Raw genomic sequence first — 55,762 nt, 5'->3', positions numbered from 1 at the left:
CGACGGCACATACGGCACATTCGACAGCAGCAAATCGATCTGCCCGCGCAACGACGACGGCAACGCGTCGAACAGGTCTCCCTCAAAGACGGAACCACCAGCCGGTACGACGTTCCGCCGCGCGTTCCGGACCGCCGCGGGTTCCACATCGGCGGCGTACAACGAGACTCCCGGCAGCCCAGCCGCGACCGCGACCCCGAGCGCACCCGTCCCGCAACACAGATCGACGACCACCGCCCCGGGCCGACCGGCAGCGATTGCCTCGGCAACCAGCAGTTCCGTACGCCGCCGCGGCACGAACACCCCGGGATCCACCAGGATCCGCAACCCGCAGAACGAAGCCCAACCGACCACCTGCTCCAACGGCAGACCGTCGACGCGCTGCGCAACCATCCGCGCAAGCGAGGCCTCATCGCGGGCGGTCGCCAGGATGATCTCAGCCTCGTCCTCGGCGAACACACACCCAGCAGCCCGCAACCGCACGACGACCTCGGAGGAAGTTAAAACTGACACGGATTCCTTTCGACAGGAAACCGTAACTCCCCCGCCCGCGATCAAGCGAAGGTATTCATGTGGGGCACCAAGGTCATGCGTCGAGTTGTGGGGTCTGGCGCAACGACTCGGCGAGCCGTTGCAGGGCAGGGTTGGGACTGTCCGGGCTCCAGCACGCGTGCAAGGTCACCGAGTGCGCATCGGCCGCATCCAGCTCCCGATAGCGGACCCCTTGCACGCCCATCGCCACGATCGACCGCGGAATCAGCGCACACCCCAGGCCGGCCCGTACGAGCGCCAACATCGTCGGCACCTGTGAGGCCAGCTGACTCACGGCGTACCGGTTCATCCCGATCATCGCCGCGCAGATGTCATGCAGATACCGCGACCCCTCCGGGCTGTACCCGATGTAGTCGTCGGTCACATCAGCCAACGACACCGGCCCAGCCCCGACCAACCCAGACCCGACCGCCAACGGATGGTCGGCCGGTACGGCGAGCACCAGGTCCTCCGAGTGCACCAGCAAGGACTCGAACCCGTCAGGAATCGGCGGCCGGACCAGCCCGATATCGATCTCCAGATCCGCCAGCGCCTGGAGCTGATCCGGGCTCACCAGTTCGGTCAGCTCCACACTCACCCCCGGCGTCCGCTTGCGAACCATCGCAAGAAAATCAGCCAGTACCGCGTACGCCCCGATCGCCGTGAACGCGATCCGCAACGTCCCGGTCTGGCCGTCAGCCGCGCGCCGGGTCGCGTCGGGCGCGACCTCGAGCAGCGCGAGCACCCGGCGGCAGTGCTCGAGGAAGACCTCACCGGCGGCGGTCAACCGCACTCCCCTGCCGGTCCGGTCGAACAGGCTGACCCCGAGACTCCGCTCCAGCCCCTGGATCTGCCGGGTCAGCGGCGGCTGGGTCAGGTTCAGTCGCGCGGCGGCCCGGCCGAAGTGCAGTTCCTCGGCGACCGCGGAGAATCCGCGCAGTTGCTGCAGCGTCAAATCCATGCGCCCTCGGTATCGGTCGATGCGGAAATGGGTTTGGACGAGCATAACGGAAAACCCCTACCGTCGAGCCAACCCCCGAATCGCACGATGGCCCCGAACCCGGGCCGGACCGTCCCCGACCCGAGGAGTCAGGTTGACCAGACTGGCCGTGGTGATGACGCCGGAGCGCGCCGACGACGTGATCAGCGCCGACACCCGCGAACTGCTCGCACAGAACTTCGACGTCAGCTGGGCCGAGGACGTGAGCCCAGAAACGGTGGCCGCACTCGCCAAGGACAGCGACGTACTCCTCACCAGCTGGGGAACCCCACACCTCGACAAGGCCATCTGGGCGGACGGCAACGGCCCGAAGGCGGTCGCCCACGCGGCTGGCTCGGTCAAGAGGTTGATCGACCCGGCCGTCCTCGACCAGGGTGTAGCCGTCTTCTCCGCCGGCGGACGGATCGCCTGGTCCGTCGGCGAGTACTGCCTGGCGGCGATGCTGACCCTGGCCCGCCGGCTACCGCGATTCGACGCCGCCATCCGAGAGGGCGGATGGAAACAGACCGGTTTTCGCGGCAGTGAGATCGCCGACCAGCAAGTCGGCATCCTCGGTGCCAGCTCGACCGCACGCGCCCTCATCGCCATCCTCAAGCCGTTCGGCTGCGACCTGGTCGTCTACGACCCCTACCTGACCGGCGCCCGCGCCAAAGAGCTCGGCGTCCGCACCGCCTCGCTCGAAGAGACCCTGCAGAGCGGATTCGTCTCCCTGCACGTGCCGGACGTCCCCGAGACCAAGGGCCTGGTCACCCGCAAGCTGATCGAGCAACTCCCCGACAACGCCGTCGTGATCAACTCCTCCCGCGGCCCCGCGATCGACCAGCAGGCCCTCCTCGACCACGTCCTCGACGGCCGGATCTACGCCGCCCTCGACGTCTACGACCCCGAGCCGCCCAAGTTCGACGAGAAGACCCTCGCGGCTCCCAACCTGCTGCTCACCCCGCACGTCGCCGGTGACACGAAGGAAGGCCACCTGGCCCTGGCCGGCTACGTCCTGGCCGATGTCCTCAAGTGGCTCGACGACGGCAGCCGCGGCCCCAGCTTCGTCGACCCGGCCGTCTGGTCGATCGGGGCCTGAGGCCGGGCGAGGAGAGCCCCCCATGTCAAGAATCAGCTCCGTAAGAATCAGCTCCGTCGAGGTCTTCCCGGTCGCGGTGCCCTTCGCGCGCCGGTTCGTCCTCGGCAGCGGGGCGGTCGGCACGCCCGACCAGAAGCCCGACCAGGCCGGTGCGGTCGTGTTCGTGAAGCTGACCACCGAGGACGGGGTGGTCGGCTGGGGCGAGCAGCGCGCGCTGCCGAGCTGGAGCTATGAGACCGCCGAGACGATCGCGGTGGTGATCAAGCGTCACCTCGAGCCGATCCTGCTGGACCTCACCCCGTTCGACATCGAACTGTTCCACAGCCGCGCCGCCAAACGCCTCAGCCCCGCGGTCTCCAACGGCTTCCCGTTCGCCCGCGCCGCCGTCGACCTCGCGATGCATGACGCGGCGGGCAAGCTCGCCGGCGTACCGGTGCACGCGCTGCTCGGTGGCAAGCTGTACGACGAGATCCCGCTCTGCTCCGCGATCGGGGTCGGCCCGGCCGAGACGGTCCGCGAACATGCACAGTTGTCGTCGGACTTTGCGGCGTACAAGGTCAAGATCGGCGGCGATCCGGACCAGGACGCGGCCGCGATCGAGGCGGTCGCGGAGGTCGCCGGCGCCAAGCCGCTGTGGCTCGACGCGAACCAGTCGTACCGATCGAGCGCCCTGCGCCAACTGCTCGACCGCACCAGAGACATCCGCACGATTCATTGCGTCGAGCAACCAGTACCGAGCACCGACACGCTCGGGATGCGCCGGCTCCGCGGCCTGATCGACCTGCCGATCGCGATCGACGAGGGCAGCTTCACCGCGCAGGACCTCGCCCGCACGCTGCAACTCGACGCGGCCGATCTGGTCGTCGTCAAGATCTGCAAGTCCGGCGGTCTGCGGAACGCCCTCAAGACCGCCCAGGTCGCGCTCGCCGGCGGGCTCGAACTGCTCGCCAGTGGTTTGACCGACTGCGGTATCGGGTTCGCCGCGGCACTACATCTGTTCAGTCAGCTCGATCTGGCGTTGCCGGCCGAGCTGAACGGGCCGGAGCTGCTCTCCGACCTCTATGTCGAGGGACTGACCATCACCAAGGCCGTCGCGACGGTCCCCACCGCCCCTGGCCTGGGCGTCGTGGTCGACGAGGAGCGGATCCGCGCCGAGTCGATCGACCTGCAGTTCAGCTGAGGAGTTGCCAATGTCAACCAAGCTGTCCCGCCGCGGCTTGCTCCAGCTCACCGGCCTGGCCGGTCTGGGCGCGGCGGTCGGTACTACGGCCGCGGGGTGCGCCTCGTCGGCACCGGAGGGTGCGGCGACCTGGGCCATGTGGTCCAGCAGCCCCGCCGAACGCAAGGTCTGGGAGGACTTCAGCCAATACGTCGAAAAGCAACTGGGGGTGGAGTCGGTCCCGACCCTCACTCCGTCGAGCGGCTACCCGACCAAACTCGACCTGCAACTGGTCAGTGGGACGGCGAGCCTGGTGACCGCCATCAACGGCCAGCTGCTCCAGACCTACGCGGCCCGCGGCGCCCATCGTCCGCTCGACGACCTGATCGCGGCCGATCCCGACTTCGAACTGGACGACTTCTACCCCGCGATCCGCAAGATCAACTCGTTCAACGGCAAGACCTACGGCATCGGCTTCGACGTCGCGCCGACGGTCCTGTACTACAACAAGACGTTGCTCGCCAAGCAGGGCATCACGCCACCGTCGGCCACCGAACCGATGTCGTGGGCAACGTTCCGGGACCTGACGATCGAGCTGACCCGGCCGGGTGAGCAGTACGGGTTCAGCTGCGCACCCGCGATCGACGACCTGGTCTCGTGGATCTACTGCGCGGGCGGCAACGTGATGAACGACGACATCACCCGGAGCACGTTGGGCGACCCCGAGGCGATGGAGGCGATCCAGTTCGTCGTCGACCTGTTCGTCAAGGACAAGGTCACGCCGCCGATCACCAACCTGGTCACGGAGAGCTCGCTGTCCAACTTCATGGACGGCAACGTCGTCTTCATGCAGAACGGCCCGTGGCAGGTGGTGAACGTCCGGAAGGCCGAGTTCGACTGGGACATCGTGCCGTTCCCCGCCGGCGCCAACGGCAGTACGCCGCGAGTCTCCGGATCCGGGTTCGCCATTCCGGCCGCAGTACGGGGTGACGATCTCGAGCTGGCCTGGCGGTTGCTGAAGACCCTGACCAGCACCGGCGCACTCGACATCTACGCCAAGGCCGGCCGGAACAACCCGGCACGACTGTCGGCCGGTACGGCGTTCAAACCGCCACCGGACAACCTCGGCATCGTCCAGCAGATCCTGGCCGGCAAGCTGGCCGGCGGTCACCCGTTCGACGTGACCAGCAACTGGAATCAGGTCAAGCAGTTGCTCAGCCAGGATCTGCCGCGCACGTTCCTCGGTCAGGTCACGGTCGCCGACGTGATCGGCGGCCTGACCCCACGCCTCGACGTCCTGATGCAACAGCACCAGGACACCGTCCGCCAGGCCACGGCCAGGAAGGGGTGACCACGATGGCCGTCGACACCCTCCCCACCACCTCGATCGCACCGCCTCAGACCAAACCGGTGAAGGCGAAGCGCGAACGCAACCGCGAGACCCTGACCGCGTGGTTGTTCCTGCTGCCCAGCTTCATCGGGTTCGTCATCTTCACGGCCGGGCCGGTGGTTGCCGCGGGCGTCATCTCGCTGCTCGACTGGAACCTGTTCAGCCCGCCGACCTGGGCCGGACTGCGCAACTTCGCCCGGCTCGGTCCCGATCCGACGTTCTGGTCGGCGCTTGGCAACACCGTCTACTTCACCTTCGTCAGCGTGCCACTGACGATCGTGGTCAGCCTCGCCCTCGCCCTGCTGCTCAACCAGGGCGTCCGCCGGATCGCGGTCTTCCGTTCCCTCCTGCTGTTGCCGTACGCAACCATCACGGTCGCGGTGGCGTTCGTCTGGATCTGGCTCTACATCCCGCACGACGGCCTGGTGAATGCCGTCCTCGGGCTGGTCGGCATCAACGGGCCCGACTGGCTGATCTCCGACACCTGGGCGATGCCGGCCCTGATCGCGATGACTGTCTGGAAGAGCTTCGGCTTCGGCATGGTGGTCTTCCTGGCCGGCTTGCAGGCGATCCCGCAGCAGCTCTACGAGGCCGCGAAGGTGGACGGCAGTTCGGCCTGGCAGCGGTTCCGCAACGTCACCGTCCCGATGCTGTCCCCCGCACTGTTCTTCGTCGTGGTGACCTCGATCATCGGCTCCTTCCAGGTCTTCGACCAGGCCTTCGTGATGACCCACGGCGGCCCGGGATCGCGGACCACGACGCTCGTCATGTACATCTACCGAACCGGGTTCGAGAGCTACGACCAGGGCTATGCGGCCGCGCAGTCGCTGGTGCTGTTCGCGTTCATCGTGGTGATCACCGCGGCCCAGTTCCTGATGCAGCGGAGGCTCGTCCACTATGACAACTAACGCCCTCGCACCCCTCTATCGGAACCCGGTCGCCACCCGCAAGCTGGTCGTCTTCGGCTGCTTCCTGGTCTCCGCCATCACCCTGATCCCGGTGGTGATGATGGTGCTGGTCGCGTTCCAGTCCGACGGCGAGTCGATGGCTGCGAAGCCGTCGTTCTGGCCGAGCAGCTGGCACCCGGAGAACCTGCAGCGCGCCTTCGAACTCGTCCCGCTCGGCAAGTACCTGATCAACACGGTGATCTTCGCCGCCGGGACCACGCTGCTCGAGACGATCACGGCGGCGCTCGCGGCGTACGCGTTCGCCCGGCTGAACTTCCCCGGCCGCGGCTGGCTGTTCGGCATCTATCTGGCGACTCTGATGATCCCCTCGCAGGTCACGCTGATCCCGCAGTTCGTGCTGGTCGCGAAGCTGCACGGGATCGACACCTGGCCGGGGATGATCCTGCCGCACGCGTTCACGGCGCTCGGGGTCTTCCTGCTCCGGCAGTTCTTCCTCGGCATCCCCCGCGACTACGAAGAGGCCGCCCGGCTGGACGGCGCGAACCGCTGGCAGGCGTTCCTCCGGGTGATCGTGCCGCTGGCGATCCCGGCGATCGCGACGCTGGCTGTGTTCAAGTTCATCAGCCAGTGGAACAACCTGCTCTGGCCGCTGATCATTTCCAACACCGACGCGACTCGTACCGCGGCCGTCGGGCTGCAAGCCTTCCAGGACACCAACGGCACCCAGTGGAACCTGCTGTTGATGGCGGCAACCATCACCACGGTCCCGTTGATCGTCCTGTTCTTCCTCACCCAACGGTGGTTCATCCGAGGAATCACCATGAGCGGGCTCGGAGGCCGCTGACAGTGCTTGATTCCTTCCCCACCCCACCGCCCCAGTCGGCCTACATCTGGTCCGTTTTCACCAAGCCCTGGGCCGGACTGCCCGGTGACGAGCTCGGCCGGCTCGTCGCCGGGCTCGGCTTCACCGGCGCCGAGATCCCGGTCCGCGACACCGCCTTCGTGACGCCCGCGACCGCGGCCAAGGTGCTGCCCGAGTTCACCGAGCAGCTCCGCGCCGAGGGCGTCGAGCCGATCAGTATCGCGAGTGACCTGGACGAGAGCACCTTCCAGGCCGCCGCCGACGCACGCGTACCGATGATCCGGATCATGGCTGACCTCGGCCCTGACGGATACGTTGCCTCGGTACGCCGTACTCGGGTGCTGCTCGAGGACGCGGCCGGCCATGCGGCGCAGTACGGCGTACAGATCGGTGTGCAGCCGCATCACGGGCGCTTCGTGTCATCGACGCTCGGAGTCATGCAGCTCCTGGACGCTCTCCCGACCGAACACTTCAAGCTCGTTTGGGATGCCGCCCACGACGCCCTCGCCGGGGACGATCCGCGGGTGACCCTTCCGTTGGCAGCCGAGCGTCTGGGCATCGTCAACCTCAAGAACGCCATCTACCTCCAAGCCGACGGCGCCTGGAAGACGCATTTCGTGCAAGGCACCGAAGGCTTGTCCGACTGGACCGTGATCTTCGAGACGCTCCACCAGCTCAACTATCAGGGCCCGATCTGCCTCTCCGGGCAGTACTCCGATCCAAGTGTCCCCGTGGAGGAGCGCCTCCGAGTGGATCTGGCGGCTGCCCGGGGAGTCAGCTTGTTGTGAGGACGATGTTCGGCGACACCTGCCACGACAGCGGCCGGCCCGCGTAGGTGAAGGAAGGCACCAGGAACCGATAGGCGAACCGGCCGCGCTGGGTGGAGGTGAACGTGTACGACCCGGCGCCGTTGCTGGTGTAGACCCACTTCAGGTCGCGCCACGCCGTCCCGTCCCAGCGCTGCAACGTCGTCCGCACAGTCGCCGGCGGCGCGATACTCACCCGCGCCGTCACCCGCTGGCCATACGCAACCGTCGGATCGGCGAAGCTCGCGGCCGCGCGCGGCTTTGCCAACGTCGTCACCGCACCGCTGATGATCCCGATCCCCAGGCCGACCGCGGGCTCGAACACGTCAGGCACGGCCACGCGGTACTGCCGTGTCCCTAGCGTCGTCGGTGCGAGGGTGAACCTACCGTCAGCCGCGCTCTTCGTCGTCCCCACCACGTACCACGGCGACGAGGCGTTCGCCCGCGCGTGCAGCACGACCAGGCGTGGCGTCTCGCCCAACCACTCCGACCAGCACGGTCCCGGATCGCACAGTTGCGACCAGCGCTGGATCTGCCCCTTGATCACCGTCGGCTGTCCGTAGTTGGCCGCCGCCGGGATCGTCAAAGTCCCGAACCGTTCGTAGTCGACGCGCAGGGCGTTGGAGTAGATCGCGCCCCACTCGTTGAAGTTGGCAACGGCCACCTTGAACGCAGGTGCGGACCATTGCTCGAACGTCACCTGGGTCGCGCTCGACAGCGGCGTGACCCAGTCGTAGATGTTGACGATGTTGTAGTTCGCGATCACCCGGTACTGCGGTGCCGCGGGCGGCAGGTCCAGGGGGTCCCCGGGATTGGGATCGGTCTGAGCCGCCGCCGGATGCCACCGGATGGTGAACCTCGTCGGCGGGACGGGGGTGATCTGGTCGATCACAGGTTTGCCGCCGCGAAGGGCGTCGAACGGAACGGAGAATCCCGCACCACTGGTCGGCCCGGTCGTGGTCGTCCCGGCGTACACGGCCATCCGGACGACCGCCCGGGCACCGACATCGGACGAGGTGAAGTCGACCTGGTTCGCCGCGCCGGCTGCGACAGAACTCCACGCGCCCTGCCCGTCCGAGTACTCCGCCCGGACGAGGTTCGGCAGATCGCCGGTCTCGTTCCAGGTCACTCGCACTCGCGTGTGGGCGGCGTCGGCCCACGCCACCGTCACGCCGGTCGGTGCGGGATCGGCCGCATGGGCCGGAATCGTCAACCCGATCGTCGAGACCGCCGCCACGGCCAAGCCTGTCATCAGTCTGCGCATGGCTGTTCCCTCAGTCGATAGAACTCCGTCACTTCTCTCGATGCACGGATCTCGATGGAAGTTGCGTTGTCACATCCTGGTGCGGGGATCCGTCAGGGAGGTGAAGGACAACAAGCAACACTTCGAGATGGAGAAGCTCATGACTGCACGGATGAAGAACCCGGCGATGGTGCTGCCCGACGCGATGACCGGGATCCAGAACCTCTACAAGGCCGTACACAAAGGCGGAGTACCGCAGACGACGCTGGAGCTCGTGCACCTTCGGGCCAGCCAGATCAACGGGTGCGGGCCGTGCGTGTCGAGCGGTACGAAGGCCGCGCAGCGGGCCGGTGAGACGACCGAGCGGCTGTTTCAAGTGGTCGCCTGGCGGGAGTCCGGGCTGTTCACCGATGCCGAGCGGGCCGCGCTCGCGCTGACGGAGGCGGCGACCCGGCTGGCAGACAACCCGGAGACGGTGACGCAGCAGCTCTGGGACGACGCCGCCGACCACTTCGACGAGCAGCAACTGTCCGCGATCATCTTGATGATCAGCCTGACCAACCTGTTCAACCGGATCAACACCACGATCCGTGAACCCGCCGACGCCACCTGGGGCTGAGAGCGGCGGCTGTCGAGATCACGTGGCAGACTCCGACGTCTCAGCTGTCTGATCAGTTGTCTGAGCAGGTTTTCTGGGAGGAGACGCCGGTGAAGTACATGCTTTTGATCTACGGCAACACCGAGACGTGGGACGCGCTGACGGCCGAGGGGATCGAGGCGGTGTATGCGGTGCACCGCGAGATCCTGGCCGAGACCCGGGCACGCAACGAGTTGCTCGCGGCGGACGGGCTGACCACGGACCGGGCGCGCGTCGTGCAGGTGAAAGAGGGGTTGCCGGCCGTCACGGACGGGCCGTTCACCGAGGCCAAGGAAGTGCTGGCCGGCTACTACCTGCTGGAATGCGACCTGGAGCGGGCAACCGAGCTCGCTGCTCGGTTGCCCGAGGCGAAATACTCCCCGGTCGAGGTCCGGGCGTTGACGGAGCCGTTCGAAAGCCTTTAGCGACTTGCCGGGCTCAGCTCGGCGTTTAGCTGAGACCGGCGAGTCACTGCTGCTGCAGCCGGGTGCTTCAGCTGGTTTGGACCAGCGCGAGAGTGACCCCACCTGTGGCGGGTTGATCACCCATCCCGCGGCCACCCCGGACGTACACCGTCGCGCCCGGCTCCGGCACCGGGGTGCCGTCGTCGAGACGCAGCGTGGTGGTCAGGCCGTTGCTCAGCCGGAGCACCGCCACGCGTCGCGACCGTACCGACTGACTCGACGAGGTCACCTCGTGGATGCCGGTACAGACCGCTGGTTGAACCGAGGCCCGGCCGAGTTGTCGCGTACCGTGACTCCTCACATCACGGCACTGCTCGGCGAGCCGCTTCATGGCTGACACAGATCCCCCTCCTCTTCGGGTCCCCCGAGGGACAGTTGATGTTCGCAACTGTCCGTGCAGTACAACGTTTTTCGCAACACCACACGCGAACAACAGTTGCCTCAGCTCTGTACGCCTCACCGCACAGCACTGATCAGGGAAGCCTTGCTGAGAGTGACGGTGTTTTCAAGGGATCGTGACAGGTTTCCCACCCAGCGGAACCGCTCAAGCGCTCGTTACTGCCCACCGAAACCCGTGGTCGCGATGCCCTTGATGATCTGCCGCTGGAAGAACAGGAACACCACGACCAGCGGAAGCGCGGCCAGAATCGCCGAGGCCATGTTCTGTGCATACTGAAGGCCATACGCGCTCTTGACCGTCTGCAGGCCGACCGGCAACGTCATCAGGTCGGCGTCGGTGGTGACGATGAACGGCCAGAGAAAGTTGTTCCACGCACCGATGAAGACGAAGATCGCCACCGCGGCGAGGATCGGCCGCGACAACGGCAGCACGACGGACCAGAACACCCGCAACCGGTTCGCGCCGTCCACCCGGGCGGCGTCCTCCAGTTCGACCGGGATCTGGTCGAAGAAACGTTTGAGGATGAGCACCATCGCCGGGGCGAACGCCTGCGGCAGGATGATCCCCCAGTAGGTGTCGACCAGATCGAAGGCGAGCATCTGCCGGAACAACGGCACGATCAGCAACTGCGGCGGGATGATGATGGCCGCGATGATCGCCGCGTACAGCCAGCGCCGGCCGCGGAAGTCCAACCGGGAGAAGGCGTAGCCGGCCAGCGCCGACGTCGCCACCGTGATGAACGTGATCGCGACCGAGGTGATCAGGCTGTTCCACGCCCAGGCGGGAATGTCGCCGGCCGTCAGCACCTTGCGGTACGCCTCGAAGCTGAACCCGTCCGGCGGGCTCAGGTCGATCGTCGACGCGCCCGCATCGGCCTCGCTCTTCAGCGAGGTGAGCACCGCCCACCCGAACGGCACCAGCCAGGTCGCCGCCAGGAACGCCAGGATCAGCAGCGCCACCATCCGCGACACACTCCATGGGTTCTCCCCTGGCTTATGCGTTTGCTTGATCCCACGGGCCAGCGAATAAGTGCTCATGAGGCGCTCCTGCGGTTGATCAGCTTGTACTGCGCGATCGACACCAGGACGATGATCGCGAAGAACAGGTAGGAGATCGCGGACGAGTAACCGAACCGGTAGCCGGTGAAGCCCGACTCGTAGATGTACTGCACGATCGACCGGGTCGAGCCGGCCGGGCCGCCGTTGGTCAGCATGTAGATCTGGTCGAAGACCTTGAGCGAGGCAAGGATCTGCAGGGTCACGATCAGCGCGGTGGTCGGCGCCAGCTGCGGGATCACGATCGAGAACAGCTGCCGCCACTTCCCCGCACCGTCGATCGCGGCCGCCTCGAACTGCTGCTCCGGAATGTTCTGCAACGCGGCCAGGTAGAGCAGGAAGTTGAACCCGATCGTCCACCACAACGTGGTCAGCACCACCGAGATCATCGCCACGTTCGGATCCTGCAGCCATGCCACCGGCGCGATCCCGAACTCGGCCAGCACGCCGTTGATCAGCCCGAGTTTCGGGTTGTACATCCAGGCCCAGAACAGCACGACGACCGTCGACGCGAGCAGGTACGGCATGAAGAACGAGAGCCGCCACAACCAGCGTCCGGGCAGTCCGAGGTTCACCAGCAGCGCGAAGGCGAGCGACAACAGCACCAACGGGATCGTGCTCAGCAACGTGAACCACAACGTATTGCCGAGCGAACGCCACATGTCCGGGTCCTGCAACGCCTCCGTGTAGTTCGCGAACCCGATCAGCCCGCTGTTCGCGCCGGTCAGCGTCTCGCCGGTGAAGCTCAGGTACAGCCCGTAGATCGCGGGCACCACCAGGAAGAGCACGAAGAGCACCGTGAACGGCGCCGCGAAGGCCCAGCCGGTCAGCGTCTGGTCCCGTTTCGCCCGGGCCGCTCCGCTCCCGTTGCCTTGAGCAACTTCTACGGCGACGTCGGTGGGGGTATCGATGGCGGTCGACATGTTCGAGCTCCTCTCAGACCGGCTGCGGACGGTCGAGCAGCTTGTTCAGCCGCTGTACGAATCCCTCGAACCCGGCCGCCGGATCCCCGCTGCCGAGGTACACGTTCTGCACGTTCTCGGCGAAGTACTTGTGGAAGTCACTGCCCGCGCCGCCGAACCACGCGTCCGGGTCGTAGTTCACGTACGCCGGGATGCCCGCGTAGTTCGACTGCGGTTTGAGCTGCTGGTACTCCGAACCACGGACCACCGGCTGGTACGCCGGGATGTGGCCGGCGCCGGCCCAGACCACCGAGTGCTTGAGGATCTCGGCGACCAGTTGGTACACATGTCGTCGCCGTTCGGGTGAGACCTTCGACTGACGGGGCAGCACGAACGTGTGCGAATCGGCGTACGCCGCGTCCTGGCCGAAGAGGGTCGGGATCGGCCGCGCGTCGAACGGCAGCTTCGCATCCTTCAGCACGGGGAGCTCCCAGACGCCGCCAAAGAACATCCCGCTCTCGCCGTGCAGGAACTCGCTGGTCGCCGTACCGCCGTCGCCGCTGCGGGTCGCGATGGTGTCGTCCAGCAACGAGCGGACGAAGCTCAGTGCCTCGACCGCCGCGGCCTCGTCCACCTGGGCCGGTGACCCGGGGACGAGTTTCATCTCGGCACCGGTCTGGCGGTAGAAGGTGTAGAAGAGCCGCCACATCTGCGAGCCGTCGCCCAGGTACCCGTACGAGAGGCCGTGCTTCCCGGTGACCCGCTGCAGTTTGCGGGCGACCTCGGTGAACGCCTCCGGGCTGTCCATCGTCTGGATCGCGTCGGCGACACCGGCCTTCGCGGCGTGCTCGGTGTTGTAGTAGAGCACGAACGGGTGGGTGTCCAGCGCGATCGAGTACAGCTGCCCGTCGTACAGGCCCTTCTGCCACACCAGCGGCGGGAAGTCGCTCTCCCGTACGCCGAGTTCGGCGAGCAGGTCGAGATCCCACGGCTCCAGCAGTCCGCCGGGTGCGTAGCCGGCGATCCGGGAGGCGTGCATGATCGCGAGATCGGGCGCACGCCCACCGGCCGAGGCCATCGCGAGCTTCGTGTAGTACGGCGGACCCCAGGCGAGCACCGTCTGGGTGGTCCTGAAACCGGCGTTCATGGCGTTGACGGCGTCCACCAGGCCGGCCATCACCGTGCCGTCGCCGCCGGTCATCAGGTGCCAATAGGTCAACTCTTCGGCGGAGTTCCGGGCGCCCGGCGCACAGCCGAGCAGCAGACCACCGCCAGCCAGCGCCGCCGCTCCGGACAGCAACCGGCGCCGGGACAACGGACGATCTCCTGTCCGGGGCGGTGGGGTGGGGAAGGAATTCGGCAGACTCATGCGCGTCTCCTTTGCGGGCGGCACCGATCATTACATCGTTAGAATGGGGTGGCAAGACCAAGATCATGGTTTTTGTTGATTCTTGTTCGGCAGTGCGTCAGCGCTGTGTCACGGTCGCGCGGTGCTGGCGCGGGTGACGATCCGGTGCGGGATGACGATCCGCCGGGGCTCGGTGTCCTTGTTCGCCATCCGCTCGGCGAGCAGATCCAGCGCGCCCGAGACGAAGGCCCGGCGATCGAAGTCGACCGTGGTCAGCGGCGGCAGGGTGAACCGGCTCTCCAGGATGTTGTCGAAGCCGGCCACCGCACACTCGGCCGGTACTGCGATGCCGGCCGTCCAGAGCGCCGACAGGGTCCCGGTCGCGATCGTGTCGGTGAAGCAGAAGAACGCGTCCGGCGTCTCGTTCTCCTCGAGGAACCGGCCGACGACGGTCGCGGCCCCCTCCGGACTCCAGCGGTCCAACGCGATCTCGATCGGCTCTAGGTCGGCGGCCGCCAACGCTTCGCTGTAGCCGATCGCGCGCAGCCGGGAGGCCGCAGTCCCGACTGAATCGGTCTTGCCGCCGACGCGCCCGGTGCCGCTGGCACCACGGGGGACTTCCGGTGTGCCGACCGCGGCGATCCGGCGGAATCCCTGGTCGATCAGGTGCTGGGCCATGTCCCGGGCGGCGCTGATGTTGTCGATGGCGACCTGGCTGACGACGTCCTGGTCGACGTCGCCGATCAGGACGACGGCAGGGAGTGGTCCGGCTGACATCACAGCGCTGTCGTCGAGGTTGACCGGGTTGAGGATCAGGCCGTCGACCAGGTTCGCGCGCGCCTTCGAGAGTAGTTGGAACTCGCGCTCGGGCTCGGCTGCGGTCTGCTCGATCTGGACGCCCCAGCCGCGGTCGTGGGCCAGTTCGACGACCAGGTGGGTGATCTCCGCGGAGTATGGGCGGAGGAGGTCGGGCAGCGCGAGGCCGATCATGCCGGAGCGACCATTGCGCAGGCCGCGGGCACTCAGATTCGGCACGTAGTCGAGTTCGTCGAGCGCCTTCTCGACCCGGGCGCGCGTCTCCGGCCGGACGAAGACGATGCCGTTGATGACGTTCGAAACCGTCTTCGGGGACACCCCGGCCAGCTTGGCGACGTCCTTGACGGTGGCACGCATGACCCCATTCTCACCGACGCACCAACCACCCCGCGGATGCCTACGTTGTCAACGGGTTGGGAGGGCGCCGCCATTGACGTGGAGGAGTTGGGCGGTGATGTGGTGGGCGGCTGGGGAGGCTAGGAAGTGGATGGTGGCGGCGATGTCGGTGACCTGGCCTTCGCGGTGGGTCATCGTTGCTTCTAGCAAGGTTTTGCGGCGGTCGGGGGTCAGGCGGCCGTGGAAGAAGTTGGTTTCGGCGGTGAAGCCGGGGGCGACAACGTTCGAGGTGATTCCGCGTTGGCCCAGGTCCTTGGCGATGTCTGTGTTCCAGAGTGCGAGGGCCGCTTTCGAGGCGCCGTACGAGCCGGGGCCGCGGGATCCGGCGATCGAGCCGAGGTGGATTACCGCTCCCCCGTCGGTGAGCTTCGGCGACAACGCGGTGGTGGTCAGTACTGCGCTGAGCAGGTTCGCCTCCAGGTTGGCGAGCCAGTTCTGGCGGAGTTGGCGGAGGTCGTTGCCTGCGTCCGGCTGGGTGAAGTCGGTGTTGCCGCCCGCGTTGTTGACCAGTACGTCGACGCGGGTCAACGAATCCGCGAGCCGCGCGATCTGGTCGGGATCGGTCGCGTCGCACACCACCGCTCGCGCACCGAGCTCGGCCGCGGCCTTCTCCAGTACGTCGGCTCGGCGGCCGGTGATCACCACGTCGTCGCCGTCGGCGCGGAAGCGTTCCGCCACCGCCCGGCCGATACCAGTCGCTCCCCCGGTCACCACGATCGTTCTGGACACGCCGCTCCTCATCGTTTAGGTCTAAATGTTTAGGCCTAAACGTAGCATGGGACCCGTGCCCGACAAGCCGACCACAACCACCCAGTCCGACGCCTATCCGCTGGATGCGCCCAGCGCCTATCCCGCCGCGGAGATCGCGCGCGCCTGGCAGCGCGAGCGACCCGGGATCCCGACCGAGTCGATCGGGATCGTCACTCCTCTGTGGCGACTGGCGAAGCTGTTCGCGGACGACCGGCGCAAGCTGCTCACCGAACTGGGTGTCGACCCGGCGACCCTCGATCTGCTCAGCGTGCTGCGCCGCAGCGGCCCGCCGTACGAGGTGAACACCCGCGAACTGGCACGCCGCACGTTGGTGACGGCCGGGGCGATCTCGCAACGGGTCGGCCGGGCCGAGGCCGCCGGACTCGTCCTCCGCCGGACCGAACGCGACGGCAGCCGAGCCGTCGTCGTATCGCTGACCAAGGCTGGCCACGACCTGGTCGAGCGGACCGTCGACCAGGTCCTCACCCGCGAGGCCGAACTCGTCTCCTCTCTTAAGCCCGACGACCGTGAACTGCTGGCCGGACGCCTCCAAGTCCTGCTCGACGACGTCCGCCATCGCCTCGAACACTGATCTCAAGGTTTCGTCGGGACTAGAGACTTTTCGACAGCCTGGCCACAGCGGCGGAGCGAGAAACTTTCTAGGATCAGTTCAATGGGACGATTGAAGGCATGCCTGCCGTGAATTCGTTCGCCACTGCCGACCAATCCGCCGCCGACAGCCACGACGTCATTCAGGTGCGCGGCGCCCGCGAGAACAACCTCAGCGGCGTCTCGCTCGACATCCCGAAGCGCCGGCTCACCGTGTTCACCGGGGTCTCCGGGTCCGGTAAGTCGTCGCTCGTCTTCGACACCATCGCCGCGGAGTCGCAGCGGCTGATCAACGAGACCTACACCGCGTTCGTCCAGTACTTCATGCCGAGCCTGTCCCGGCCGGACGTCGACTCGCTGCGCAACCTGAGTGCCGCGATCATCGTCGACCAGGAGCGGATCGGGGCGAACGCCCGGTCCACGGTCGGGACGGCGACCGACGCGCACACAATGTTGCGGATCCTCTTCAGCCGACTCGGTACGCCGTACGTCGGGCCGCCGTCGGCGTTCAGCTTCAACCGGGCCGAGGGGATGTGCCCGGTCTGCGAAGGGCTGGGCCGATCCACCGACATCGACCTCGACGAACTCCTCGATCGGGAGTTGTCCCTCAACCAGGGCGCGATCAAGGCACCCGGGTTCGGCGTCGACACGTGGTACTGGCAACTGTTCGCGAAGTCCGGGATGTTCGACCCGGACCTGCCGTTGAAGGACTACCCGGCGGAGCAGTGGGACCAGTTCCTGCACCAGCCGACCATCAAGGTGAAGGTCGGCAAGAGCAACCTCACCTTCGAGGGGCTCGTGGTCAAGGTCAAACGGCAGTACCTGGGCAAGGACCGGGAGTCGATGCAGAGCCACGCCCGGGCGTTCGCGGATCGGGCGGTGAAGGTGGTCGAGTGCGCGGCCTGTGCCGGATCGCGGCTGAACGAGGCGGCCCGGTCGGCGCGGATCGACGGCACCGGGATCACCGACTGCTCGGCGATGCAGATCAGCGACCTGGCCGAGTTCGTCCGTGGCATCCGGGACCCGGCCGTCGGGCCGCTGCTTGACGGGTTGCTCGAGATGCTGGAGTCGATGGTCGACATCGGGCTCGGGTACCTGAGCCTGGATCGCGAGTCCTCGACATTGTCCGGTGGCGAGGCGCAGCGGGTGAAGCTGGTCCTGCATCTCGGGTCGAGCCTGACCGACGTGACGTACGTCTTCGACGAGCCGACCGTCGGATTGCACCCGCACGACATCCAGCGGATGAACGAGTTGCTGCTGCAACTCCGCGACAAGGGCAACACCGTGCTCGTGGTGGAGCACAAGCCGGAGACGATCCGGATCGCCGATCACGTGGTCGATCTCGGTCCGGGTGCCGGGCTGGCCGGTGGGCGACTCTGCTACGCGGGCGATCTGAAGGGGCTGAAGAAGTCGGGGACGCTGACCGGCCGCTCACTGATCCACGGCTCGCTGGCCGGCCGGGACGGCGTGATCGTGGCCGGCCAGGAACCGATCAGGGGGTCGCGGCGGAGCAACCCCGCGACGTACACGGGTCTGCTGGATCCGATCCGGGCCGAGTTTGCCAAGGCGAACAAGGTGAAGCCGGGGCTGTTCAGCGCGAACTCGGTCGGCGCCTGCAAGACCTGCAAGGGAATCGGGCTGGTCTACACCGATCTCGGCATGATGGCCGAGGTGTCGTCGGCGTGTGAGGAGTGCCACGGGGCCCGGTTCACTTCGGAGGTGCTGGCGTACCAGTTGCGCGGGAAGAACATCAGCGGGGTACTGCGGATGACGGTCGGCGAGGCGCGCGAGTTCTTCCCGACCGGGTCGGCGCGAGTGATCCTGGACCGGCTCGGTGCGGTCGGGCTCGGCTATCTGAGCCTCGGGCAACCATTGACGACGCTCTCGGGTGGTGAACGGCAGCGGTTGAAGCTGGCCATCCACATGACCAGGAACGGGACGATCTACATCCTCGACGAGCCGACCACCGGGCTGCACCTGGCTGATGTCGATCGGCTGCTGAAGCTGCTCGACCGGCTGGTCGACGACGGGAACACCGTCATCGTGATCGAGCACCACCAGGCCGTGATGGCACACGCCGACTGGTTGATCGACCTGGGTCCTGGTGCCGGCCATGACGGCGGTCAGGTCGTCTTCACCGGCATCCCCGCCGATCTGGTCGAGAGCAGCGCCTCCGTCACCGCCGAACACCTGCGGCAGTACGTGTCAGTCGACCAGTTCAGTGGCGAGTGACTCGATCAGGTCGTGCCAGGCCGGGAGGTGGTCGGCGGCTGGACCTGTCTGGGTGAGCACGAGGCGGGCACCACCGTTGCCATCCCGCAGCTTCCAGCTGATCTTGCCGTAGGTCAGTTCGGTCGGCTCATCAGCCGTCTCCACCGGCTCCGGGTCAATGCCCTTGGCAACGAACCCGGCCGGTGGGGCGGCCCCGACCGCAACCTCGGCAGCACCGGCGAGCCGTGCCCAGACTTCCTCCTTAGGCGCGGTCAGCTGCCGCTCGAACCGGACACTGCCGTCGTCGAGCACGTGCCCTTCGTCCAGACGGTAGACCTTGACGAAGTGCTCGTGCAGGACCGGATACCCCTCGCGCTCGACCTCGGCGCCGCCCAACGACTTGTCCAGCGCGTCCAGGCAGAGGATCCAGCCGCTGGTGAAGCTCGCCGAGCCCGCGTGGTCGTCGTACGTCGCGGTCAGCCGGAGCAGGCACCCGTCAGCGGTCGGCGTCAGCTCCCACCGCTGGATCTCCTCCCCCCAGGTGAACTCGAGCAGCCGAGGCGGATCGAACGCCCGGATCACGCCGCCGGTGTTGTCGTAGCTCTCGTTGTACTCGTCCTCTTCGAAGGTGAAGGCGATCCGCCCGTCGAGCCGGAGATCCAGCTCGACCGCGGCCGGGAACCAGTGCGCCAGCTCGGCCGGCTCGGTCAGCGCCCGCCAGACCTTCTCCGGCGGATGCGCCAGCGCCCGCTCCATCCGCAGTACGGTCCGCCCGTCCTCGATCGTCAGCGTCTCGGTCATGATCCATATATACCGCTTGAGGCATATACACGGCAACCGCTGCTGTGACGCCCGACAGCCCTGTCCCGAATCTGAGAGGTTGACCCATCAGGTTCATGGTTGCCCAGTCAGAATCTCGGTGGGCAACCATGAACCTCGGAGGTTAGCCTCCGAGATTTGGAGGGGCGAGGCCTAGCTGAGGTGGGGCTGGACCAGGTTCGCGTAGGCGGTCTGGCCGGTGACGTTCGGGTGGTACGACTCGCTGATCGGGTTGGACAGGCCGTTGATCCACTCCGGGCTACCGCAGACCGCGTGCCCGATGAACGCCGAGGTCGGGTTCACGAACGTGAAGCCGGCCGCACTGGCCGCGGCACTGGTCTTCGAGTTCAGCAGGTCGGCGGTCTGGTTCAGCCGGGTCATCTCGGCCGCGCTGAACCAGGTGCCGGCGTTGCAGTCGGTGCCGTTGAAGAGTCGTGGGTACCCGACCACGATCACCTTCGCGTTGACGGCGCGGCTGTTGATCGTCGCGTAGAGGCTGTTCAGCCGGCCCGGCAGGGTGTTGTTGATGGTCGCCTGCGCGGTGTTGATCGCGCCGTCGCAGTTGCTGAGCCAGGCCGGCTGCGCGCACTCGGTGATGACCGAGGAGAAGCCGGCGTCGTTCCCGCCGACCTGCACGGTGACCAACTCGATCGCGCTGGTCAGCGGGCCGAGCTGGTTCGCGGTGACGTCGGAGACGCGGGCTCCGGAGCAGGCGACGAAGGTGAGGTTCGCGCCGATCCGGGCCGCGTCGACGTACGGGTAGGCCTTCGTCGAGCGCTGGCAGGAGCCACTCTCCGAGGTGTAGCTGCGGGTGCCGACGCCTGAGGCGTAGGAGTCGCCGAGGGCAACATAGTCGGGTGCCGCCGCCTGGGCGGTGGCGGGGATGGTGAGGAGTGCGGTTGCGAGAACCGCGGCACTGACGAGGCCGACGATGGGTTTCATGGGGGCGGACCGCCTTTGCGCTGGAAGGGGTGAGCAAAGACCACTGAAAGTCACCATCGCCGACCAGTCAGTAACAAGCAAGCGTTCAGGTGAGAATTTCACCATCGATCCATCCGGCAAGTAGGTCGTGTTCCGCTTCAGTCCCCCGTACGCCGGTCCGCCTGGCGCAGCACCGCCGTGATCCACCCGAACGCCAGCACCACCGCGATCCAGAAGGCGACCGTGACCCCGGCCCCGGCCGAGCCCGAACCGATCCCGGCGAAAGCGGCCAGGAACACCACCCCGGTGCCGATCGAGTACGCCGACCAGCCGCGCTCACCGCCGGCCGCGAACCGCCGGGCCAGGACGAAGCAGCAGATGATGAACCCGAGGAACCCGACTCCCCCGGCAGCGAAATGCCCGACGCCGTGCCAGCTCATCGTGACGGGCTGGCCGTCGGGAGTGCCGACCGGGAAACCGAGGGCCGGGTCCGGGACGAGGGCGCCGGCGGCGATCATGCTCACGCCGTACAGGCCGAGCAGTCGGGGTGCCCAGCGGCTGCCGAACGCGCCCGTCTGGTGCAGACCGATCGCGCCGAGGATCAGGAGGACGCCGGTGATGACGAAGTTGGCGATCTGGATCCAGCCGTAGTCGCCGAGGGTGAGCAGGCTGGCCGCGTGTTTCGTGGGGTCGAAACCGTCGCGGGCGAACACCTGGGCGACCACGACGGCGACGTAGAACGGACCGGCGGCCATTCCGCAGCTGATCAGTCGGTTGGTGGCCACCGCGGTGGTGGAGTAGGTGGTGGTGGTCATGGTCCTGGTCCCTTCGGGTTGGTGGGTCTTCACCAACGCGTCGGACGGGCCAGGGCGAAATCGACAGGGGTCAGCGTTCGGGGCCGGAGACCGAGAGGGGGTCGAAGCCGTAGGGCAGTTCGAGGCGGTGCGCGGACAGCAGGTCGGGGTCGGCGAGGAGGTCACGGGTCTTGCCGTCGGCGACGATGCGGCCGTCGTCGATCAGGAGACTGCGCTCGCACAGCTGCAGCGCGTACGGCAGGTCGTGGGTGATCATCAGGAGCGTGACGTCGAGGCCGGACAGGATGTCGGCGAGTTCGCGGCGGCTGGCCGGGTCGAGGTTGCTGGACGGCTCGTCGAGCACCAGGACCTCGGGCCGCATCGCGAGCACGGTCGCCACCGCCACCCGCCGGCGCTGGCCGAAGGACAAGTGGTGCGGCGCGATATCGGCGTGATCCTGCATGCCGACCTCGGACAGGGCCTCGAAGACCCGGTCGTCGAGCTCGCTGCCGCGCAGGCCGAGGTTCGCCGGGCCGAAGGCGACGTCGTCGCGCACGGTCGGCATGAACAGCTGGTCGTCGGGATCCTGGAAGACCAGGCCGACCTTGCGGCGGATCTCGGCGAGGTGTTCGCGGTGCAGGTCGGTGCCGCCAATCCGGATCCGGCCGCTGCCCGTGCCGCCTGTGACCGAGCCGAGGATCCCGTTGAGGTGCAGGACGACGGTGGTCTTGCCGGCGCCGTTGGGGCCGAGCAGGGCGACCCGCTCGCCGGGCTCGACGGTGAAGTCGACGCCGAACAGAGCCTGCCGGCCGTCGGGGTAGGCGAAGACCAGGCGCTCGACTTGAATCGAAGGACCGCTCACAAGCCGACCACCCTAGCCGCGACGGCGATGGCGAAGGCCGTGAGGGAGATCGCCAGGCCCTCGAGCCACTGGTTCCGGGTGGCGCCGGAGTGGGTCAGCTGCGGCATCCGCCCGGTGTACCCGCGGGCCTGCATCGCCAGGTGCACCCGTTCACCGCGCTCGAAGCTGCGGACGAACAACGCGCCCACTCCGGCCGCGACCGCCTTCAGGTGACCGGCCCGGCCGCCGGTGTAGCCACGCGACTCGCGGGCGATCCGCATCCGGTGCAGGTCGTCGGAGACCACGCTCAGGTAGCGGACCATGAACGACAGGATCGCGATCAGGGTGGACGGCAGCCGGAGCCGCTCGAGGCCGGCGAGCAATTCGCGCGGTGCCGTGGTCGCCGACAGGACGATCGCCGCGACGACGCCGAGGGTTCCCTTGGCGAGCACATTCCAAGCGCCGAACACACCGGACTCGGAGACTGACAGACCCAGTACTTCGATCTGCGGGCCGGTCGCGACGAACGGGAGCAGCAGCGCGAAGACGATGAACGGCGTCTCGACCGCCATCCGGCGCATAACCGTTGCTGGGGGCAACTTGGCGAGAACCACGCAGCCGACCAGCAGGACGGCGTACAGGGCGAAGGCCCAGACGACCGCGGCCGGGGTGGCGACCACGGCGAGGACGAAGAGGAAGAGGGCGACGATCTTCACCTGCGCGGGCAGCCGGTGGATCCGGCTGTCGACCGCGACGAGCAGACCGTCACCGGCGGAGGCTGTCACGAGCGCTATTCGGTGCGGGCCGCTGAACGGATGGATGCGAGTTTGGCGATCGCCAGGCCGACCGCGATCGTGACCAGCACGCCGATGATGCCGGCCAGCGCGCCGGACACCTGGGTGTTGCCGATCCCGCTCACGCCGTAGTCGGCGAGCGGGCTGCTTGCCACCGCCGAGTCCTTGGCGGCGCTCTCGAACCCGAGCTTGGCGCCGACGAACTCCAGGCCGTCCGGGTGGGCGCTGGCGAACAGGCTGATCACCCCGGCGATCAGGAAGGTGAAGGCGACCCCGACGCCGAGGCTCCGGCCCGCGGGCTTCGGAGCGATCGGCCGGTCCGGCGCGACCGTCGAGGTGTTGCCGTCGGCATCGACCAGGACGAGGTCCTTCTGGAGGTGGCGGGCGGCGTAGACGAGATCCGGGCGGGTTGCGACGACGGCGCTGAGTACGGCGGCGGTGATGACGGCCTCCCCCAGACCGACCAGGATGTGCCAGCCGACCATCGCGGTGGCCAGCTTGCCGATCGGGATCTCGACGGCGCCGCCGACGGCGTACAGGCCGGTGAAGGCAAGTGCGGCAACGGGCACGGAGACCAGTGCACCGATCGTGGTCGCCGGGACCACACTGCCAACCCTCTTCGGCAGCGCCTGGAGCAGGGCCCGGGTCACGAAGTACCCGACGATCACGGTGATCACGCCCATCAGTGTGATGTTCGTGCCGAGCGCGGTCAGGCCGCCGTCGGCGAACAGCAGACCCTGGACGAGCAGCACGGTCGACATCACCAGGACGGCGGTCCAAGGCCCGACCAGAGCGGCCGCGAGCGCGCCACCGAGCAGGTGACCACTCGTCCCGGCGCCGACCGGGAAGTTGACCATCTGCACCGCGAACACGAAGGCCGCGGTGAGACCGGCCAGCGCCGGCCCGGTCTCCCGGAGCTCGCGGTTGGCGCGCTGCAGGCTGACCCCGACGGCGCCGGCCGCGATCAGGCCGGTCGCGATGGACGTCGGTGCGTCGAAGAAGCCGTCAGGAACATGCATGCCGACATTCTTGATCTACTTGCGACCCGATCGCAACAAGGAACTCAGAGTTCGCGCAGCGCATCGCCGATCGCACGGTGGAATGTCGGGTATGCGTAGATCATCTGTTGCAGAGAGTTCACCGGGACCGCCGCATGTACGGCGACGGCGAGCGCGCCGAGCACCTCTCCCCCGGTCGGTCCGGCACTCGTCGCCCCGACCAGCACACCACGCGAGTTGTCCACGACCAGCTTGATGAAACCCTCGTTGCCGGCCTTGTGGATCCAGCCACGGGACGACGACGGGATCTGGCTCATCGCCGTCTTCACGTCCAGCCCTTGTTCGCGCGCATGCTTCTCGGTCAGCCCGACCGCGCCGATCTCCGGATCCGTGAACGTCACCCGTGGCATCGCGTGATAGCTCGCAAGCGGAGCGTCGCCGGATCCGAGGATGTCGAACACCGCCACATTCGCCTGGTACATCGCGGTGTGCGTGAACGCGCCGACCCCGGTGACGTCGCCGATCGCCCACACCTTGCCCGCCGCCCGGACGTGCTCGTCGACCTCGATGTGCCGCTTCGACAGGTCGATCCCGACCGCGTCGAGCCCGAGCCCCTCGCCGTTCACCCGCCGGCCCGTTGCCACCAGCAACTTCTCGGCGGAGACCGAGTCGCCGTCATCCAGGGTCACCGTGAAGCTGCCGCCGGCGTGGTCGACCGCCTTCGCGGAGACGCCGATGCGGAAGGTGATCCCGTCCTTCTCGAGGACCTCCCGGGCCAGGTCACTGGACTCGGGCTCCTCCATCGCGAGCACCCGGTCGGCCGCCTCAACCACGGTCACGGCGACCCCGAACCGGGCGAACACCTGGGCCAATTCCAGCCCGATCGCGCCACCACCGAGGACGATGATCGAGGCCGGCAGCGTGTCCGCCTCGATCGCCTCGTGGTTGGTCCAATACGGCGTACCGGCCAGCCCGTCGATCGGCGGGATCGCCGGAACCGTGCCGGTCGCGACGATGATGCCGCGGGACGCCTCGAACTCTCGGCCGCCGGCGCTGACCTTGCCCGGCCCGGTGATGGTGCCGGCTTCGCGCAGGAAGGTGACGCCCTTGCCGACCAGCCGGTCCACCGCGACCTGGTCGTTCCAGGTGTCGGTCGCCTCCTCGCGGATCCGCTTCGCCACCGGCGCCCAGTCCGGTTCGACTGTCGCCGTACCGGCCATGCCGTCGACCCGGCGGGTCTCGGCGATCAGGTTGCCGGCCCGGATCATCATCTTGCTCGGGATGCAGCCCCAGTACGGGCACTCGCCACCGACCAGCCGGGGGTCGAGGCCGACGACGGACAACCCGGCCTGGGCCAGCCGTCCCGCGGCCTCCTCGCCACCGACACCGAGCCCGATCACGACCACATCCACCTGTTCAGCCATGCGGCCCAATCTCGCAGACTCCCCCACCCTGGCCAAGTCTTCGGTCGGCGCGTCACCGCTCGGTAATCGATGCCCCGGGCGGTCACCCAGAGGTCAGAGTATGTTCACCCTGCTTCCGTACCCTGACCGCCCGTAGTGGAAGTGGGGCTATGAGTTTGGCAGTGGACTTTTCCGGTCTCGGCGACATCAACCTCGAGACCGTGATAGCGGCCGTAGCGCTGATTGGTACGGCGATCGCCTGGCTGGTGGATCGGTACTTCCTGCGCCGCAAACGACTGGTCTACCGGGTGCAGGTGGACGCGCCGATCGGGGTGAACTCCCCGATGGCCCAGGACGACTCCCCGATGGTCGACGTCGAGTTCCGGCACAAGGGATCGGTGATCGAGGAGCCTAGTGTGGTGCTGCTCCGGGTCGACAACGCCGGCGGGATGGACATCGAGCCGCACCACATGCACGACAAGGTGTCGTTCGCGTTCCCGGACCGCAAGATCGTCGGCCTGGAGGTCTCCGAGCCGAAGCCCGAGTCGCTCGGCGAGATGCTGAGGGACCGGCTCGAATCGGAGAACTTCCTCGACACCAGCAAGGTGATCATCCCGCGGATCGCGATCAACCGGGGCGACAGCTTCAAGTTCCTGCTGCTGCTCAGCGGGCCCGGCCGCGGCGTCACGCACTCGGGATACCTGGCGGGCGGAGCGGCCGGTGGCGGGGTCTACCACGAACCACGCCCGCGCGGTCCGGGCCGGCGTACGTTGATGTTCGGGGCGTTGTCGTTGCTGCTTGTCGGGGCCCTGGTCGCGCTGTTCGTGGTCGACGTGCTGCAGCCGCCGGACAACTGCGCCTCGGGCCAGCTGCGGGTGATCGGATCGACCGCGGTGGAGGCGACGGTCAAAGAGGTGCGCAGCGCGTACGCCGCGGAGTGCACCGAGTCCGACATCACCATCGCCGCGAACGGCAGCCGCAACGGCACCAGGACGCTCAACGAGACCGGCAAGAGTGACCCGGCCGCCGCGGAGAAGCTGATCGCGATGTCCGACGGATCAGCCGAAGAGGCCCCCGACCTGCAAGGCAAGGCGATCGCGGTGGTCGTGTTCGCGGTCGTGGTCAACCGGTCCACCGACATCACCGGGCTGACCACGAACCAGTTGCGCGACATCTACGCCGGCCGGTTGACGAACTGGAAACAGCTCGGCGGCCGGGAGCTGCCGATCCGGATGGTGAGCCGGGTCGGGCCGGACTCCGGATCCCGCCGGGTGTTCCGGGAGAAGGTGCTGGCCGGCGACCAGGAGCTCGGGATCTCGTCCGACGACTGCAAGACCAAGGACAACCCGGTCGCCAAGCACCACCGCTGCGAGGTCGGCACCACCGAGGAACTGCTGTCCCGGGTGAACGACATCGAGGGCGCAATCGGGTACGCCGAACTCGGCACCTCGCGCAAGTTCCCGGGACTCACCCCGATCACGATCGACACGGTCGTACCGGATGCGGAGAAGGTGGCCGACCATACGTACCGGTTCTGGGAGGTCGAGCGCGCGTACACGTACAAGGCGCCGAAGCCGGAGTCGTTGCAGGCCGCCTTCCTGGAGTACCTCGGGTCCGCGCAGGCGAAGCCGATCCTGGCTCGCGACGGACTGGTGCCGTGTTCGGATCTGCCCGGCTCGTTCTGCGGTTAGACGTCTAGGGTGCTGCTGACCCGAGGAGGCAGCCGTGTTCGTCATCGCCCACTTGAGCGACCCACATCTCGACGGCACCGAGGAGGCCCGTCAGCGCCTGCGCCGGATCACGTCGTACCTGCGTGAGTTCCAGCGCCCCGTCGACGTCGTACTGGTCACCGGCGATCTCGCGGACCACGGGACGGAGTACGAGGAGGTCGCTGCGGAGCTGGCCGTCTTCGGTGAGGTGCCTGTACTCGTCCTGCCCGGGAACCACGACGTCAGCGAACCGCTGCGGGCCGGCCTGAGTTCGTACGTCGACTCGCCGGGCGACGGGCATCCGGTCCATCAAGTGCGCGACGTCGGCGGGGCCCGCTTCGTCCTGCTCGACACGACCGTCCCCGGCGAGGACCACGGCCTGCTCAGTCCCGAGTCGCTCGACTGGCTGCGCGGCGTCCTCGGCGAACCGGTCGACGGGCCGCTCTTCATCGCCTTCCATCAGCCACCGGTCAGCCTGCACCATCCGGTGATGGACCAATGGCTCCTCCGCGAACCGAACGCCTTCGCCGACGTACTTCGCGACCGTCCCATCACTGCCCTACTGGCCGGCCACTTCCACAACGGCCTGGCCACCACCTTCGCCGGCTTCCCGCTGTTACTTGCCCCCGGCATCCGTTCCACCGTTCCTCTCCCGTTCGAGCCCGCCCCCGCCGCGGGCATCACCGACAAGGCGGCCCCGCCCGGCCTGGCCCTCCACGTGCACGCGGACGGCTCCCCGCTCATCACGAAATTCCTCCACCTGCCATGACCGACTACACCCTCCTCCCCATCGGCCACGTCGAGTCCCCGCTGACCAACCTGGCCGACGCACCCCGTCAAGGCGACGAGGGCGCACCCAACGCCTGGCTCGTCATCTTCCCGGCGTACCGCGAAGCCCTGAAGGACCTGACCGTCGGCGAGGACATCCTCCTGATCACCTGGTTCGACCGCGCCCTCCGCGACGTCCTGGCCGTCCATCCCCGCAGCGACCCCAGCCGTCCCGTCACCGGCGTCTTCAGCACCCGCTCCCCCGATCGCCCCAACCCCCTCGGCCTGCACCGAGTGACCATCCTCGCCATCGACAACCTCCGCCTCCACGTCAACAACCTGGAAGCCCTCGACGGCACCCCACTGATCGACATCAAGCCAGTCCTCGGCGACCTCTCCGAACGCTGAGTATCCTGCCTACCGGTCAGTCCAGGCGGGGTGGTCCCTGGCGACGGCCCGCGGCGCGACGAACCAGCACTGGCCTCGCTCTTTCACGAGCCGTGCTCCGCGAGTAGCGTTGCCGTCGGATTGGGCGTCTCCTCGGCCGGCCGTCAAGGCCGCCGCAGTCGATACTGCACGCCCAGGGGGACGCCCTCCCATCCCAGGGGAGGGGAGTTCAGAATGTCCTCGAAACGTACCACCGTAGTGTTCCTGGCCGCCCTCGCACTGACCTTCATTTCGTTGCCGGTTGCCGCTCAGCAGCCCGACAGCGAACTGGAGATGTACACGCTCGAAGGGTCGGCCGGCATGATCTCGGAGGCCGTGCCCGGGCTTGAGCTTGCGGGGTTGCGCCACACGGCAGCGGGCATCAAGGCCGACGCCGTCCTCACGCGAGGCCAGCGCGCCAAGCTGGACGCCTCTGGCGTGAAGGTCACAGTGAAACGCAACAGCAAGGGCCAGTCGGTCAGTGAGCAGGCCGCTGCCCAGGCGCAAGGCGGGTACAACGTCTACCGGTCCTGGGACGAGCCCGGCGGCATCCGCGATGAGCTGAACGCCATTGCCCAGCGCAATCCGCAGCTGGTCAAGCGCGTGGTTCTCGGTCGCTCCGTGCAGGGTCGCGAGATCATCGGCCTCAAGCTGACGCAGGGCGCGCGCGACGTTCCCGACGGGTCGAGGCCGGCCGTGTTGTACTCGTCGCTGCAGCATGCGCGCGAGTGGATCAGCCTCGAGGTCAACCGGCGCATGCTGCACCACTTCATCGATGCCTGGCGTGCGAACGACAAGGAGATCAGGAGACTCCTGAAGAACACCGAGCTGTGGTTCGTGATCGCCGCCAACCCTGACGGCTACCAGTTCGCGTTCGATCACGAGCGCCTGTGGCGCAAGAACCTGCGCGACAACAACGGCGACGGCCAGATCACGGTCGGCGACGGCGTGGACCCGAACCGGAACTTCAATGAGCACTGGGGGTATGACAACGAGGGGTCGTCGCCTGATCCGGCCGACGAGACCTACCGCGGCCCCAGCCCCGCGTCGGAGCCAGAGACGCGTGCGCTGGCGGGGCTGATCGACCGGGTCCGGCCGCGATTCCAGTCGAACCTGCACTCGTTCGGTGAGTGGCTGTTGTACCCGCAGGGCTGGCAGGTGGGCACGCCCGACGCGGACAACCCGCTGTACGTGGCGCTCGGCGGCACCGACGCCAATCCGGCCATCCGGGGCTTCAACCCCGGGCAGTCGGCCGACACGCTCTACGTCACCAACGGCGAGACGACCGACTACGCCGACACCAACGCCGGCACCATCGCATACACGCCCGAGCTCGGCGAGGGCGTCCCGGGCGCCGGCTTCGTCTTCCCGGATGACGAAGCGTTGATCCAGGCGGAGTTCGAGAAGACGCTGTCGTTCCACCTGGGTCTCGCCCGCTCCGCCGTTGACCCGGACGATCCCGTGTCGCCGGTCGGGATCAACGCCGAACCGTTCTACCTGGACCAGGACGACATCGATCCACAGAACGGCCAGCAGTCGCTGTTCGACTTCCGCTTCGCTGTGTCCTATGGCGATCCGCAGGAGGTGCGGGTGCTGGCAAAGCGCAGCCTGGGCGCCGTGACGCTGAAGTACCGGATCGGGGACGGCCCGGTGCAGTCGGCGCCGACCTCCGAGTGGACCGGAGGCGAGCGGTACGGGCCCGGCAACGCCAAGCACTACCGCGTCATGCGCGGCACCGTGACCGGCACGTCGGCCGGCGACAGCGTGACTGTTTGGTTCGAGGGCGGCGGCGCGACAAGCGGCTCGTTCACCTACAAGGTGGCCTCGGACACCGGCCGGCGGGTGCTGATCGTGGCGGCGGAGGATTACACCGGCGCGTCCCCGGCGAAGCCTGGGGTCACGGCGCCGCAGTACCTCTCGTTCTATGCCGCCGCGCTGGACGTGAACGGCGTCGCGTACGACGTGTACGACGTCGACGCGCGGGGTCGTACGGCGCCGGACAACCTCGGCGTGCTGTCCCACTACGACGCGGTTCTCTGGTACACCGGCGACGACGTCGTGACGCGGGAGCTCGGCTGGGGGCCGGGCAACGCATCCCGGCTCGCGATGCAGGAGCTGCTGGAGGTGCGGGACTTCCTCAACGACGGCGGCCGGGTGCTGTACACCGGTCAGCGGGCTGGCCAGCAGTACACGCAGGCGCTCGGCACGCAGCTGTACGACCCGTTCGAGAATCGGCAGTGCCGTGCCGATCCGACCGTGCTTGCGCGCTGCCTGGCGCTGTCCGGGTCGGGCAACTCACAGGGCGACCCGATCGAGTACTTCTTCGGTGCCGCGATCACGACGCCCGGCGGCGGTCTCGACCCGGCCACCGGGGACCCGTTCCCCATCTCCGGGATCGACGATCCGCTCACAGGCCTGGCTCTCGGGCGCAACGGGGCCGACAGTGCCCAGAACCAAGGGATCGACTCGTCGTTCATCGCGACCGGCGATTTCCTCAGGGTGACCGACCCGGCGCACAGCTTCCCCCACCTGGACAGCCGGCCGGCGGCCCGGTACGAGAGCGGCATCGCCGGTCCGTTCGATCCACACTCCGGGCAGAAGTTCATGTGGTCCGACCGGGCGGACGAAGCGTACAAGCGACTGACACGGACGATCACGGTGCCCGCCGCCGGCGCGACGCTCTCGTTCTGGACCAGCTACAACCTGGAGCTGGACTTCGACTACATGATCGTGGAAGCGCACACGGTCGGCCAGGACAACTGGACCACGCTACCCGATCAGAACGGACACACCTCGTCCGATTTGAGCAACGACCTGGCGTGCACCAACGGGTGGAGCAACCCCAACGACCCGACCAACGTGCTGCACCCGTTCCTGACGCGCTACCAGACCTTCGACCCGGCGACCGGTACGTGCAGCAACACCGGCACGACGGGAACGTGGCACGCCGCCAACGGCAGTTCGTCCGGCTGGCAGCAGTGGCAGATCGACCTCGCTCCCTACGCGGGCCAGCAGGTAGAGATCGCGATCACCGCCCTCAGCGACTGGGGTCTCCAGCAGTTCCCCGGCGTCTTCGTCGACGACATCGAAGTCTCGACCGGTGAAGGAACCACCTCGTTCGAGGACGACGCCGACCCAACCGACGGCTGGACCGTTCCCGGTGCCCCGCAGGACCAGCTGGGCATCGAGGGGCCGAACCGCAACGACTGGGTCCGCCGGGCAGGCCTCGGCATCAGCGAGGGCGCGGCCGTGGCGACCGTCGACACCGTCTACCTGGGCTTCGGGTTCGAAGGCATCACCGGGAGCGCCACAAGGAACCAGGTGATGGATCGCCTGACCGACTACCTCCTGCGCTCAACGACCTGAGTCGGTACGGGGCCGGCTGCGGCCCCGTACCACTGGAGCCTGGAGACGCCTCAGGCGTCGTACCGCCGGCGGCGGCACGACGCCTGAGGCATAACCGGTTCAGAAGTTGATCATGTGACCCTGTCACTCCTGAGATTGGGGCCTCAGACGGCCCTGAGTACACATCGAGTACACAGCCCAATGCGGTATCAACAGCCTTCTTCGTCCGCTTGCTGCTCGACGGCAGCAGGTGCATGTACGTCCGCAGGGTGAAGCCGGGATCCGAGTGTCCGAGGTATTCGGACACGGCGATCCGCTTGTTGACTTCCAGGTCAGTCAGTGGAAGGGGCAGGTGGCCATCGAAGCTAACGAGTACCACTCGAAACCGCTAGGCCCGGCGTTCGTCCGGTATGCCAGGGACATCCGCGCACAATGCTGTGCGATCCGGCTGGTGCTCGCCCGGTACGCCGAGGCGCGGGACGCCGACGCGCCCGAGGCCGCCGTACTTCGGGAGGTTCTTGCCGATCTGGCGACGCGGTTCCGCGCTCATCCCACTCACGGAGACGTGTGGCCTCCGGCCCCGTCGTCGTGACTCGCCGTAGGCGTTGCGTCACGCGGAACGAAGCGGAATGATCGATCTCGCCATTTCTCCACATTTCGAGCAAGGAGGCGCCATGCGCGCTCGTTTCCTCGGCAAGGACCCTGATTCACAGACGAAGAACTCACCGACGCTGTTCGCCACCGACCGCACCGACCGCGTGACCTACATCGCGCAGGGATGGAAGGTCACCGACCCGCAGGTGCTAGCCGACGTGAACGACGTCGCGCCCGTCCCAGACCACGAGACCCTGATCGAGATCCCCGAGGACGTGCTGAAGATGTACGCCCTTCGCTACCTGAACCAGCAGGAGGACAGCTGAGCGCCGAGCCCGGTCCCTCATTGTGGGAACTGCTCAACTCCTTCGAGCACACGGCGTTCCGGCTCGAAGTACGCGATCGGTATGACGAACCCGACGAGCACGAATCGCTGGAAAAATACCTGGCCGGCGAGCCGGACGACCTGTCCTGGATGCAGGAGTGGTTCGACCTCGTCCGCAAGGCAACGACCGATGGGAAGCGCTTCTCCAGGGTCCGGGTAGTGACCGTACCGCTGACCGACTACAGCCGCTTCGGCCTGTGGTGCGCGCAGTTCACCAACAACGCTGGGGAAGACATCCGGTACCTGCCCCGCGATCAGGCCGACGCCTCGGGCCTGCCAAAGCACGACTATTGGTTGTTCGACTCGACAACTCTGGTTCGGATGAACTTCGCCGATAACGATACATTCCTCGTCAGCGAAGTGATCAACGATCCTGCCGAGGTCGCGCAGCACAATTACTGGCGGGATGCCGCCTGGAACCACGCAGTACGACGGGACGACTTTGCCAGCCAACACCTCCGACGCGGTTAGCGTCTACAAGGCGCGTGCCGCCCTTGGCAAGCGACTCCGCGAGCTGCGACAGTCATCCGGCGTGAGTGGCCGGCAGCTCGCCGAGTCGCTGGCCTGGCCGCCGTCGAAGGTGTCGAAGATCGAGAACGGCCGCCAGACACCGACTGACCAGGACCTACGGGCGTGGGCGCGGGCGACTGATCAGGAATCCGAACTCGAGGCTCTTCTCGCCTCTCTGCACACACTCGAATTGCAGTACGCGGAGTGGCGTCACCTCATGCGCGCGGGGCACCGGCCCCAGCAGGAACATCTCCTCGAGTTGGAGCAGAAGACAAGGCTGTTCCGCATCTTCGAAGCCACCGTCGTGCCCGGATTGGCGCAAACCGCGGAGTACGCACGGGCGCGGTTCTACGAGTCGGTCCGACGTCTCAAGATCGCCGACGACGCCGACGAAGCCGTCGCGGCCCGGCTCCGGCGCCAGGAAATCCTCTACCGCCCAGGGAAGCAGTTCCACTTCGTCTTGACCGAGGCCACGCTCCGCTTCCGGCTCTGTTCGACAGAGGTGATGCTCGGTCAGCTGGATCGCCTGGCGGGGCTCTCTCATCTTCCGAACGTGCGGCTCGGCATCATCGCGACGGCGACGGAGTACGCCGTTTCGCCGTGGCACGGATTCTGGATGTACGACGACCAGCGCGTTCTGGTCGAAACCTTCAGCGCCGAGCTCGATCTTCGCCAGCCGCAGGAGATCGAGCTGTACGGCGATGCGTTCGAGCAGCTCGCTGGGGTCGCCGATTACGGACGCGCAGCACGGCAGATCATCGGACGGATCATGGCCGATCTCGCTGCCGATGCATAGGTTTCGAGCCCATGATTTCTCCACGGCCGTCTGACTTTCGGAGCCGTTAGAAATCCGGAGAAATTTTCTCCCGAGTCTCGCTTAGCCCGCCTAGCGTTGTCGCTGCCTAGACGGATCGGAAGGCGGGGATCGATGAACCACACCCAGCAGCGGCAGTGGCCCGCGCTGAGGTCGGCGCAGGACCTGACGTGCTACGGCCGGAACCCGCGCAACGACGACCCCTGCATCCTCGGGCAGCACCAGGGCCCGCACCGCGACGATGCCGGTGCCGAGTGGCTCGATGACGGAGACCTAGCGCGCCCGGACTGGCTCGACGAGCTCCATGACCCACGCAACTGAACCCGGCCCGGCGGCTGGCCGCGAATCCCCTGCCCTTCCGCCGGACCGTTCAAATCGACCGACTCGATGATCGCAGTGGTCGGACCTACGCCGCACGCGGCGACACATGTCCGCCAGTGGATGTGCGACGCGCTAGAGGTCTGCTCTCCAGGTGTCCGAGCAACGCACGGATCTGCTTGTTATGCCGGTGAGAGGGCGATCCAGCACTACGATTCTCCTGCTGTCGGAACTACGGGCCGATAGTGCACGTGGTTGCGTGTCAGGCACTCCGGACCCCACGCAGCGCGACGTGCTCTCGTCCCCATCGTTGTCCCTGCGTGCATCCGCAGATGCCGCGATCAGCGCTCGTTGGGATCACTGCCGTGCAGGCGCAGCAATCCGAGCCCGTCGCGCGGCACGCACAAGTACAGGACGAAGGTACTGTTGCCTCTCCTGGTATCAGCCCAGGCCAGCACCTCGGCGACATCGGCCCCCTCAACCTCGTGCTCGTCGGAGGCGCCTCTGGAGTCATGGAAGAGACCCGGTACTTCGGGTGCTTGATCTCCCAGGTTTCGTCGCGCGGGTCGACGCCTCTTGTGTCCATGCGATGGAGCGTGTCAGACGACGCGCCCAACGTCCTCATCTGCCGCTGTCGGAGCGGAACGCGCGAGCATGCCGCACGGGTCTCGGTGACGTCAGAGGTCGAACTCACTGAGCACTTGGTCAATCTCCGCATCAGTGGCTCGCCACGGACGCCGTGATTCCGCAAGCTTCACAAGTCCCAGCACGGCTACAGGGTCGTCAGCCGCGAAGCGAGACTGACCAGTCTTGGCTACGAACGTCCCGTCGTGCTGCTCGAGCTGGTAGCCGAGTTCTTGAAGCACAAGAATGGCCGGCACCACGGTGTTGCCCGCCTGCACGATGTCGACGGCTTCAGTGCGAATGACGCGACGGGAGCGAGATCCCGGCCGCTGGGCAGCCGCCTGCTAGGCACTCAACATCGGGGTCGCCCTGGTGCTCGAACTCGAAGTGGAAGCAGACGTAGTGCATGCGCTCGAAGACCCCGTAGTCCGCCGCCGACGCGACAACTGGCTTGTGGCACCGCCGACATTCGCGAGGCTCCGTCATGCCGTCACCCTAGCTCCGACGAACTGCGCGAGTAGCCCTCTCATGCCGCGAGTGTGAAGAGCGGTCATGCCGGATTGGGGACGTATCTTCGCCGGCCCGGTGTCGGGCGAAGCGAGTCGCTGTCAGGATGATCCGCGTGACGAAATGGCGGTCGCTTCGAGATGCCTACGGTACGGCTGGGCCCGTCGAAGCGCTCCTTGAGCGTGGCGACACGGAAGATCGCGCCGTCTGGGACGAACTATGGTCGCGGCTTTGTCACCAAGGCACGGTTTACAGCGCCAGCTACTCCGCGCTGCCCCGGCTGGCAGAGTTGGCGGCACGCCAGGATCCGTCTGGCTTCGTCGAGCCCCTATTTCTGGCCGCGTGCATCGTGGCATCAACGGACGGCCCAGAGGAGTCAGTGGCCGTTCGGGCCCGGTATGCCGAGACGATCCGGGCGCTGCATGAAGTGGCTGAGGGACTTGTGCCGTTTGCCGTCGACGACACCGACTTCATATACCGAGCGCAGGCCGTCCTGGCGACCGAGAGCGATTCGATGTGGGCGACGCGTCTGGAAGCCCTCGCGAATCAGGAGCTGGGATTCGCGTGCCCCGGCTGCGACGAACAACTCGTCATGGGCCTCGAAACCTCGCCCGCGCTCGTCAAGCACTTTGACGATGCTTCCGTGGGCGTGACGACGGTTGCGCCGTCTGACCCAGGCCGGCTCACGGGTAGCGAGGCGCGTGCCTACGAACTGACAACCACTCACCGGCGACCGCAGGTTGCTAAACAGCTTCTGGCCCTTTTCGGCATTTTCGAGTGCCCGGCTTGCCACTTCACAGGACGTACGTCGGCGGCGCTCAGCTGACGGCCCCGAGCAGTCCGCCCAATACGCACTGATCTGCCACACCTGGTGCATGATCGCGCCATGTGGGATCGGCACGGCTGGGTCTTCGACCTCGTCAGCGACGACGAGTTGCGTCGCCGAAGAGCGCGCAAACGCGCCCGAGAGCGAGACAACGCACTGCTCGCGGCAAACACGGCGCGCAACGAGGTGTGGTGGCGAGCCGGCCAAACATGGGCGCCAGACGACCCGGCCATGGCTGCGGAGATGGCGCGGGCCGAGGCAGACCATGCCGCTGCGCTCGCGGAGACCTTCCTCGCACCCATCGCGCCCTACCTCAGTCCGGGCTGGTCTCGGCAGGCCGACGAGAAGCCGTCGAGCGAGCAGTTCGCGATCCTTTACCTCGAATGGGAGATGGCCTATCCCGACGAGTGGCATCAAGACGCCGGCACCTACCTGTCGCCTTCTGGCTTGAAAGGATCGATCCTCAGGGCGATGGACTGGCACGGGGTGAGCGAACCGGACCGGGCCGCAGGCGAGAAGTTGCTGCTGGCCGCGGTCAGAGGGCCGTACCGAGCCAAGGACTGGCGATACACGCGCGTGGCCCGCCACCTCGACAGCAGGCCGCTGCGCGAGGCGCTGGGCACGATCGTGGATGGCGGAGACGACGCTGCTGCACTTCGCGCGGCGTTCGTGCTCTCTCGCCTCGACAACCCCGACCTGAGTGCCAACCGCCGCTCCTACGGCAACTGGCTCAAGCACCGTACCCAGACCTGACAGCCACGACCGAGTAGCCGATCACAGGTTAGAGGTCTCCCAGGCAAGGCTGCTCCAGCGTCACAAGCGCCATCTTCACGGACAGGAGTAACACGCGGATCTGCCGCGATCCGCGCGGTCATGCCGAAGAGCACGCATCCAACCGCATGCGCCGGGTTCGGCTCGATCTGTACGACCTTCGGGTACTGCACGGTGCAACGCAGACAGCCGACGCACCGCTCCTCGCGCGGCCGCAGCCCACCGAGCCTGCCGGAGAACACGCCGTAGACGCACGGCCGCGACAGGGCGACGCCGAGGTTGCCCCGATACTCGATGAATCTCCCTCGCCACCATCCCGACCAGGCGCCGCTTCCGGACGCGCACTCGGAACCGTGACGGGAGCGGCACCAGGTCCGGAGCGGGCTGCACCGGGATCCTGGGGCGCTGGTATGCCTTCGCCGCGCACATGGCCTCTACCAGTTCCAGTCTTGCACTGCACCCATCGCTTCTCCGGCTTCCGGGCGCGTCACGATCGGCGTAGCGTCCGAAATGTGTTTCCCGGCAGGAGGGAGATCGCGATGAACATCTTCAGTGTCGAGCTGAAGAACCAGCCCGGCGAGCTCGCTCACTTCGGCGAGGTCCTCGGCCAGCGCGGCGTCAACATGGAGCTGGCCGGGGTGACGACTGGCGAGCACGGAACCATCCTCTTCAACGCCAGCGATGAGGCCGCCGCCCGCACCGCCCTGGAGGGGGCCGGCATCGAATTCACCGAACGTCCGGCCCTTCAGGTCAAGTGCCTCGATCAGGCCGGTGAGGCCGGCAGGATCGGCCGCGCGCTCGCGAACGCGAACGTCAACATCGAGGGCCTGCTGTCCGTCTCGATCTGCCAAGGTGAGGTCGTCTTCGCCGTCACCGTAGACAAGCTCGAGGAGGCCAGGACAGCACTCGGCGAGCAAGTCGTCGGATGAGCCCTGTCCCGAGCGGTCCGATGGTGCGCGGCGCCCTGAGTGCTCCATGCACCATCAGACCCCGTCGCTCGCGACGGATGTGCGCCGTGGCGGGTGAGGTCCTCGTCGGCGGTCCAGCCACCACCTGTCCGGCGGGTTCGAACCGTCGGAAGGAGTCGGCAGGTTTCAGGTGATCGCGGCATACGTTCTGATCCAGACCGAGATCGGCCAGGCGGCCGCGGTGGCTGCCGCGCTGCAGGACGTGCCGGGCGTCTCGGAAGCGGCGATCGTGGCGGGACCGTACGACGTCATCGCGTGCGCACAGGCGCGGAACATTGACGAGTTGGGCAGGCTGGTGGTCTCCCGGGTGCAGGCACTCGGCGGCGTGGAGCGCACGATCACCTGCCCGGTCGTCCACTTGTAGGAGACCGATCAGCACGTGACGTGCAGGATCGCGTTGGTTCCTTGAGGGTTACTCCGCAGCGCGTCGATCGCCTCTGACGTCGGCAGGATCAGCAGCTCGACGTTTCGGTGAACGGCCTCCCGCCTCACGTCGTCCATCACGGGCAGGGCACCATCCACTCCCGTACCCACGACCAGCCGGCGGCACTTCCAGGGAATCTTCTCCTGGACTGACAGCGGCGTGTGGCCGAAGGCGGCCCGGAATCGCTTCGACGGCTTCTTGCTGCGCTCACGAATCGTCCCGCAGTCGACTACCACATCGTGCTGATACGTCACGCCATCGATGCTGATGGAGCCGAAGGTGAATCGTTCGAACCGCATGCCGCTTCTCCTAGACCCACGGTCGCCGCGCGGCTCAGGGCGCTGCGAAGACGTTCTCGACGAACTCGGCGAGGGTGCTCGGGGAGGTTCCGGGCCGGGTCGGCCTCGCTGATCATGCCCACCAGTCAGCGGCGGCGTCGACCCAGAAGAGCGTGGCCTGGGCGAGGTCACCGGCCCGCACCTCTTCGGTGCCCTCGCCTCGACGCTATGCCGCGCGAGCATGCCCGTACAGATCCGTGCGGGTGCCAGAACTGTCGAGGTGATCTTGCGCCAGGCAGCGGCGCCTGCTCGGAGAGGGCGTGCAATACGCTAGCTCGCTCGATCAGCGGGCCGCGATCTTGTCCAAGTAGGGATCCCCTGACCGGACACCGCCGGGCCGTCGGGCCGCTGCCAAAACGCACGGACATGCCGACCTGAGTGCGCTTGCAGCAAGATACTGGCGTCTGGGTGGACCCGGCTCGGCGACAGACTCACATCGGCAGCGCTGCGATGGGTTCAGCCGTCGGCGAACTCTCGCCACAAGGAACCGCCACGGTGGCAAGAATCGTGGGACGGTCCGAGGGGAGTCCTCATGCGAGTCGCGGTACTGGCCGATATTCATGGCAACCTGCCCGCGCTGGAGGCCGTACTGCGCGGCATCGACGCCGCCGGCGTGGACGCCATCGTGCTCAACGGCGACCTCTCCACCGGGCCGATGCCGGCCGAGACCGTGGAGCGGCTGGCCGAGCTGGGTGACAGGGCGATCTGGGTGCGCGGCAACGCCGACCGCGAGCTCGTCGCGGCCTACGACGGCGCGCTCAACCCCGACTTGCCCGAAGCGGGTCGGCTGCCCACCGAACACGGCGCGTCCCGCCTGGCACGACGGCACCGGGACCTGCTCGCCGACCTGCCACTGTCGGTGGCCCTGGACGTGACAGGGCTGGGACAGGTCCGGTTCTGCCACGCCACCACCCGCAGCGACACCGAGATCATGCTCGTGGACTCGCCACTGGAGCGCTACCGTGCCGCCTTCGCCGACACCGCCGAGCCGACCGTTGTGCTCGGCCACACCCACATGCCGTTCGATCGGCTCGCCGACCGCCGCCGGTTCGTCAAACCCGGGCAGCGTCGGGGTGCCGTTCGGCGGCACCGGCGCCTACTGTGCGTTGCTCGGACCGGATGTGGTTCTGCGCGCGGCGGGCGCCACACGCTCCGGGAAGGCAACCGTAACCGAGGCGAAGAAGACCGCCCGGGCCGCGACCGAGGCGGCGAAGGCCTACGCTGAGAAGCTCGGCGACTGACTGATTCCCTGAGGATGTGGTGTCACGCGCGATGCGCTCCTGTCCTCCCGTGTTGACGTTGCCGCGGTTACGCGCAGATCGATGCCGTCAGGTGAGCGGAACCGGGTCAAGTCCAGTCCCGGCTACACATCTGGCTACCGGAAACAAGTAGCCGATCTGCGGACGGCCGGTCCGCCCAGGTGGCCCATCGCGCCGGCGAAGAGGATGCCGACGAAGAGCACGCGAGCGATGAGAGAACGACGACGTTCCGCTTCCCTACTCCCGCTCAGGCCTTCTAACCGTGTCGGCCCTGCATCGGAAGGCGATTGCTGAAGGCTCGAGCCGCCGACCAGAACGGCTCGAGGTCACGCGTTCGTCAGTGATGCCCAGTCTCGACACCGCTCCCTGGCCTCGCACGTGCCCTCCCACGCGTTGTGCTCGGACCCGCGCTGCACCCGTGCGGCCAGCGCGCTCACCGGTGCCGCGAACACTACGAGCAGCATCGAGGCGAAGGGCAGGAACGGTGAAAATGAATCGGGCATTGGCCCTCTCCTTGAGGCGACGTGGGAACCGTCACCGCGGAACACTCCTGGTCGGCGGGTTCCCAACGCGAATTCGGCCAGTTCACCGATGTTGGCATGATCTCGTCAACCGTTACGCGGCGGTAACCCCTAGCCCGGCGGCGGGACGTGCGGTCGACTGGGGTGGTGCAGACGTGACCACCTGCCTGGCGAGCAGCGACCAGGCCACGCCGTGGAGGAGGGACAGCCTGGTCCGCACTGCCGACACCAAGAGGAACAGCCCCACCGACCGGAATCCGCTGTACGTGGTGACCGGTGCAGGCGACCTGGCGGTTGAGAAGCTGCGCGAGATTGAGAAGCTGCGCGAGATTGAGAAGCTGCGCGAGATGCCGGTCAGGCTGGCCGCCGAGCTGAGGTCCGAACCCAAGGCCGTCGCCAAGCGCCTCGGCGCGCTACCTCGCGACGTGAAGGCACTGCCGGAACGGGCTCAGGCCTTCGCCCGCATCAAACTCGGTAAGGCCGGCGACAGCTACGACGAGCTCGCCAGCCGGGGAAAGCCATGCGCTACTCCGTTGAGGAGCCTGCCCGCACGCGGTCGTGCGCCCACGTTCTCACCGCCCCCAGGTCAAGCCCGTACACCGGCCCACCGCTCGCGCCGTACTCCTCGAGACGGGCAACGGCCCGCTCGACGAGCCGGATCGCACCGACGCTATTGCCGCGGGCAGCATGGGTGAGCCCGACGCAGATCTGTGCCAGCCCCTGCCACAGGTCGCTCTCCTCGGGCGGACCGGCCTTCCATCGCGCCTCGAACACCTCATGCGCAGCGAACGGCCGTCCGTCCTTCACGAGTTTCCAGGCGTAGGTCAGGGTCTCCGCTGGCGGCAGCGGCTCCTCGGAGACGGGATCGACGCCGGTGCTGCCATAGGGCAGTGGCCGGCCCAGCGCGTCGCGAGGACGAGCCTGACGTGCGCGTCCTCCAGCGTCACGGTCCCGTTCCCCGTTCACGCCAGCACCCACCGTGAGTCCGTCCTGACCAACCCCGGGGCGCACTCCGCAGTCGACTCAGCCACGGCCATGTGGCCGTCATCCGGCTGGGAGGCGCCATCGCGGGGGTCTAGCTCCTTCGGGCACTCCATGCGTCCCATGCTAAGAGGAAGCCAGCCGAAGATCTGCAGCTGCCGCCGACGCATCGTCGGCGATCGTCGACCTGAGCTTGCTCACGCCCCAAGACGATCAGCCAGGTGGCCATCTCGTCCGGGTACAAGTGTTCGAGGTCGCACAGTTCATGCATAGACCGTCTGAGAGCCTCATGCAGAACGCACTCATTTGCCGCTGTGTGCGCTCATGCCGATGACAATGCGTTGGGTTGGACCTGTCGGCCCTGTCTGCCCGTATCCGCTGCGTCGCACGCGCGTGAGAGCGCCGGTGGAGTTGCTCGACGTGGGACCGCAGCGCCGCGAGGTTGACCCGGTCGACGGTGCCTCTGCCGTTCCGGGTGTGCTGACCGGCTCCCACAGGTGCGCGGAACGGTCAAGCCCCGGACGCGCTCGGGGGCTTCTCCCGTCGGGTCGTCGCGATGAAGTCCCGCAGCAGCTTGGCGAAGCGGTCCGGTTCATCGAGGTGCGGGAAGTGACCGGCTCCGTGGAACAACTCGACGCGACACGCCGGAATCGACTGCTGCGCGCTGATCGCGTGCCACGCCGGGATCATCCGGTCCCGGGAGCCCCAGACGACGAGTGTCGGGATCGGCACGGCGTCGGGCAGGTAGTCGTGGGCGCTGACGCTTTGGCCTCCGGGGTCAATGACGGCGCGGGTCGTGGCCAGGAAGGCGCGCCGGCTCTCGCCGTCCCCGAGCGAGGTGAAGCCCTGCCAGATCGCGGCGATATCCGAGCCGGGCTTCCAGCCCGCCCTGGACATGACCCGCCCGGCGGTCTCGGCGCGCGCCCGTACCCACCCCGAGGCGATGAGGGGCAGGAGCCATTCGGCCCCGGGCAGGGTCGCGGACCGCAGGACCGGGTTGACCTCCCGGCCCAGCCCGCCGCTCGCGACGAGGACCAGGCGCTCGACCCGCTCCGGGAATAGGTAGTAGAACTCCATCGCTATCCCCCCGCCGAGGGAGTGCCCGACGAGGGTGACCCGCTCGATGCCGAGGCGGTCCAGTAGGTCGCGCATTGTCGCCGCGTGGGCGCCGAGCGAGTAGTCGCCCACCGGCTTGGCCGACTCGCCGTGCCCGAAGAGATCCGGCACGATCACCCGGTGGTTGTCATCTATGCGGTCGATGAGGTGGGCCCAGTTGCGGTGCGAGCCAAGAATCCCATGGATGAAGAGCACCACTGGGCCCGTGCCGCTGTCCAGGTACGAGAGCTCATGGCCGTGGAGGGTCACCGTTCGGGGAGTCATGCGCTCCATGACATCTCCTCAGCAGTTGTCGCAGGACCGCTCAACCTCAACGTACCCGAGCGTAAGTTGTGGATTGGCACAACAGTGGGGCACGCCACGCGGTCCGCCGTTGACGCCGGCTTGGTGTGAGAGGTCGAGGGTATGAGGCGCCGTGGCCCACCTGTTTCCATGAATAGACTGCGCTAGGCGGATCAGCTCTTGACAGGTGTGCCGCTCCACGCCGTCGCCAGGGCGCAACGTCCGGTCATGCCGAGATGCGGATGTTGCATGTCGCTACTGCTCCGGCCGCCAGGCGTCACGTGAGTGGTACTGACGCGGCACTTGCCGTACGCCCCGAATCGGAGCAAAGATCTGAACTCGTGGCGGCGCGCGCTGAGATCCGGCAGGTGTCAGCTCAGGAAGCGCCAGCCGTGCGGTGACGACCCAAGGATGGCGGCTGTGAAATGAGCGGCAAGGTAGTCGTGAACAGGTGTATGTCGCTTGACGGCTTCATCGCGGGTCCCGGCCACTCGATGGACTGGGGCGGTGGTCGCGCTCTCGCCGACTTCGTGGCACCGGACGATTTCGCGGAGGTCGCCGCGGCCACCGGCGCCATGCTCGTCGGCCGGCGGACCTGGGAGGTAGGCGACCAGATGGAGGCCGAGGAGCCGGGCAGCACCGACTACCCCTTCTCCGGACCGATGTTCCTCCTCACCCATAGACCGCTGGAGCCGCCGGACCCGGAGGTCACGATCCTCTCCGGCGACATCGGGGAAGCCGTCGCCACCGCACTGGACGCCGCGGGCGGCAAGAACCTCGAAATCCTCGGCGCCGACGTGGCCAGCCAGTGCCTGCAGCGGGGGCTCGTCGACGAGATCCTGGTGTATGTGCTGCCGGTGCTCCTCGGCGACGGCATCCGCTTCTCGTCCCCGGGCCTTGCGAGGACAGACCTGGAACCGCTCAGCAGCACGCGGTCGGGCGACGCGACCATCCTCCGCTTCCGCGTCCGCAAGCAGTCCGACCAGACCGACGGATAGCGCCGGATCACCCGTGCCGGGCTGGCGACAGGGTGTCCGATTGGATGCGTCACTCCTCGACTTTGCGGCCCTCACGCATCTGCCGCTGTCAGGCGCTGCGGCATAGCGTTCCGCTCAAGTAGCCGCGTTCCGCGCGGTCATGGGATGTTCGCGGGTGTGCTGTAGCTTCCTCCGCCTCCTCAACCAACCCCTCCAACCACATCTCAAGGACAGGCAGAGAGCTCGCCAACGACAGCGACCAGCCATCCACTTGGCGCTGACCGAGAAGCCGACTGCGGAGCTGCGCCGCTGCATTGGCCAACGCAGCGGCAACGCGGTTGCGCTGAGGTTGGTCGAGGCTGTCCAGGAACAGACCATGGTTCGCAGCAGCGCCGGCCATCACGTCCTCGTCGGCAGGATCCTCGACTAGCTCGGTGGCGACGTCCACGAGCATCGCGAATGCCCGGTTCGACACCATCCACGGCTCGGCCTGGCCGGGCACGACTACGACAACCCCCATACTGCCTCCGACGACCTCGACGCCAATCACAAACGGTTCTACGTCGCTGAACATCCTGACATGCCGCGATCCGCGCGGTCATGCCGATGTGCGCGCGCCTGGGTTTCGCGGTTTTCTGCGTTTCTGCGGCACCGATTCCCCCGGTGGCCGACTTGCCCCGAGGACAGGGCGTCATCGAGTGCTGGCGTGCCTGGACCTGCGCCAACTGAAGCGGCGCCAGCCGGTCGCTCGTTCCCGCTCGGGTGCCGCCGCGGGTGCGGTCGTCACGCGCTCCTCCGGCGTCACCGCCTGCGCAGCGCGTTCGACCTCCCGGACGCCCACCACGGCGAACCTGCCCAACGCGAACGCGGCCAAGAACACGATCGTGACGCCGAGTCCACCGAAGAAGCCGACGTACTCGAGGAATTGCCGCGTCGTGCCGCCGATCGGCTCACCGACCGTCGGGCTCTCCCAGACCGCCGAGAGCGGAACGCCGAGAACGAACCACGCTCCGCTTAACGCGGCCAACCAGCCCCCGAGCATCGCCGCCGCGCGGTTGGCACTGCCGAGCACCAGCAGCCCGCCGAGCACGACGCCGGCACCCGGCAGGATCTCCAGGAGGAGCCTGCCCGTTGTGTAGTCCCACGTGTTGTCGGGCGTGTAGGCGTAGTCGAAGTACGGACCGACGAACGGAATGAAAGCGCCCCACACGCCGAGCAGTACGAGCAACGTGCCACTGACGGCTCCGCGACTCCGCGGAACCCACATCGTCCCAGTCACGACAATCACCTTCTGAAAGCTCGCGTTGGACGGAGATACTTCGATCGTCCCTCTTTGGTGGCGTGCTCTCAAACGCCAAACCGGCGTTCGCCATGAACCTCAGATAGCCGACATACCCGGCCGACCTCCAGGCCGTGAGTGGCCGTCCGAGCAGCCGGTACGACCCGCGTCGACCAGCCCCTGGCCGGCCGGCGTGCCTAGCGAGATCGGGCAGGCAACAACGACAACCTGCCCGCCGCCGCGCACCAGTCGCCCTGCTTAGGGAGTATCTGGCATGGGAAGCCAGCCACGACGACGAGGTGCTCGGCAGCTAATTGTCGACCGCTGGGGCGAGTCAGCCCAGCGGTCGTGCGAGGGCGTGGCGAGCGACTACCGGGGCGAGGTCATCCGGACATGCCGCGTTGCGCGCCTCACGCATCGAATCGCGGGCGTCCTTCTGCCTCCCACTCGCCTCTGTACTCCTCGAACGAGACGGGCGCGGCGGTTCCGGGGTTGTCGTCGTTTCCGAACTCGAAGCCGCAGTTCCGGCAGACCTCGTAGGACGGCTCACCCAACACGTCCTCGTATCGCGGCGCAAGGGCCACGCCGTTTGGAGGCGGTGTTGTCAGCTCGTCGCTCCGCAAACAGGACACTCGATCACGCATCCCAACCTGCTTCATGCCCGGCGCGAGTGCACGGATCTGCCGGGATCCGCTCTGTCGTGCCATCGCGGCCAGGCGTGACCCGGTGAGGTCGATCGGCGGAGCTGCCGAAGATACCGTGGCCGGGAAGTATCGAGGACGGAGGTTCGGCAGATGTACGCAGTGGTGAGGCTCAACACCTGGGACGACGCCAAGCGGGCTGCGGCGGCCGGTGACGTCGCTGAGTTCGACCGGATCCACTCCGAGCAGCCGGGGTTCCTCGGCAGCCTCGTAGTGGACTTGGGTCGGGGACGCAACGCGATCGTCAACCTATGGGTGTCCGAGGAGCAGGCGACCGCGGCGCTGCCCGTCGTGGGTCCCGCCGTCGGGCGGCTGCTGGAGCCGTTGATGGCGGAGCCGTCGCAGCTAGTTGGCACCGGTGAGGTCATCCAAGGCGCGGAGCTGGTGGACGGCGCGTCCTGAACACCCACCCGGCAATCTGCTTGGGCCGTCCTGTCATGCGGCCGATCGCGCGGTCATGGCTCCCCTCTGTGTCAAGGGAGGTACTCGTTCCCCGCCTTGGTCAGGATGCGCCGGTCCTCGCCGGTGTCAAGCAAAGTGCGCTTGACGTCGGCTGTGGGTCGGCGCTGCTGAGTGGGCGCGGGGTCGAGGGGGTGAAGAACGGGCTGTGTGTGGGCGTATGGTCGTCGGTGGCGGGCCCGGGAAGTGACTTGTCCGAAGAACCGGCGTGGGGATGTGAGCCGGTCACGCTGGAGTCGGTAGACGTTCCCCGGTGTCCTCCCGGGCCCGTCCCCGTCTGGGCCAGCGCGTCGTTGAGCATCTGGTGGTAAACGATGTCGGAGAGTCGTCGCTTCACGCATCGCATCGCCTCCATCGGCGCTTTGCCGTCGGCCTTCTTCCGCTCGTAGTAGTCACGGCCCTGGCTGGGGTTGCGGATCTGGACGCGGGCCATGATGTGCAGCACGCGGTTGATCTGCCGGTTGCCCGCGCGGGAGAGCCGGTGGCGGACCTGGTCGCCGGAGGAGGCGTCGATGGGCGCGGTGCCGTTCCAGGACGCGAAGTGCGCCTTGGTCGGGAACCGGGTGATGTCGCCGACCTCCACGAGTAGCCGGGCCGCGCCCGATGGGCCGATGCCGTTGAGGTCCAGCAGTCCAGTCCCGGTGGCGGCGACGAGCTCGGTGAGCTCCTTGTTGGCGGCCTTCTTCCGCGCGTAGATCCGCTCCAGGTCGCTGATCAGTTCCGCGGCGACCCGTCGTCGGGTCCTCCCTGCAGCGTCACGGGGTCGGACCTTCGCGAGCAGTGCCTTGGCCTGGCGGGCCGACAGGTCCTTCTTCGCCCCACCGGGGATCAGTTCCAACAGCAGCTGGTGCAGCTGCGACACCATCCGGGTGTGGTCCTCACCCAGCGACCGGCGCCGGTCAACCAGGATCCGCAGCACCGCGAGCTGCTCGTCATTGACCACCGGACGCAGCCCCGTCATCCGCGTCCCGACCAGCGCGACCGAGTGCGCGTCGGTGGCATCGGTCTTGCGTCCCTGCCCGGTCGCGAAGACCCGTGCCCGGGCTGACAGCTTCGGCGGCACATCAACGACCTGTTCACCGTCGGCGAGCAGCCGATTCGCGAGGTGCTTACCGATCCCGGCACAGCCCTCGATCGCCCAGACCCGGTCCGGCCACTGCCTGCCATACCGCAGCAAGGCGGCGTAGCCGTCGCGGTCGGTGCCGAACCGGCAACCACCAAGGATGGTCTCGTTCGCGGACATGACCTCGACGGTGGCTGAGCGCTTGTGCGGGTCCATGCCGATGACCACGCGACCTGATGTGGAGCTCATTGGTCCTCCCCATGCTCGGTTCGATGTTGGTTATCGAGCCGGGAGGGCAACGCTGCTTCGAGCCGCGCAAACCCCTCTTGAGCCTCTCCTGGCCCCAGCGACGCCCGGCCCGCGCAGGCCAAATGAGAGCCACACGACCAGCGTGGGCAGCCGAAAAGGGAGCGACGAGCCGAGCGCCTGGACCAAGCCTCGCCAGGATTGGTCCTACGGGCAATTCAACAAGCAGCCGATGACCGAGCGATTGACCTTCATCGCGGTTCTGGGTTCGGAAGACCGGCGGCGGTCCTGTGGACAAGCGGGTCGCGATTTTCACCGGCCCAGCGCACGACCGCATCCGCCGCTGACTCGAACGCCTCAGTCAACGCGGTCGCGGTGCCGACGAGCCGTTCTTCGCTACGTACCACGTGCATGTTGTGGTCGGGATCGCACCAGCACGCAACTTCGATCGTCGCGGACACGGTCAGCCGTGGCCGCTGCTCCCGAACAAGACAAAGCGCGAGCTCCAGCCAGTCGCTGAGGTTGTTGGAGAGCGTCAGCGTCGTCCCAAGAACGACCAACCGGATGCCCTTGTCGACCGGATCCTTTCGCAGGTTCTCCGGCCACCAGTCCCATCGGAAGGTGGCGTCCGGCAATCGCACCGCTTCGACTCCTCTCGCGGCAGCCCGCATCCGTGCGACCTCCCCCGCAAACAAGTCTGGAAACAACGCAGTCAGATCGGCACCCTCGAACGTCTCAAGCCCCACGCGGCGACTCTAACGTCGTCCCGTCCGCTCATGCCGCATTGCGTGCTGGCTGCAGCGGGGTGATGCGTGTAATCCTCGCGTCGTGACGCAGGCCGAGAGGTTTCGAGAGCCGTGGATGGGCCTCAACGACCGCACTGCTAAGGCGCTTGAGACAGAAGCCCTGGCCGAAATCGGTCCTGGGCATGACCTGCACGGCCTCGAGTTGCGCGCGGTGGCCAGGTGCGCTGGTTGCGGTGACGTCGTCTTCGGCCGGTCTGATCACAGCTGGGCGATCGTGCACCTCACATGGAGCGGGTCCCGACCTGAATCGCCGCCTTGGCCGTAGGCGGCCCGACTAGGTAGCTTTCCCGCCATCGAGGCGGCAATGGACCAACACGAGCACTAACGCGGCAGGGCACTCCAGCGAGGCGAAATCGCTCGCTCATGCCGCAGGCCGGGCGCGAACGCGGGGGTCTCGCGGCCGACCACCTCGATCCGCAGACCGCTGCTGGTGAGCGCCGTTCGCTTCCGCCGAGCGGGCCGAGCCGATCGGTGAAGCTGGTCGAGAAAGCCCCCCGGTGTGCCAACTATCCGGGCCGCGGGGGCATCTACTAGTTGTAGATGAGCCGGCGCTGCACGGCGGCATGGTGCCTGCCGGGTGGGTCTGTCGGGCGCGGCTCAGGGTCGCGGGAGGGATGGTGGCCCGCTGGGTTTCCGGCTACCCAGGCACGTCGTCAGTGACGCGAGGGCGTACTGCAGTGCGCCCGGCACGAAGAGGGGAAGACCATGAGACTTGCACGTCTACGCTACGCGGCCGTTGCCGCGCTGGTGATCGCGACCGTGGTGAACGCCGGTGGCTCGGCGTACGCCGCTGCGCCGAGCAACGACACCTACCCGGGGAGGGTGGTCATCGGTGCGCTGCCGTACTCGGCAACCGTCGACACCACCGAGGCGACCACCGACGCCGACGACGCCGAACTGAACGCCAACTGTGGAGCGCCGGCCACCGACGCGAGCGTCTGGTACCAGCTCACCGCCACGACGGACAGCGGTCTGGTCGCCGACATGTCCACGTCGTCGTACCCGGCCGGGGCGATCGTCGCCACCGGCGCTCCGGGTGCCTGGAACGTTGTGGCGTGCGCGCCCGGCGCGGTGGGCTGGAGCGCGATCGCGGGTGAGACCTACACCATCCTGGTCTTCGACGACCAGTCCGACGGCGCGGGCAACGGCGGCACGCTGAATCTCACGATCGACGTCGCGCCACCGCCGCCGTCCATCGACGTGACCGTCGACCCGACCGCCCGGTTCACCCGCACCGGTTCGGCCATCGTGACCGGCACGGTGACGTGTGACAGCACCGCGGTGTTCGCCTTCCTCGACACCCAGCTGTCGCAGACCGTCGGCCGGTTCGTGGTCCGCGGGTTCAGCACGACCGACATCACCTGTGACGGGACGACCCGGCCCTGGAGCGTCGAGATCACCGCGGACAACGGCACGTTCGCCGGTGGCAAGGCAGCGAGCGTGACCTTCGCGGTGGCGTGCGGCACCTTCGAGTGCGGCGTCGACTTCGAGGAGCGCGTCGTCCGGCTGACCGGCCAGAAGGGCTGAGGACGATGCGTCCGAGACGCTCGACCGTGCTGGTCGCGGCGGTGATCGTCGCGACCAGCACCACGGCGGCAGCTTCCGCGGCTGCAAAGCCACCAGATGGGGCGGTCCGCGGCTCGTACATCGTGACCCTCAGGACCGGTGAACCCGGTGCGGTCGCGAACGAGCATGCCCGGCGGTACTCGGCAGTCGTCGAGCACGTCTACCGCTCCGCCCTGCACGGCTACTCCGCGGTGATGTCGGCCGCGGACGCGCGCCGGCTCGCAGCGGACCCGGCCGTGGCGCGGGTGGTGCCCGACGGGGTGGCGCACGCCGCCACCCAGACGGTACCGCCCGGCATCGACCGGATCGACGCCGACGTGAGTTCCACGGCAGCAGGCAACGGCAAGGGTGCGGTCGACGTCGACATCGCCATCATCGACACCGGCATCGACGCGAAACACCCGGATCTCAAAGTGGTGGGCGGTGTCAACTGCGTCCCTGGCAGCACGTCGTACGACGACCTGAACGGGCACGGCACCCATGTGGCCGGGATCGCGGCGGCGAAGGACAACCACGTCGGTGTGGTCGGGGTGGCGCCGGGTGCGCGACTCTGGGCCGTCCGGGTGCTGAACAGCCAGGGCTCGGGCACCTTCTCGTCGATCATCTGCGGGATCGACTGGGTGACCGCGCACGCCGGAACGATCGAGGTGGCCAACATGAGCCTCGGCGGTTCGGCGGCGGAGGGATCATGCGGGGACGGCGGGATGCATGAGGCGATCTGTGCATCCGTCTCGGCCGGGGTGACCTATGCGGTCGCCGCGGGTAACGCAGCGGCGGACGCGGCCTTCTTCGTCCCGGCGTCCTACGACGAGGTCATCACGGTCTCCGCGTTGACCGACTTCGACGGCGTACCGGGCGGCGTGGGTACACCGACCTGCCAGATCGGCACCGACGACGAGTTCGCGTTCTTCTCGAACTTCGGGGCGGACGTCGACCTGGTGGCGCCGGGCGTGTGCGTGCTGTCCACCTGGCGGGGTGGCGGCTACCGCTCGATCTCCGGTACGTCGATGTCGAGCCCGCACGTCGCCGGAGCCGCTGCGCTGTACAGGTCGACACATCCGGCGGCGACGCCGGCCCAGGTGCAGGCAGCCCTGCAGGGTGCAGGGACGTTCGACTGGACCGCGGATCCCGACGGAGTACAGGAACCCCTCGTCATCGTCGGCGGGTTCTGATCAGAATCCCCGGCTCCACAGGTTGACCGCGTAGGCGACCTCGACGCCGGGGTGCGCCGCGAGGACCTGCTCGGCGATCGCCGGCCCGGAACTCGATCCGGACGACCGCCTCCAGGTCCTCGCGGCGCTCAAATCGCCAGCGGAAGTCCAGCGGGGCGTCCGCGACCGGCAGCCGTCGCGCCTACCGTCCCGGACCTCGACGTTGCCGAGGGCAACGGTACAGCGCCGGGACTGACTGAAGGACCCAGACCTCGGCCGCGTCCCCACCGCCGCGACCGACGAACCATGAACCCGGGACCGCAAGCGCTCGACAGCTGCTTCCCGTTCACGGTCGGAAGCACGCACGCTGTCTGGGTCGGTCACCTTCACCACAGTAGCGAGCGCCAGCTGGTCGAGCGGCACCGCCACATGGATGCGCGTGTAGCCCGCGCCTCCCACGGTCGTGCCGATTTGTGAACGGGAGCACGATTCGTGACGGGCGCGCGCTCCTGGCTGTGCGCGCTGAAGCGAGGGTTGCTGCTTGCAGCGGAAGTTGGGTGGGCGCATGGTGTAGACGTGGCCAGGATGAAGTGGGACGAACTCAGTACTCGCAGGCGTCGCCTCATCATCGTGGGCGGTGCTCTTGAGGGTGCACTAAAAATCGCTGCCCTGGTTGACCTTGCGCGTCGACCGGCTGCTGAAGTCAGAGGGTCCAAGTTGCGCTGGGCGGTCGCCATCACGCTGATCAACTCGGTTGGTGCGCTGCCGATTGCGTACTTCACTCACGGCCGACGAAGGCCGTCCACGACGACGTAGCAGCTCACGTGTCGCGATGCGGGCTGTCGCACGATCATGCCGCGATCCGCGTACTCATGCCAACGTCCGGATCTGCCGCTGATCGCTCGGTCTCAGCGCGAGCGGGCATCGGCTGACCAGCCGACATATCCGTCGTGCTTAACCGGACATGGCAGTCGGTCTGACGAGCCCAGGCAGATCGGTCACTGCCACCGAACGACGCTGTAGCTGTCTGCAAGGTGCACCGGGTCTCGGACCACGACGCAGTTGTGCTCGGGAATCAGTAGTGCGCCGCCGAGATCACTGTGATGGTCGTAGGTGCCCTCGACTTCGAGGGCCACCGAGTTCAGTACGGAGATGGCGTGTCGTGACGCGATCACGATCCGGCCGGAGCTGTCCCGTCCTAGAACCTCGATGCTTTGCTCGGGCGCCGCGGCACTCCACACGGGCGTTAGGGTGCCCGCATCGAAGGCGACCACGTGCGTGGGGTCGATGTTCCAGACATTCGGAAAGGGCGTGTCCTGACGCTCACCACACAGCACCACGACCTGATCTCCGGCCAGGATTGGCCCCTTTCCATAAGGCAGCGGGTGCCGTGCGACGCAGCGTTGTGCCCGCACGTCCAGGTCGGTCGCGACCGCGTGGTACGGGGACCAGCAGCGGTGTCGGCCGTCGCCCAAGGCGTATACCAGCTCGGGAGCACCCATCCGGAGCCGCTGGATCACCGTACCGTCGCGCCGCGAGACCAGGAGCATGGACCGGCCGTGATAGGCGGAGATGCCCAGCACGGTCTCGGACAGCGAGACCATGCGCCCCTGGTACTTGCCAATGCCCCGCCGAACGTTGTCACCGGTTCGCGTCAACGACTCGACGTCAATCCGGCACAGGCCGAAGGTCGCCAGCGCCCACGCCTCACTCGCTCCGTTGGTCTCGCCGTCGTCGAAGACGACATCGCGCAGGTCACCGGCCAGACGCATGCCTGCCCGTAGGTCACCGGTGAGAGGCTCGCAGACGTACAGCTTGCCGCCGGGGAGGGTCGACATCACCGTTGTCGAGTTCGGGACACGGACCATGGCCGAGCCATAGCCAGAGCGCGACGAGCGCGGCAGCGCCCGCCGCAAGACATCAAAGTGCACCGCCGCACTCTCGCCGACCCGGTCCTGGACGTCAACAGACGAGACGCCAGGCATGCCTGCCGACTCCACGCTGATCGCGGTGCGCTTAGTCGACCTCGACATATCGGTCGCACCCACATCTGCCGCGCCCGCATCTGCCGCGTTCCGCGCGCTCATGCCGATGTGAGTGAGTAGGGCACAAGGGGCACCATCGGGGAGCGCCGGAGCTGGCACGGGTTGCGTAGGATGAGCTCGTCGTCGGTTCGCTAGGTCGGATGACTGTCCACTGCGACCGAGAGGAGTTCGGCATGGCGTCCATTTCGGAGCGGGAGAGCAGGGAGATCGAGGCGGCAAACGCCTCCGGCACCACTCCGGTCGTCTTCATCCACGGCCTCTGGCTGCTGCCGAGCAGCTGGGCGAACTGGGCGGACATCTTCAAGCGGGCCGGTTACGCGCCGCTGACGCCGGACTGGCCAGACGATCCCGAAACGGTCGAAGAGGCGCGGGCGAACCCGGACGTCCTCGCCAAGAAGACACTGAAGCAGGTTGCCGACCACACGGCCGATGTGATCGGCAAGCTCGAGAAGAAGCCCGCCGTGATGGGCCACTCGACCGGCGGATTGTTCGCCCAGATGCTCGCCGGCCGTGGGCTCTCGGCAGCCACGGTTGCCATCGACCCGGGCGTGTTTCGCGGCGTCCTGCCGCTGCCCCTCTCCACGCTCAGGGCGGCCGGACCTTTCCTGTTGAACCCCCGGTATCGAGGCCGAGCCATCACGCTCACCTCCGACCAGTTCAAATACGGCTGGACGAACGCCCTCGATGAGGACGAGGCGAAGCGCCTTTACGACGCCTACCACGTGGCCGGGTCGGGGATCGCCCTGGCCCAGATGGCGAACGCCAACCTCAACCCCTGGACCGAGTCGACGGTCGACACGAAGAACCCCGATCGGGGCCCGCTACTGATCCTCGACGGGGAGAAGGACCACACGGTTCCCTGGGCGATCGCCAACGCCTCCTACAAGCGGCAAAAGCGCAACCCGAGCGTCACCGAGATCAAGAAGATGCCCAACCGCGGCCATTCGCTGACCATCGACCACGGCTGGCAGGAGGTCGCGCAGACCGCGCTCGACTTCGTCAAGCGGTTCGTCCCGGCCACGCCGAGCTAGCCGGCCTCGATCTGCCGCCGGAATTTCTCGGCCGGCGGGACGTCGAACAACGAACACCACGTGCTCGTCTGCATCGGGTCGTCGACGTCGACGCGCGCGATCGCGAAGTCAACCGTACGTCCGGTCATGCCGCATAGCGCGTGAACGCCACCTGCTCCGCAACCTGCGGCGAGATCAAGTCCTGCCACCTTCTTGGCTCAAGAAATCGTCTCGCGGGTCACTCCAGTTCATGCCACCGCTATTGGGCAACCCGTTGCGACCGGGGCATCACGAGCAGGGCACGGCGCCCGAATGACGCTGAAACGCGCTTGACCACCGCGAGAAACTTGGGGGCATGATGCTGCGCGTCTACCTGGACCAGAACAAGTGGGTCGATCTGGCGCGCGCCGCGGTCGGCCATCCGCTAGGAGAGCCGTTTCAGGACGCATTGGCGATGTGTCGTGCAGCCGTCCAGTCGGGGATCGTGTCGTTCCCATTGGATATGTACCGGTACTGGGAGACCTCGAAGCGAGGCAGCGACCGCTCCCGTAACGAGGTCGTCGACGTCATGCGCGAACTCTCCCGGCAGCACACGATGGCGGTGCCGGTTGCAGTCTTGGACCACGAACTCGACCTCGCGCTCCAGCGCCGCTACGGGCGGCCCGCCCGTCCGCGCGAACAGAAGGTCTTCGGCGTGGGCCTGCGCCACATCGCCGGAGACCGGATGGAATGGCCCGAACTGGATCTCAGCCGTCACCCCCAAGTCGCGGCCGCACTGCCGCCCGGCGTACGAGCACAGCTCGACAACGCCTTCTGCGAGTACCTGGAGGAGTATCTGCTTCGTGCCGGCCCCACGACATACCGTGGGCTCGGCTTCGATCGTGCCGACTCCAACCACGCCGAGCGGTTCGTTGAGTTCGAGAACAAGCTGTCCGCCGCCATCCAGCAACGCGGGCTCACCGGCGACGCGATCGATATCGCTGTCCGCGCGGCCGACTTCGGTGACATCAAGCCTGCCATCATCGCCGCCCTGCAGAACATCGGCATGACTTACGAGCAGTTTGAGGGCAGCCTCACCGCTCGTGGCCTTCTCCAGTTCATGGACGACCTGCCGACCCGGTACGTCACCAACGTGCTCCGCAGCGCCAAGCACCGACAGACGCAGCAGAAGTGGGAACCCAACGACTTCACCGACATCGTCGCCCCGGAAGCTGTCAAGATTTTTGAGGCGGGTTGGTTAGGGATTCATTGAGTCAACCGGTTGCTGTTCCTTCTCGTCGGGGTCGCTGGGTCTGTTGATCCACGCTGCTGTTGGCAGGGCGGGTGGTTCGGGATGCTTGCGTGCGAACCGTTCGGGGTTGCGCGCGTGGGCCGCGGAGAGCACGACGGCGCGTGCAGCGCGTACGGTCTCGGCGCGTCCGTAGTGGACGTCGATCGGGTGGTGCCAGCCGATGCCGGAGTGGTAGTGCTCGGTGTTGTACCAGGTGAAGAAGCGCTGGCAGAAGGTCCGGGCGTCTTCGATCGAGCCGAACGTGTTGGGGAAGTCGGGCCGGTACTTCAGGGTCTTGTTGTGAACATGAACGCGGGAGGTGGAGAAGCGATGGCGCTTCGCTGAACGCGGTGCTGTGCGAGAGATGGAGGTTTGTTGGCCCTCCAGAGCCGCTCTGCGGGGAGAGGCTCTAAACCACCCCGAGCTGCATTGGCTGAAGACCGTTGTGGTGAACGTCGTGGGAAAAGGCGCGGCCCAATACCGGTAACTTAGGGTCTGGTGCGGTACGGTTGGGGTGTGGCGAGGGTTGGTCAGGTCAAGTCCCGATCGGGTGACAGGTTGACGGATC

General features: G+C 67.2%; 60 protein-coding genes (1 of these 60 cut by a window edge). 30 read left to right on the top strand and 30 right to left on the bottom strand.

Annotation, left to right across the window (positions count from 1 at the left end):
- Together EV643_RS39665 and EV643_RS39660 are read right to left on the bottom strand one after the other, a co-directional pair.
- Positions 1 to 513, bottom strand: partial view of a putative protein N(5)-glutamine methyltransferase gene (locus EV643_RS39665; protein ID WP_133805389.1) — the 5' portion only. The gene continues 267 nt to the left of window position 1, outside the view; only the first 513 of its 780 coding nucleotides appear in the window; its start codon is at positions 511 to 513; its stop codon lies beyond the left edge, outside the window.
- A 73-nt stretch (positions 514 to 586) separates the two neighbouring features.
- A complete protein-coding gene (locus EV643_RS39660) occupies positions 587 to 1,492 on the bottom strand; it encodes a LysR family transcriptional regulator (RefSeq protein ID WP_133805388.1) in 906 nt (301 codons plus the stop codon).
- A 133-nt stretch (positions 1,493 to 1,625) separates the two neighbouring features.
- Here EV643_RS39660 and EV643_RS39655 point away from each other — a divergent pair, with 133 nt between their 5' ends.
- Genes EV643_RS39655 through EV643_RS39630 form a run of 6 tightly spaced genes read left to right on the top strand, consistent with a single transcriptional unit; the run spans position 1,626 to position 7,716 of the window.
- Positions 1,626 to 2,609, top strand: coding sequence for a hydroxyacid dehydrogenase (locus EV643_RS39655; protein WP_133805387.1), 984 nt, complete (start codon positions 1,626 to 1,628; stop codon positions 2,607 to 2,609).
- A 22-nt stretch (positions 2,610 to 2,631) separates the two neighbouring features.
- Positions 2,632 to 3,789, top strand: coding sequence for a mandelate racemase/muconate lactonizing enzyme family protein (locus tag EV643_RS39650; RefSeq protein WP_133805386.1), 1,158 nt, complete (start codon positions 2,632 to 2,634; stop codon positions 3,787 to 3,789).
- 10 nt (positions 3,790 to 3,799) lie between these two features.
- On the top strand, positions 3,800 to 5,119 hold the full coding sequence (locus tag EV643_RS39645) for an ABC transporter substrate-binding protein (protein ID WP_133805385.1): 1,320 nt from the start codon (positions 3,800 to 3,802) through the stop codon (positions 5,117 to 5,119).
- Between the two features lie 5 nt (positions 5,120 to 5,124).
- Entirely contained in the window at positions 5,125 to 6,066 is a 942-nt protein-coding gene (locus EV643_RS39640; protein WP_133805384.1) for a carbohydrate ABC transporter permease, read from the top strand.
- Positions 6,056 to 6,910: a carbohydrate ABC transporter permease gene (locus EV643_RS39635; protein WP_133805383.1), complete on the top strand. Its 855-nt coding sequence runs from the start codon at positions 6,056 to 6,058 to the stop codon at positions 6,908 to 6,910. The genes EV643_RS39640 and EV643_RS39635 overlap by 11 nt, the downstream gene beginning before the upstream one ends.
- Positions 6,911 to 6,912: 2 nt before the next feature.
- Positions 6,913 to 7,716, top strand: a complete 804-nt coding sequence (locus EV643_RS39630; RefSeq protein ID WP_133805382.1) for a sugar phosphate isomerase/epimerase family protein — start codon at positions 6,913 to 6,915, stop codon at positions 7,714 to 7,716.
- Here the strand turns inward: EV643_RS39630 and EV643_RS39625 are convergent.
- The gene (locus EV643_RS39625) at positions 7,703 to 8,998 is read right to left on the bottom strand and encodes a hypothetical protein (protein ID WP_133805381.1); all 1,296 of its coding nucleotides are present in this window, start codon (positions 8,996 to 8,998) and stop codon (positions 7,703 to 7,705) included. The two genes, EV643_RS39630 and EV643_RS39625, sit on opposite strands and share 14 nt — an antisense overlap.
- 139 nt (positions 8,999 to 9,137) lie before the next feature.
- Here EV643_RS39625 and EV643_RS39620 point away from each other — a divergent pair, with 139 nt between their 5' ends.
- Together EV643_RS39620 and EV643_RS39615 are read left to right on the top strand one after the other, a co-directional pair.
- Complete coding sequence (locus EV643_RS39620) at positions 9,138 to 9,596, top strand: carboxymuconolactone decarboxylase family protein (protein WP_133805380.1); 459 nt, start codon at positions 9,138 to 9,140, stop codon at positions 9,594 to 9,596.
- A 98-nt stretch (positions 9,597 to 9,694) separates the two neighbouring features.
- Positions 9,695 to 10,039, top strand: coding sequence for a YciI family protein (locus EV643_RS39615; protein ID WP_238166129.1), 345 nt, complete (start codon positions 9,695 to 9,697; stop codon positions 10,037 to 10,039).
- A 67-nt stretch (positions 10,040 to 10,106) separates the two neighbouring features.
- Here EV643_RS39615 and EV643_RS39610 read toward each other — a convergent pair whose 3' ends face one another.
- The 6 genes from EV643_RS39610 to EV643_RS39585 all read right to left on the bottom strand — a co-directional run bounded on the left by EV643_RS39610 (position 10,107) and on the right by EV643_RS39585 (position 15,724).
- Positions 10,107 to 10,418 (bottom strand): hypothetical protein, encoded by a 312-nt coding sequence (locus EV643_RS39610; protein ID WP_133805378.1) that lies wholly within the window; start codon positions 10,416 to 10,418, stop codon positions 10,107 to 10,109.
- A 215-nt stretch (positions 10,419 to 10,633) separates the two neighbouring features.
- Entirely contained in the window at positions 10,634 to 11,515 is an 882-nt protein-coding gene (locus tag EV643_RS39605) for a carbohydrate ABC transporter permease (protein WP_133805377.1), read from the bottom strand.
- Positions 11,512 to 12,456, bottom strand: a complete 945-nt coding sequence (locus EV643_RS39600) for a carbohydrate ABC transporter permease (RefSeq protein WP_133805376.1) — start codon at positions 12,454 to 12,456, stop codon at positions 11,512 to 11,514. Before EV643_RS39600 ends, EV643_RS39605 begins: the two co-directional genes overlap by 4 nt.
- Positions 12,457 to 12,469: 13 nt before the next feature.
- A complete protein-coding gene (locus EV643_RS39595; protein WP_133805375.1) occupies positions 12,470 to 13,804 on the bottom strand; it encodes an extracellular solute-binding protein in 1,335 nt (444 codons plus the stop codon).
- A 108-nt stretch (positions 13,805 to 13,912) separates the two neighbouring features.
- A complete protein-coding gene (locus tag EV643_RS39590; protein ID WP_133805374.1) occupies positions 13,913 to 14,956 on the bottom strand; it encodes a LacI family DNA-binding transcriptional regulator in 1,044 nt (347 codons plus the stop codon).
- Positions 14,957 to 15,004: 48 nt separating this feature from the next.
- Positions 15,005 to 15,724, bottom strand: coding sequence for an SDR family NAD(P)-dependent oxidoreductase (locus tag EV643_RS39585; protein WP_133805373.1), 720 nt, complete (start codon positions 15,722 to 15,724; stop codon positions 15,005 to 15,007).
- A gap of 55 nt (positions 15,725 to 15,779) precedes the next feature.
- Between EV643_RS39585 and EV643_RS39580 the strand changes: the two genes are divergently transcribed.
- Positions 15,780 to 16,337, top strand: a complete 558-nt coding sequence (locus EV643_RS39580) for a MarR family winged helix-turn-helix transcriptional regulator (RefSeq protein ID WP_238166125.1) — start codon at positions 15,780 to 15,782, stop codon at positions 16,335 to 16,337.
- A 98-nt stretch (positions 16,338 to 16,435) separates the two neighbouring features.
- Positions 16,436 to 18,586: an ATP-binding cassette domain-containing protein gene (locus EV643_RS39575; protein ID WP_133805371.1), complete on the top strand. Its 2,151-nt coding sequence runs from the start codon at positions 16,436 to 16,438 to the stop codon at positions 18,584 to 18,586.
- On the opposite strand, the gene EV643_RS39570 is transcribed toward EV643_RS39575, so the two are convergent.
- The 7 genes from EV643_RS39570 to EV643_RS39540 form a co-directional block, all read right to left on the bottom strand.
- Entirely contained in the window at positions 18,560 to 19,366 is an 807-nt protein-coding gene (locus EV643_RS39570) for an SRPBCC family protein (protein ID WP_133805370.1), read from the bottom strand. The genes EV643_RS39575 and EV643_RS39570 overlap by 27 nt on opposite strands.
- A 171-nt stretch (positions 19,367 to 19,537) precedes the next feature.
- A complete protein-coding gene (locus EV643_RS39565) occupies positions 19,538 to 20,326 on the bottom strand; it encodes an SGNH/GDSL hydrolase family protein (RefSeq protein WP_133805369.1) in 789 nt (262 codons plus the stop codon).
- 137 nt (positions 20,327 to 20,463) lie between these two features.
- The gene (locus EV643_RS39560) at positions 20,464 to 21,120 is read right to left on the bottom strand and encodes a DUF998 domain-containing protein (protein WP_133805368.1); all 657 of its coding nucleotides are present in this window, start codon (positions 21,118 to 21,120) and stop codon (positions 20,464 to 20,466) included.
- A gap of 70 nt (positions 21,121 to 21,190) precedes the next feature.
- A complete protein-coding gene (locus tag EV643_RS39555) occupies positions 21,191 to 21,961 on the bottom strand; it encodes an energy-coupling factor ABC transporter ATP-binding protein (RefSeq protein WP_133805367.1) in 771 nt (256 codons plus the stop codon).
- Positions 21,958 to 22,725, bottom strand: coding sequence for a cobalt ECF transporter T component CbiQ (gene cbiQ, locus EV643_RS39550; protein ID WP_133805366.1), 768 nt, complete (start codon positions 22,723 to 22,725; stop codon positions 21,958 to 21,960). Before cbiQ ends, EV643_RS39555 begins: the two co-directional genes overlap by 4 nt.
- Before the next feature lie 5 nt (positions 22,726 to 22,730).
- Entirely contained in the window at positions 22,731 to 23,753 is a 1,023-nt protein-coding gene (locus EV643_RS39545; RefSeq protein ID WP_133805365.1) for an energy-coupling factor ABC transporter permease, read from the bottom strand.
- A 44-nt stretch (positions 23,754 to 23,797) separates the two neighbouring features.
- On the bottom strand, positions 23,798 to 25,156 hold the full coding sequence (locus EV643_RS39540; protein WP_133805364.1) for a dihydrolipoyl dehydrogenase family protein: 1,359 nt from the start codon (positions 25,154 to 25,156) through the stop codon (positions 23,798 to 23,800).
- 149 nt (positions 25,157 to 25,305) lie between these two features.
- On the opposite strand from EV643_RS39540, the gene EV643_RS39535 reads away from it, so the two are divergent.
- From EV643_RS39535 to EV643_RS39495, 9 genes are all read left to right on the top strand, one after another.
- The gene (locus EV643_RS39535; protein WP_133805363.1) at positions 25,306 to 26,826 is read left to right on the top strand and encodes a PstS family phosphate ABC transporter substrate-binding protein; all 1,521 of its coding nucleotides are present in this window, start codon (positions 25,306 to 25,308) and stop codon (positions 26,824 to 26,826) included.
- 34 nt (positions 26,827 to 26,860) lie between these two features.
- On the top strand, positions 26,861 to 27,613 hold the full coding sequence (locus tag EV643_RS39530; RefSeq protein ID WP_133805362.1) for a metallophosphoesterase: 753 nt from the start codon (positions 26,861 to 26,863) through the stop codon (positions 27,611 to 27,613).
- Positions 27,610 to 28,020, top strand: coding sequence for a tRNA (N6-threonylcarbamoyladenosine(37)-N6)-methyltransferase TrmO (gene tsaA / locus EV643_RS39525; RefSeq protein WP_133805361.1), 411 nt, complete (start codon positions 27,610 to 27,612; stop codon positions 28,018 to 28,020). The genes EV643_RS39530 and tsaA overlap by 4 nt, the downstream gene beginning before the upstream one ends.
- Positions 28,021 to 28,233: 213 nt before the next feature.
- Positions 28,234 to 31,404: a M14 family metallopeptidase gene (locus tag EV643_RS39520; RefSeq protein ID WP_133805360.1), complete on the top strand. Its 3,171-nt coding sequence runs from the start codon at positions 28,234 to 28,236 to the stop codon at positions 31,402 to 31,404.
- Between the two features lie 331 nt (positions 31,405 to 31,735).
- The gene (locus tag EV643_RS44485) at positions 31,736 to 31,975 is read left to right on the top strand and encodes a hypothetical protein (RefSeq protein WP_166665747.1); all 240 of its coding nucleotides are present in this window, start codon (positions 31,736 to 31,738) and stop codon (positions 31,973 to 31,975) included.
- 82 nt (positions 31,976 to 32,057) lie between these two features.
- On the top strand, positions 32,058 to 32,303 hold the full coding sequence (locus EV643_RS39510; protein WP_133805358.1) for a hypothetical protein: 246 nt from the start codon (positions 32,058 to 32,060) through the stop codon (positions 32,301 to 32,303).
- Positions 32,304 to 32,323: 20 nt separating this feature from the next.
- Positions 32,324 to 32,833: a DUF6879 family protein gene (locus EV643_RS39505; protein WP_202869971.1), complete on the top strand. Its 510-nt coding sequence runs from the start codon at positions 32,324 to 32,326 to the stop codon at positions 32,831 to 32,833.
- The gene (locus EV643_RS39500; RefSeq protein WP_133805357.1) at positions 32,769 to 33,668 is read left to right on the top strand and encodes a helix-turn-helix domain-containing protein; all 900 of its coding nucleotides are present in this window, start codon (positions 32,769 to 32,771) and stop codon (positions 33,666 to 33,668) included. Before EV643_RS39505 ends, EV643_RS39500 begins: the two co-directional genes overlap by 65 nt.
- Positions 33,669 to 33,800: 132 nt before the next feature.
- On the top strand, positions 33,801 to 34,007 hold the full coding sequence (locus tag EV643_RS39495; RefSeq protein ID WP_133805356.1) for a hypothetical protein: 207 nt from the start codon (positions 33,801 to 33,803) through the stop codon (positions 34,005 to 34,007).
- 912 nt (positions 34,008 to 34,919) lie between these two features.
- On the opposite strand, the gene EV643_RS39490 is transcribed toward EV643_RS39495, so the two are convergent.
- Entirely contained in the window at positions 34,920 to 35,114 is a 195-nt protein-coding gene (locus tag EV643_RS39490; RefSeq protein WP_133805355.1) for a hypothetical protein, read from the bottom strand.
- A 127-nt stretch (positions 35,115 to 35,241) separates the two neighbouring features.
- Here EV643_RS39490 and EV643_RS39485 point away from each other — a divergent pair, with 127 nt between their 5' ends.
- From EV643_RS39485 to EV643_RS39470, 4 genes are all read left to right on the top strand, one after another.
- Entirely contained in the window at positions 35,242 to 35,961 is a 720-nt protein-coding gene (locus tag EV643_RS39485; protein WP_133805354.1) for a hypothetical protein, read from the top strand.
- Between the two features lie 60 nt (positions 35,962 to 36,021).
- A complete protein-coding gene (locus EV643_RS39480; protein ID WP_133805353.1) occupies positions 36,022 to 36,714 on the top strand; it encodes a hypothetical protein in 693 nt (230 codons plus the stop codon).
- 557 nt (positions 36,715 to 37,271) lie between these two features.
- Positions 37,272 to 37,661, top strand: coding sequence for an ACT domain-containing protein (locus tag EV643_RS39475; RefSeq protein WP_133805352.1), 390 nt, complete (start codon positions 37,272 to 37,274; stop codon positions 37,659 to 37,661).
- A gap of 169 nt (positions 37,662 to 37,830) precedes the next feature.
- Positions 37,831 to 38,064 (top strand): Lrp/AsnC ligand binding domain-containing protein, encoded by a 234-nt coding sequence (locus EV643_RS39470; protein ID WP_133805351.1) that lies wholly within the window; start codon positions 37,831 to 37,833, stop codon positions 38,062 to 38,064.
- An 8-nt stretch (positions 38,065 to 38,072) separates the two neighbouring features.
- Here the strand turns inward: EV643_RS39470 and EV643_RS39465 are convergent, their stop codons facing one another.
- The gene (locus EV643_RS39465) at positions 38,073 to 38,423 is read right to left on the bottom strand and encodes a hypothetical protein (RefSeq protein WP_133805350.1); all 351 of its coding nucleotides are present in this window, start codon (positions 38,421 to 38,423) and stop codon (positions 38,073 to 38,075) included.
- 571 nt (positions 38,424 to 38,994) lie between these two features.
- On the opposite strand from EV643_RS39465, the gene EV643_RS39460 reads away from it, so the two are divergent.
- The gene (locus EV643_RS39460; protein ID WP_202869970.1) at positions 38,995 to 39,687 is read left to right on the top strand and encodes a metallophosphoesterase family protein; all 693 of its coding nucleotides are present in this window, start codon (positions 38,995 to 38,997) and stop codon (positions 39,685 to 39,687) included.
- 360 nt (positions 39,688 to 40,047) lie between these two features.
- On the opposite strand, the gene EV643_RS44480 is transcribed toward EV643_RS39460, so the two are convergent.
- From EV643_RS44480 to EV643_RS39450, 3 genes are all read right to left on the bottom strand, one after another.
- Complete coding sequence (locus tag EV643_RS44480) at positions 40,048 to 40,224, bottom strand: hypothetical protein (protein WP_166665746.1); 177 nt, start codon at positions 40,222 to 40,224, stop codon at positions 40,048 to 40,050.
- Positions 40,225 to 40,767: 543 nt separating this feature from the next.
- Positions 40,768 to 41,208, bottom strand: a complete 441-nt coding sequence (locus EV643_RS39455) for a DUF309 domain-containing protein (RefSeq protein ID WP_133805349.1) — start codon at positions 41,206 to 41,208, stop codon at positions 40,768 to 40,770.
- 525 nt (positions 41,209 to 41,733) lie between these two features.
- Positions 41,734 to 42,612, bottom strand: coding sequence for an alpha/beta fold hydrolase (locus EV643_RS39450; protein WP_202869968.1), 879 nt, complete (start codon positions 42,610 to 42,612; stop codon positions 41,734 to 41,736).
- 434 nt (positions 42,613 to 43,046) lie between these two features.
- On the opposite strand from EV643_RS39450, the gene EV643_RS39445 reads away from it, so the two are divergent.
- Positions 43,047 to 43,619 (top strand): dihydrofolate reductase family protein, encoded by a 573-nt coding sequence (locus EV643_RS39445; protein WP_133805348.1) that lies wholly within the window; start codon positions 43,047 to 43,049, stop codon positions 43,617 to 43,619.
- 88 nt (positions 43,620 to 43,707) lie between these two features.
- Here EV643_RS39445 and EV643_RS39440 read toward each other — a convergent pair whose 3' ends face one another.
- From EV643_RS39440 to EV643_RS39430, 3 genes are all read right to left on the bottom strand, one after another.
- On the bottom strand, positions 43,708 to 44,172 hold the full coding sequence (locus EV643_RS39440; RefSeq protein ID WP_133805347.1) for a hypothetical protein: 465 nt from the start codon (positions 44,170 to 44,172) through the stop codon (positions 43,708 to 43,710).
- A 117-nt stretch (positions 44,173 to 44,289) separates the two neighbouring features.
- On the bottom strand, positions 44,290 to 44,877 hold the full coding sequence (locus EV643_RS39435) for a hypothetical protein (protein WP_133805346.1): 588 nt from the start codon (positions 44,875 to 44,877) through the stop codon (positions 44,290 to 44,292).
- Positions 44,878 to 45,287: 410 nt separating this feature from the next.
- Complete coding sequence (locus EV643_RS39430; RefSeq protein ID WP_133805345.1) at positions 45,288 to 45,500, bottom strand: hypothetical protein; 213 nt, start codon at positions 45,498 to 45,500, stop codon at positions 45,288 to 45,290.
- Between the two features lie 171 nt (positions 45,501 to 45,671).
- Between EV643_RS39430 and EV643_RS39425 the strand changes: the two genes are divergently transcribed.
- Entirely contained in the window at positions 45,672 to 45,980 is a 309-nt protein-coding gene (locus EV643_RS39425; protein ID WP_133805344.1) for a hypothetical protein, read from the top strand.
- 100 nt (positions 45,981 to 46,080) lie between these two features.
- Here the strand turns inward: EV643_RS39425 and EV643_RS39420 are convergent, their stop codons facing one another.
- Complete coding sequence (locus EV643_RS39420) at positions 46,081 to 47,349, bottom strand: IS110 family RNA-guided transposase (RefSeq protein ID WP_133805343.1); 1,269 nt, start codon at positions 47,347 to 47,349, stop codon at positions 46,081 to 46,083.
- 248 nt (positions 47,350 to 47,597) lie between these two features.
- Positions 47,598 to 48,017, bottom strand: a complete 420-nt coding sequence (locus EV643_RS39415; RefSeq protein ID WP_133805342.1) for a hypothetical protein — start codon at positions 48,015 to 48,017, stop codon at positions 47,598 to 47,600.
- An 840-nt stretch (positions 48,018 to 48,857) separates the two neighbouring features.
- On the opposite strand from EV643_RS39415, the gene EV643_RS39405 reads away from it, so the two are divergent.
- The gene (locus tag EV643_RS39405; RefSeq protein ID WP_133805340.1) at positions 48,858 to 49,679 is read left to right on the top strand and encodes a DUF6299 family protein; all 822 of its coding nucleotides are present in this window, start codon (positions 48,858 to 48,860) and stop codon (positions 49,677 to 49,679) included.
- A 5-nt stretch (positions 49,680 to 49,684) separates the two neighbouring features.
- Positions 49,685 to 50,890 carry a S8 family serine peptidase gene (locus EV643_RS39400; protein ID WP_133805339.1) on the top strand — a complete coding sequence of 402 codons (1,206 nt, stop codon included), beginning with the start codon at positions 49,685 to 49,687 and terminating at the stop codon, positions 50,888 to 50,890.
- Here EV643_RS39400 and EV643_RS46595 read toward each other — a convergent pair whose 3' ends face one another.
- Entirely contained in the window at positions 50,891 to 51,022 is a 132-nt protein-coding gene (locus EV643_RS46595) for a hypothetical protein (RefSeq protein WP_255513085.1), read from the bottom strand.
- Between the two features lie 845 nt (positions 51,023 to 51,867).
- Entirely contained in the window at positions 51,868 to 52,902 is a 1,035-nt protein-coding gene (locus tag EV643_RS39385) for a hypothetical protein (RefSeq protein WP_133805337.1), read from the bottom strand.
- Between the two features lie 185 nt (positions 52,903 to 53,087).
- Between EV643_RS39385 and EV643_RS39380 the strand changes: the two genes are divergently transcribed.
- Complete coding sequence (locus EV643_RS39380; RefSeq protein ID WP_133805336.1) at positions 53,088 to 53,945, top strand: alpha/beta hydrolase; 858 nt, start codon at positions 53,088 to 53,090, stop codon at positions 53,943 to 53,945.
- Here EV643_RS39380 and EV643_RS46590 read toward each other — a convergent pair.
- Positions 53,942 to 54,073 (bottom strand): hypothetical protein, encoded by a 132-nt coding sequence (locus EV643_RS46590; RefSeq protein ID WP_255513084.1) that lies wholly within the window; start codon positions 54,071 to 54,073, stop codon positions 53,942 to 53,944. The two genes, EV643_RS39380 and EV643_RS46590, sit on opposite strands and share 4 nt — an antisense overlap.
- Positions 54,074 to 54,279: 206 nt before the next feature.
- Between EV643_RS46590 and EV643_RS39375 the strand changes: the two genes are divergently transcribed.
- A complete protein-coding gene (locus EV643_RS39375; RefSeq protein WP_133805335.1) occupies positions 54,280 to 55,176 on the top strand; it encodes a hypothetical protein in 897 nt (298 codons plus the stop codon).
- On the opposite strand, the gene EV643_RS39370 is transcribed toward EV643_RS39375, so the two are convergent.
- Positions 55,162 to 55,762: integrase core domain-containing protein (locus EV643_RS39370; protein WP_166665745.1), on the bottom strand; the 601-nt coding region annotated here is incomplete at its 5' end. The two genes, EV643_RS39375 and EV643_RS39370, sit on opposite strands and share 15 nt — an antisense overlap.

The organism is Kribbella caucasensis (assembly GCF_004361855.1).
Lineage (GTDB): Bacteria > Actinomycetota > Actinomycetes > Propionibacteriales > Kribbellaceae > Kribbella > Kribbella caucasensis.
This window is presented reverse-complemented; position numbering and strand designations above follow the sequence as displayed.

Bases quoted from the DNA above. Each gene is read 5' to 3' on its own strand.
- EV643_RS39640 (WP_133805384.1), top strand. From the start codon at position 5,125: ATGGCCGTCGACACCCTCCCCACCACCTCGATCGCACCGCCTCAGACC.
- EV643_RS39450 (WP_202869968.1), bottom strand. From the start codon at position 42,612: ATGGAGCGCATGACTCCCCGAACGGTGACCCTCCACGGCCATGAGCTC.
- EV643_RS39590 (WP_133805374.1), bottom strand. From the start codon at position 14,956: ATGCGTGCCACCGTCAAGGACGTCGCCAAGCTGGCCGGGGTGTCCCCG.
- EV643_RS39495 (WP_133805356.1), top strand. From the start codon at position 33,801: ATGAACCACACCCAGCAGCGGCAGTGGCCCGCGCTGAGGTCGGCGCAG.
- EV643_RS39570 (WP_133805370.1), bottom strand. From the start codon at position 19,366: ATGACCGAGACGCTGACGATCGAGGACGGGCGGACCGTACTGCGGATG.
- EV643_RS39480 (WP_133805353.1), top strand. From the start codon at position 36,022: ATGTGGGATCGGCACGGCTGGGTCTTCGACCTCGTCAGCGACGACGAG.
- EV643_RS39595 (WP_133805375.1), bottom strand. From the start codon at position 13,804: ATGAGTCTGCCGAATTCCTTCCCCACCCCACCGCCCCGGACAGGAGAT.
- EV643_RS39380 (WP_133805336.1), top strand. From the start codon at position 53,088: ATGGCGTCCATTTCGGAGCGGGAGAGCAGGGAGATCGAGGCGGCAAAC.
- tsaA (WP_133805361.1), top strand. From the start codon at position 27,610: ATGACCGACTACACCCTCCTCCCCATCGGCCACGTCGAGTCCCCGCTG.
- EV643_RS39620 (WP_133805380.1), top strand. From the start codon at position 9,138: ATGACTGCACGGATGAAGAACCCGGCGATGGTGCTGCCCGACGCGATG.
- EV643_RS39425 (WP_133805344.1), top strand. From the start codon at position 45,672: ATGTACGCAGTGGTGAGGCTCAACACCTGGGACGACGCCAAGCGGGCT.
- EV643_RS39485 (WP_133805354.1), top strand. From the start codon at position 35,242: ATGATCCGCGTGACGAAATGGCGGTCGCTTCGAGATGCCTACGGTACG.
- EV643_RS39650 (WP_133805386.1), top strand. From the start codon at position 2,632: ATGTCAAGAATCAGCTCCGTAAGAATCAGCTCCGTCGAGGTCTTCCCG.
- EV643_RS39385 (WP_133805337.1), bottom strand. From the start codon at position 52,902: ATGTCGAGGTCGACTAAGCGCACCGCGATCAGCGTGGAGTCGGCAGGC.
- EV643_RS39635 (WP_133805383.1), top strand. From the start codon at position 6,056: ATGACAACTAACGCCCTCGCACCCCTCTATCGGAACCCGGTCGCCACC.
- EV643_RS39405 (WP_133805340.1), top strand. From the start codon at position 48,858: ATGAGACTTGCACGTCTACGCTACGCGGCCGTTGCCGCGCTGGTGATC.
- EV643_RS39520 (WP_133805360.1), top strand. From the start codon at position 28,234: ATGTCCTCGAAACGTACCACCGTAGTGTTCCTGGCCGCCCTCGCACTG.
- EV643_RS39445 (WP_133805348.1), top strand. From the start codon at position 43,047: ATGAGCGGCAAGGTAGTCGTGAACAGGTGTATGTCGCTTGACGGCTTC.
- EV643_RS39375 (WP_133805335.1), top strand. From the start codon at position 54,280: ATGATGCTGCGCGTCTACCTGGACCAGAACAAGTGGGTCGATCTGGCG.
- EV643_RS39420 (WP_133805343.1), bottom strand. From the start codon at position 47,349: ATGAGCTCCACATCAGGTCGCGTGGTCATCGGCATGGACCCGCACAAG.
- EV643_RS44480 (WP_166665746.1), bottom strand. From the start codon at position 40,224: ATGCCCGATTCATTTTCACCGTTCCTGCCCTTCGCCTCGATGCTGCTC.
- EV643_RS39645 (WP_133805385.1), top strand. From the start codon at position 3,800: ATGTCAACCAAGCTGTCCCGCCGCGGCTTGCTCCAGCTCACCGGCCTG.
- EV643_RS39560 (WP_133805368.1), bottom strand. From the start codon at position 21,120: ATGACCACCACCACCTACTCCACCACCGCGGTGGCCACCAACCGACTG.
- EV643_RS39625 (WP_133805381.1), bottom strand. From the start codon at position 8,998: ATGCGCAGACTGATGACAGGCTTGGCCGTGGCGGCGGTCTCGACGATC.
- EV643_RS39500 (WP_133805357.1), top strand. From the start codon at position 32,769: ATGCCGCCTGGAACCACGCAGTACGACGGGACGACTTTGCCAGCCAAC.
- EV643_RS39490 (WP_133805355.1), bottom strand. From the start codon at position 35,114: ATGACGGAGCCTCGCGAATGTCGGCGGTGCCACAAGCCAGTTGTCGCG.
- EV643_RS39400 (WP_133805339.1), top strand. From the start codon at position 49,685: ATGCGTCCGAGACGCTCGACCGTGCTGGTCGCGGCGGTGATCGTCGCG.
- EV643_RS39600 (WP_133805376.1), bottom strand. From the start codon at position 12,456: ATGTCGACCGCCATCGATACCCCCACCGACGTCGCCGTAGAAGTTGCT.
- EV643_RS39605 (WP_133805377.1), bottom strand. From the start codon at position 11,515: ATGAGCACTTATTCGCTGGCCCGTGGGATCAAGCAAACGCATAAGCCA.
- EV643_RS39615 (WP_238166129.1), top strand. From the start codon at position 9,695: ATGCTTTTGATCTACGGCAACACCGAGACGTGGGACGCGCTGACGGCC.
- EV643_RS39540 (WP_133805364.1), bottom strand. From the start codon at position 25,156: ATGGCTGAACAGGTGGATGTGGTCGTGATCGGGCTCGGTGTCGGTGGC.
- EV643_RS39575 (WP_133805371.1), top strand. From the start codon at position 16,436: ATGCCTGCCGTGAATTCGTTCGCCACTGCCGACCAATCCGCCGCCGAC.
- EV643_RS39460 (WP_202869970.1), top strand. From the start codon at position 38,995: ATGCGAGTCGCGGTACTGGCCGATATTCATGGCAACCTGCCCGCGCTG.
- EV643_RS39510 (WP_133805358.1), top strand. From the start codon at position 32,058: ATGCGCGCTCGTTTCCTCGGCAAGGACCCTGATTCACAGACGAAGAAC.
- EV643_RS39465 (WP_133805350.1), bottom strand. From the start codon at position 38,423: ATGCGGTTCGAACGATTCACCTTCGGCTCCATCAGCATCGATGGCGTG.
- EV643_RS39440 (WP_133805347.1), bottom strand. From the start codon at position 44,172: ATGTTCAGCGACGTAGAACCGTTTGTGATTGGCGTCGAGGTCGTCGGA.
- EV643_RS46590 (WP_255513084.1), bottom strand. From the start codon at position 54,073: ATGACCGGACGTACGGTTGACTTCGCGATCGCGCGCGTCGACGTCGAC.
- EV643_RS39545 (WP_133805365.1), bottom strand. From the start codon at position 23,753: ATGCATGTTCCTGACGGCTTCTTCGACGCACCGACGTCCATCGCGACC.
- EV643_RS39565 (WP_133805369.1), bottom strand. From the start codon at position 20,326: ATGAAACCCATCGTCGGCCTCGTCAGTGCCGCGGTTCTCGCAACCGCA.
- EV643_RS39475 (WP_133805352.1), top strand. From the start codon at position 37,272: ATGAACATCTTCAGTGTCGAGCTGAAGAACCAGCCCGGCGAGCTCGCT.
- EV643_RS39415 (WP_133805342.1), bottom strand. From the start codon at position 48,017: ATGCGGGCTGCCGCGAGAGGAGTCGAAGCGGTGCGATTGCCGGACGCC.
- EV643_RS39535 (WP_133805363.1), top strand. From the start codon at position 25,306: ATGAGTTTGGCAGTGGACTTTTCCGGTCTCGGCGACATCAACCTCGAG.
- EV643_RS39660 (WP_133805388.1), bottom strand. From the start codon at position 1,492: ATGGATTTGACGCTGCAGCAACTGCGCGGATTCTCCGCGGTCGCCGAG.